The 57,671-nt window shown below is 38.7% G+C and carries 54 protein-coding genes, 4 tRNA genes, 4 pseudogenes and 2 riboswitches (1 of these 64 running past the window's edge); of the genes and pseudogenes, 18 read left to right on the top strand and 44 right to left on the bottom strand.

Annotation, left to right across the window (positions count from 1 at the left end; all coding sequences use genetic code 11):
- The 3 genes and pseudogenes from M3206_RS14805 to proC form a co-directional block, all read right to left on the bottom strand.
- Positions 1 to 50: the beginning of a fatty acid desaturase family protein gene (locus M3206_RS14805; protein ID WP_251313305.1), read on the bottom strand. 1,054 nt of this gene lie to the left of the window's left edge; the window shows 50 of its 1,104 coding nt (coding positions 1–50); its start codon is at positions 48 to 50; its stop codon lies off the left edge, out of view.
- 225 nt (positions 51 to 275) lie between these two features.
- Positions 276 to 1,346, bottom strand: a pseudogene (locus M3206_RS14800) (DEAD/DEAH box helicase); the annotation flags it as partial.
- Positions 1,346 to 2,155 carry a pyrroline-5-carboxylate reductase gene (gene proC / locus M3206_RS14795; protein WP_251313303.1) on the bottom strand — a complete coding sequence of 270 codons (810 nt, stop codon included), beginning with the start codon at positions 2,153 to 2,155 and terminating at the stop codon, positions 1,346 to 1,348. The pseudogene M3206_RS14800 and the gene proC, both read right to left, overlap by 1 nt.
- A 233-nt stretch (positions 2,156 to 2,388) precedes the next feature.
- Here proC and M3206_RS14790 point away from each other — a divergent pair, with 233 nt between their 5' ends.
- The 4 genes from M3206_RS14790 to M3206_RS14775 all read left to right on the top strand — a co-directional run bounded on the left by M3206_RS14790 (position 2,389) and on the right by M3206_RS14775 (position 4,985).
- The gene (locus tag M3206_RS14790; RefSeq protein WP_251313302.1) at positions 2,389 to 3,765 is read left to right on the top strand and encodes a dipeptidase; all 1,377 of its coding nucleotides are present in this window, start codon (positions 2,389 to 2,391) and stop codon (positions 3,763 to 3,765) included.
- Between the two features lie 341 nt (positions 3,766 to 4,106).
- The gene (locus tag M3206_RS14785) at positions 4,107 to 4,601 is read left to right on the top strand and encodes a hypothetical protein (RefSeq protein WP_251313301.1); all 495 of its coding nucleotides are present in this window, start codon (positions 4,107 to 4,109) and stop codon (positions 4,599 to 4,601) included.
- A gap of 13 nt (positions 4,602 to 4,614) precedes the next feature.
- Positions 4,615 to 4,791: a hypothetical protein gene (locus M3206_RS14780; protein WP_251313300.1), complete on the top strand. Its 177-nt coding sequence runs from the start codon at positions 4,615 to 4,617 to the stop codon at positions 4,789 to 4,791.
- Positions 4,788 to 4,985: a YwbE family protein gene (locus M3206_RS14775; protein WP_251313310.1), complete on the top strand. Its 198-nt coding sequence runs from the start codon at positions 4,788 to 4,790 to the stop codon at positions 4,983 to 4,985. Before M3206_RS14780 ends, M3206_RS14775 begins: the two co-directional genes overlap by 4 nt.
- A gap of 71 nt (positions 4,986 to 5,056) precedes the next feature.
- Here M3206_RS14775 and M3206_RS14770 read toward each other — a convergent pair whose 3' ends face one another.
- From M3206_RS14770 to M3206_RS14745, 6 genes are all read right to left on the bottom strand, one after another.
- The gene (locus M3206_RS14770) at positions 5,057 to 5,686 is read right to left on the bottom strand and encodes a response regulator transcription factor (protein ID WP_251313299.1); all 630 of its coding nucleotides are present in this window, start codon (positions 5,684 to 5,686) and stop codon (positions 5,057 to 5,059) included.
- On the bottom strand, positions 5,683 to 6,723 hold the full coding sequence (locus M3206_RS14765) for a sensor histidine kinase (protein ID WP_251313298.1): 1,041 nt from the start codon (positions 6,721 to 6,723) through the stop codon (positions 5,683 to 5,685). The genes M3206_RS14770 and M3206_RS14765 overlap by 4 nt, the downstream gene beginning before the upstream one ends.
- Positions 6,720 to 7,451, bottom strand: coding sequence for a cell wall-active antibiotics response protein LiaF (gene liaF / locus M3206_RS14760; protein WP_251313297.1), 732 nt, complete (start codon positions 7,449 to 7,451; stop codon positions 6,720 to 6,722). Before liaF ends, M3206_RS14765 begins: the two co-directional genes overlap by 4 nt.
- 91 nt (positions 7,452 to 7,542) lie before the next feature.
- Positions 7,543 to 8,187, bottom strand: a complete 645-nt coding sequence (locus tag M3206_RS14755) for a PspA/IM30 family protein (RefSeq protein WP_251313296.1) — start codon at positions 8,185 to 8,187, stop codon at positions 7,543 to 7,545.
- A 20-nt stretch (positions 8,188 to 8,207) separates the two neighbouring features.
- The gene (locus M3206_RS14750) at positions 8,208 to 8,555 is read right to left on the bottom strand and encodes a flagellar basal body rod protein (RefSeq protein WP_251313295.1); all 348 of its coding nucleotides are present in this window, start codon (positions 8,553 to 8,555) and stop codon (positions 8,208 to 8,210) included.
- Positions 8,556 to 8,772: 217 nt separating this feature from the next.
- Positions 8,773 to 9,243, bottom strand: coding sequence for an NUDIX hydrolase (locus M3206_RS14745; RefSeq protein ID WP_251313294.1), 471 nt, complete (start codon positions 9,241 to 9,243; stop codon positions 8,773 to 8,775).
- A 109-nt stretch (positions 9,244 to 9,352) separates the two neighbouring features.
- Here M3206_RS14745 and M3206_RS14740 point away from each other — a divergent pair, with 109 nt between their 5' ends.
- Complete coding sequence (locus tag M3206_RS14740; protein ID WP_251313293.1) at positions 9,353 to 9,829, top strand: glutathione peroxidase; 477 nt, start codon at positions 9,353 to 9,355, stop codon at positions 9,827 to 9,829.
- Between the two features lie 48 nt (positions 9,830 to 9,877).
- Here M3206_RS14740 and M3206_RS14735 read toward each other — a convergent pair whose 3' ends face one another.
- Both M3206_RS14735 and M3206_RS14730 read right to left on the bottom strand, forming a co-directional pair.
- Positions 9,878 to 11,248, bottom strand: a complete 1,371-nt coding sequence (locus M3206_RS14735) for a YjiH family protein (protein WP_251313292.1) — start codon at positions 11,246 to 11,248, stop codon at positions 9,878 to 9,880.
- A gap of 147 nt (positions 11,249 to 11,395) precedes the next feature.
- On the bottom strand, positions 11,396 to 12,091 hold the full coding sequence (locus M3206_RS14730; protein WP_251313291.1) for a pseudouridine synthase: 696 nt from the start codon (positions 12,089 to 12,091) through the stop codon (positions 11,396 to 11,398).
- Between the two features lie 214 nt (positions 12,092 to 12,305).
- Between M3206_RS14730 and M3206_RS14725 the strand changes: the two genes are divergently transcribed.
- Positions 12,306 to 13,457, top strand: a complete 1,152-nt coding sequence (locus tag M3206_RS14725) for a GNAT family N-acetyltransferase (protein WP_251313290.1) — start codon at positions 12,306 to 12,308, stop codon at positions 13,455 to 13,457.
- Between the two features lie 145 nt (positions 13,458 to 13,602).
- Positions 13,603 to 13,776, top strand: a complete 174-nt coding sequence (locus M3206_RS14720; RefSeq protein WP_251313289.1) for a YozQ family protein — start codon at positions 13,603 to 13,605, stop codon at positions 13,774 to 13,776.
- Between the two features lie 49 nt (positions 13,777 to 13,825).
- Here the strand turns inward: M3206_RS14720 and M3206_RS14715 are convergent, their stop codons facing one another.
- The 3 genes from M3206_RS14715 to M3206_RS14705 form a co-directional block, all read right to left on the bottom strand.
- Positions 13,826 to 14,479: a glycosyltransferase gene (locus M3206_RS14715; protein WP_251313288.1), complete on the bottom strand. Its 654-nt coding sequence runs from the start codon at positions 14,477 to 14,479 to the stop codon at positions 13,826 to 13,828.
- A gap of 218 nt (positions 14,480 to 14,697) precedes the next feature.
- Positions 14,698 to 15,282 (bottom strand): hypothetical protein, encoded by a 585-nt coding sequence (locus tag M3206_RS14710; protein ID WP_251313287.1) that lies wholly within the window; start codon positions 15,280 to 15,282, stop codon positions 14,698 to 14,700.
- A gap of 13 nt (positions 15,283 to 15,295) precedes the next feature.
- Positions 15,296 to 16,483 (bottom strand): ParM/StbA family protein, encoded by a 1,188-nt coding sequence (locus tag M3206_RS14705; RefSeq protein ID WP_251313286.1) that lies wholly within the window; start codon positions 16,481 to 16,483, stop codon positions 15,296 to 15,298.
- 365 nt (positions 16,484 to 16,848) lie between these two features.
- On the opposite strand from M3206_RS14705, the gene M3206_RS14700 reads away from it, so the two are divergent.
- A complete protein-coding gene (locus M3206_RS14700) occupies positions 16,849 to 18,399 on the top strand; it encodes a glycoside hydrolase family 55 protein (RefSeq protein ID WP_251313285.1) in 1,551 nt (516 codons plus the stop codon).
- Between the two features lie 44 nt (positions 18,400 to 18,443).
- Here the strand turns inward: M3206_RS14700 and M3206_RS14695 are convergent, their stop codons facing one another.
- Both M3206_RS14695 and rlmN read right to left on the bottom strand, forming a co-directional pair.
- The gene (locus M3206_RS14695; RefSeq protein WP_251313284.1) at positions 18,444 to 18,983 is read right to left on the bottom strand and encodes a GNAT family N-acetyltransferase; all 540 of its coding nucleotides are present in this window, start codon (positions 18,981 to 18,983) and stop codon (positions 18,444 to 18,446) included.
- Between the two features lie 388 nt (positions 18,984 to 19,371).
- A complete protein-coding gene (rlmN, locus tag M3206_RS14690) occupies positions 19,372 to 20,451 on the bottom strand; it encodes a 23S rRNA (adenine(2503)-C(2))-methyltransferase RlmN (protein WP_251313283.1) in 1,080 nt (359 codons plus the stop codon).
- Between the two features lie 312 nt (positions 20,452 to 20,763).
- Here rlmN and M3206_RS14685 point away from each other — a divergent pair, with 312 nt between their 5' ends.
- Positions 20,764 to 22,254: a peptide MFS transporter gene (locus M3206_RS14685; protein WP_251313282.1), complete on the top strand. Its 1,491-nt coding sequence runs from the start codon at positions 20,764 to 20,766 to the stop codon at positions 22,252 to 22,254.
- Positions 22,255 to 22,749: 495 nt separating this feature from the next.
- Positions 22,750 to 23,250 carry a GNAT family N-acetyltransferase gene (locus M3206_RS14680; protein WP_251313281.1) on the top strand — a complete coding sequence of 167 codons (501 nt, stop codon included), beginning with the start codon at positions 22,750 to 22,752 and terminating at the stop codon, positions 23,248 to 23,250.
- A 592-nt stretch (positions 23,251 to 23,842) separates the two neighbouring features.
- Here M3206_RS14680 and M3206_RS14675 read toward each other — a convergent pair.
- Both M3206_RS14675 and M3206_RS14670 read right to left on the bottom strand, forming a co-directional pair.
- On the bottom strand, positions 23,843 to 24,667 hold the full coding sequence (locus M3206_RS14675; protein ID WP_251313280.1) for a MetQ/NlpA family ABC transporter substrate-binding protein: 825 nt from the start codon (positions 24,665 to 24,667) through the stop codon (positions 23,843 to 23,845).
- A gap of 23 nt (positions 24,668 to 24,690) precedes the next feature.
- Positions 24,691 to 26,091 carry an LLM class flavin-dependent oxidoreductase gene (locus M3206_RS14670; protein ID WP_425590739.1) on the bottom strand — a complete coding sequence of 467 codons (1,401 nt, stop codon included), beginning with the start codon at positions 26,089 to 26,091 and terminating at the stop codon, positions 24,691 to 24,693.
- A gap of 171 nt (positions 26,092 to 26,262) precedes the next feature.
- Positions 26,263 to 26,365, bottom strand: a riboswitch (SAM riboswitch).
- Between the two features lie 160 nt (positions 26,366 to 26,525).
- A riboswitch (SAM riboswitch) is annotated at positions 26,526 to 26,640 on the top strand.
- An 84-nt stretch (positions 26,641 to 26,724) separates the two neighbouring features.
- Between M3206_RS14670 and M3206_RS14665 the strand changes: the two genes are divergently transcribed.
- On the top strand, positions 26,725 to 27,903 hold the full coding sequence (locus tag M3206_RS14665) for an acyl-CoA dehydrogenase family protein (protein WP_251313278.1): 1,179 nt from the start codon (positions 26,725 to 26,727) through the stop codon (positions 27,901 to 27,903).
- Positions 27,904 to 27,950: 47 nt separating this feature from the next.
- Here M3206_RS14665 and M3206_RS19230 read toward each other — a convergent pair.
- From M3206_RS19230 to M3206_RS14650, 4 genes and pseudogenes are all read right to left on the bottom strand, one after another.
- Positions 27,951 to 28,415, bottom strand: a pseudogene (locus M3206_RS19230) (PTS sugar transporter subunit IIA); the annotation flags it as partial.
- Positions 28,416 to 28,484: 69 nt separating this feature from the next.
- Positions 28,485 to 29,864 (bottom strand): annotated as a pseudogene (locus M3206_RS14660) (PTS fructose transporter subunit IIC); the annotation flags it as partial.
- 129 nt (positions 29,865 to 29,993) lie between these two features.
- Complete coding sequence (locus M3206_RS14655; RefSeq protein WP_251313276.1) at positions 29,994 to 30,770, bottom strand: 3-hydroxybutyrate dehydrogenase; 777 nt, start codon at positions 30,768 to 30,770, stop codon at positions 29,994 to 29,996.
- Positions 30,771 to 30,789: 19 nt separating this feature from the next.
- Positions 30,790 to 32,076, bottom strand: a complete 1,287-nt coding sequence (locus tag M3206_RS14650; protein ID WP_251313275.1) for a GntP family permease — start codon at positions 32,074 to 32,076, stop codon at positions 30,790 to 30,792.
- A 153-nt stretch (positions 32,077 to 32,229) separates the two neighbouring features.
- On the opposite strand from M3206_RS14650, the gene M3206_RS14645 reads away from it, so the two are divergent.
- Positions 32,230 to 33,111: a LysR family transcriptional regulator gene (locus M3206_RS14645; protein WP_251313274.1), complete on the top strand. Its 882-nt coding sequence runs from the start codon at positions 32,230 to 32,232 to the stop codon at positions 33,109 to 33,111.
- Between the two features lie 104 nt (positions 33,112 to 33,215).
- On the opposite strand, the gene M3206_RS14640 is transcribed toward M3206_RS14645, so the two are convergent.
- Together M3206_RS14640 and M3206_RS14635 are read right to left on the bottom strand one after the other, a co-directional pair.
- Positions 33,216 to 33,557: a zinc ribbon domain-containing protein YjdM gene (locus tag M3206_RS14640; protein WP_251313273.1), complete on the bottom strand. Its 342-nt coding sequence runs from the start codon at positions 33,555 to 33,557 to the stop codon at positions 33,216 to 33,218.
- Positions 33,558 to 33,655: 98 nt separating this feature from the next.
- Entirely contained in the window at positions 33,656 to 34,213 is a 558-nt protein-coding gene (locus M3206_RS14635) for a histidine phosphatase family protein (protein WP_251313272.1), read from the bottom strand.
- A 222-nt stretch (positions 34,214 to 34,435) separates the two neighbouring features.
- On the opposite strand from M3206_RS14635, the gene M3206_RS14630 reads away from it, so the two are divergent.
- The 5 genes from M3206_RS14630 (at position 34,436) to M3206_RS14610 (ending at position 39,611) form a co-directional block, all read left to right on the top strand.
- Positions 34,436 to 36,367, top strand: a complete 1,932-nt coding sequence (locus tag M3206_RS14630) for a DUF2075 domain-containing protein (RefSeq protein ID WP_251313271.1) — start codon at positions 34,436 to 34,438, stop codon at positions 36,365 to 36,367.
- Between the two features lie 45 nt (positions 36,368 to 36,412).
- Positions 36,413 to 36,724: a nucleotide pyrophosphohydrolase gene (locus tag M3206_RS14625; protein WP_251313270.1), complete on the top strand. Its 312-nt coding sequence runs from the start codon at positions 36,413 to 36,415 to the stop codon at positions 36,722 to 36,724.
- Positions 36,725 to 36,782: 58 nt separating this feature from the next.
- Complete coding sequence (locus M3206_RS14620; RefSeq protein ID WP_251313269.1) at positions 36,783 to 37,646, top strand: helix-turn-helix domain-containing protein; 864 nt, start codon at positions 36,783 to 36,785, stop codon at positions 37,644 to 37,646.
- 51 nt (positions 37,647 to 37,697) lie between these two features.
- Entirely contained in the window at positions 37,698 to 38,078 is a 381-nt protein-coding gene (locus M3206_RS14615) for a VOC family protein (RefSeq protein ID WP_251313268.1), read from the top strand.
- Positions 38,079 to 38,213: 135 nt separating this feature from the next.
- Positions 38,214 to 39,611 (top strand): PQQ-dependent sugar dehydrogenase, encoded by a 1,398-nt coding sequence (locus M3206_RS14610; RefSeq protein WP_251313267.1) that lies wholly within the window; start codon positions 38,214 to 38,216, stop codon positions 39,609 to 39,611.
- A 40-nt stretch (positions 39,612 to 39,651) separates the two neighbouring features.
- Here M3206_RS14610 and M3206_RS14605 read toward each other — a convergent pair whose 3' ends face one another.
- Positions 39,652 to 41,241 (bottom strand): acetolactate synthase large subunit, encoded by a 1,590-nt coding sequence (locus M3206_RS14605; protein ID WP_251313266.1) that lies wholly within the window; start codon positions 41,239 to 41,241, stop codon positions 39,652 to 39,654.
- Positions 41,242 to 41,413: 172 nt separating this feature from the next.
- Between M3206_RS14605 and M3206_RS14600 the strand changes: the two genes are divergently transcribed.
- Entirely contained in the window at positions 41,414 to 41,971 is a 558-nt protein-coding gene (locus tag M3206_RS14600; protein ID WP_251313265.1) for a hypothetical protein, read from the top strand.
- A gap of 21 nt (positions 41,972 to 41,992) precedes the next feature.
- Here the strand turns inward: M3206_RS14600 and M3206_RS14595 are convergent.
- The 19 genes and pseudogenes from M3206_RS14595 to M3206_RS14505 all read right to left on the bottom strand — a co-directional run.
- A pseudogene (locus M3206_RS14595) lies at positions 41,993 to 42,248 on the bottom strand (class I SAM-dependent methyltransferase); the annotation flags it as partial.
- Positions 42,238 to 43,326, bottom strand: a complete 1,089-nt coding sequence (locus M3206_RS14590; RefSeq protein ID WP_251313264.1) for a sensor histidine kinase — start codon at positions 43,324 to 43,326, stop codon at positions 42,238 to 42,240. The pseudogene M3206_RS14595 and the gene M3206_RS14590, both read right to left, overlap by 11 nt.
- Positions 43,323 to 44,003 carry a response regulator transcription factor gene (locus M3206_RS14585; protein WP_251313263.1) on the bottom strand — a complete coding sequence of 227 codons (681 nt, stop codon included), beginning with the start codon at positions 44,001 to 44,003 and terminating at the stop codon, positions 43,323 to 43,325. The genes M3206_RS14590 and M3206_RS14585 overlap by 4 nt, the downstream gene beginning before the upstream one ends.
- 90 nt (positions 44,004 to 44,093) lie before the next feature.
- Positions 44,094 to 44,909: an ABC transporter permease gene (locus M3206_RS14580; RefSeq protein ID WP_251313262.1), complete on the bottom strand. Its 816-nt coding sequence runs from the start codon at positions 44,907 to 44,909 to the stop codon at positions 44,094 to 44,096.
- Positions 44,909 to 45,922 carry an ATP-binding cassette domain-containing protein gene (locus M3206_RS14575; RefSeq protein WP_251313261.1) on the bottom strand — a complete coding sequence of 338 codons (1,014 nt, stop codon included), beginning with the start codon at positions 45,920 to 45,922 and terminating at the stop codon, positions 44,909 to 44,911. The genes M3206_RS14580 and M3206_RS14575 overlap by 1 nt, the downstream gene beginning before the upstream one ends.
- 417 nt (positions 45,923 to 46,339) lie before the next feature.
- On the bottom strand, positions 46,340 to 46,819 hold the full coding sequence (rlmH, locus tag M3206_RS14570; RefSeq protein WP_251313260.1) for a 23S rRNA (pseudouridine(1915)-N(3))-methyltransferase RlmH: 480 nt from the start codon (positions 46,817 to 46,819) through the stop codon (positions 46,340 to 46,342).
- 81 nt (positions 46,820 to 46,900) lie between these two features.
- The gene (locus tag M3206_RS14565; RefSeq protein ID WP_251313259.1) at positions 46,901 to 47,065 is read right to left on the bottom strand and encodes a CxxH/CxxC protein; all 165 of its coding nucleotides are present in this window, start codon (positions 47,063 to 47,065) and stop codon (positions 46,901 to 46,903) included.
- 152 nt (positions 47,066 to 47,217) lie between these two features.
- Positions 47,218 to 48,417, bottom strand: a complete 1,200-nt coding sequence (locus tag M3206_RS14560; protein WP_251313309.1) for a S1C family serine protease — start codon at positions 48,415 to 48,417, stop codon at positions 47,218 to 47,220.
- 153 nt (positions 48,418 to 48,570) lie between these two features.
- The gene (locus M3206_RS14555) at positions 48,571 to 49,368 is read right to left on the bottom strand and encodes an MBL fold metallo-hydrolase (protein WP_251313258.1); all 798 of its coding nucleotides are present in this window, start codon (positions 49,366 to 49,368) and stop codon (positions 48,571 to 48,573) included.
- A gap of 16 nt (positions 49,369 to 49,384) precedes the next feature.
- A complete protein-coding gene (locus M3206_RS14550) occupies positions 49,385 to 50,230 on the bottom strand; it encodes a two-component system regulatory protein YycI (RefSeq protein ID WP_251313257.1) in 846 nt (281 codons plus the stop codon).
- Positions 50,231 to 51,625 (bottom strand): YycH family regulatory protein, encoded by a 1,395-nt coding sequence (locus tag M3206_RS14545; protein ID WP_251313256.1) that lies wholly within the window; start codon positions 51,623 to 51,625, stop codon positions 50,231 to 50,233.
- Entirely contained in the window at positions 51,622 to 53,463 is a 1,842-nt protein-coding gene (walK, locus tag M3206_RS14540) for a cell wall metabolism sensor histidine kinase WalK (RefSeq protein WP_251313255.1), read from the bottom strand. Before walK ends, M3206_RS14545 begins: the two co-directional genes overlap by 4 nt.
- Before the next feature lie 5 nt (positions 53,464 to 53,468).
- On the bottom strand, positions 53,469 to 54,173 hold the full coding sequence (gene yycF, locus M3206_RS14535) for a response regulator YycF (protein ID WP_077360970.1): 705 nt from the start codon (positions 54,171 to 54,173) through the stop codon (positions 53,469 to 53,471).
- Between the two features lie 197 nt (positions 54,174 to 54,370).
- Complete coding sequence (locus tag M3206_RS14530) at positions 54,371 to 55,822, bottom strand: peptidoglycan DD-metalloendopeptidase family protein (RefSeq protein WP_251313254.1); 1,452 nt, start codon at positions 55,820 to 55,822, stop codon at positions 54,371 to 54,373.
- 244 nt (positions 55,823 to 56,066) lie between these two features.
- The gene (locus M3206_RS14525) at positions 56,067 to 56,642 is read right to left on the bottom strand and encodes a glycerol-3-phosphate acyltransferase (protein WP_251313253.1); all 576 of its coding nucleotides are present in this window, start codon (positions 56,640 to 56,642) and stop codon (positions 56,067 to 56,069) included.
- A gap of 172 nt (positions 56,643 to 56,814) precedes the next feature.
- Positions 56,815 to 56,890 (bottom strand) — tRNA-Phe (locus M3206_RS14520).
- Positions 56,891 to 57,038: 148 nt separating this feature from the next.
- Positions 57,039 to 57,114: transfer RNA gene (locus tag M3206_RS14515), tRNA-Asp, on the bottom strand.
- A gap of 29 nt (positions 57,115 to 57,143) precedes the next feature.
- Positions 57,144 to 57,218: transfer RNA gene (locus M3206_RS14510), tRNA-Glu, on the bottom strand.
- Positions 57,219 to 57,233: 15 nt separating this feature from the next.
- Positions 57,234 to 57,309, bottom strand: a tRNA-Lys gene (locus tag M3206_RS14505).
- Positions 57,310 to 57,671 lie beyond the last annotated feature (362 nt).

The following is a 57,671-nucleotide window of genomic DNA, read 5'->3' as shown; positions in this document are numbered from 1 at the left end:
TTGGGAGCAATTTTTGCTGCATACCAGCCAAACGATTGTAGATCTTTCATTTACTCAACTCCTATAAATCTGACTCTTTCGAATTCTCATACCACATCATCGTAACAAGGTTTGTTTTATGACGCAACCGTTTTTATTACCTGGTAATAATAGTTGGTATTATATACCCACAAAAAAACGGGTCTCCTTGAAGGATTCCCGTTTTTTTGAAAAATAATCTTGATTAAATTTTATAAATATTCCAGTTTCAGAGCCTTCAATTTTTGATTTGTTTCCCGTTCGATCATCTGAAGCAGCCGTTGATCTTTTGGCGCAACAAACGTAACAGCTAAGCCTTTTCCTCCAGCCCGTCCGGTCCTTCCGATCCGGTGTATATAACTCTCGGTATCAAGGGCGATATCATAATTAAAAACATGGGTCACACCTTCGACGTCAAGTCCTCGCGCAGCCACGTCTGTCGCGACAAGATACTGAATTTCGCCTTCACGAAAACGTTTCATGACATCTTCTCTTTTCGCTTGTGAAAGGTCGCCATGCAATTCATCGGCGTTATACCCCATATTTTGCAGCGCCTCATTTAACTTGCTTACTCTCCGCTTCGTTCGGCAGAATATAATAGCCAAGTAAGGACGCAATAAACGTATGGTTTGAATAAGGTCGTTCTGCTTTCCTCGGTCTGTCGTTTCAACGACACGCTGTCTGATTTCCTTCAGGGTGACCTGTTTCGTTTTAATATGAATATCCCTAGGGTTCTTTGTGTAAGTTTGAGCAAGCTTCTTTACTTCCTCAGGCATCGTTGCTGAAAACAGTAAGGTCTGGCGGGACTCCGGCACTTGTTCCATAATGTCTTCTATATCTGTTAAGAAGCCAATATGCAGCATCTGATCCGCTTCATCTAGCACAAAAGTTGTGACTTCAGACAAATCGATCGTTTCACGGCGGATATGATCAAGCAGCCTGCCAGGTGTACCCACTACAAGATGCACTTTCCCCTCTAACTTATGCATCTGTGCGATCACATCTTGTCCGCCATAAACAGCAAGGACATTGATCTCGTTTAAAGGCTCTGTTAACTTTCGAACTTCAGCCGTAATCTGAATGGCCAGCTCTCTTGTTGGAGCTACAATCAAACCTTGTATAAAAGGACTCTCGCTATCTATTTTTTGAAGGATCGGTAATACAAAGGCAAGAGTCTTACCCGTTCCGGTCTGGGCCTGACCCACTACATCTTTTCCTTCTAAAATGATAGGAATCGTTTCTTTTTGAATAGGTGTTGGTTCACCGATTCCGTTCTGTAAAAGAACTTCAGTAAGAGCATCTGATAGGCCTAATTCTTTAAAACTCATTACTTTTTCCCCAAATCTTTCACTTTTGCTGTACAGCTGTCCATCGCAGCTAGTAGTGCACCACGGAATCGTTCTTGCTCAAGTGTCGAAACCGCTGCTATCGTTGCTCCGCCTGGTGATGTTACTTGGTCTTTAAGCTCTCCAGGGTGTTTTCCTGTCTCAAGAACCATCTGTGCTGCTCCTAGGACAGCTTGAGCCGCTAAACGATACGACTGATCGCGTGATAGCCCTTGTCGGACGCCGCCATCTGCCATCGCTTCAATCATCATATAAACATACGCCGGAGAAGATCCGCTGATTGCCGGAATCGCATCCATTTGAGCTTCCGCAATGATCTCTACTTTTCCAAAACTGCTTAACAATTGTTGGACGGTTTCCAAATCTTCATCTGTGATTTCACGGTTCACCGAGACCGCAGTCATTCCCGCTCCCACTAAAGACGGCGTATTCGGCATCGTACGTACCACTTTTACCTTTTTACCGAACCCGTTCTCAACATCTGTTGTCGTAATACCAGCGGCAACCGTAATGATCACAGCATCAGGTTTGATGGTTTCTTTTATTTCTTCTATCACTTCAACATACGTATAAGGCGCCACGGCGAGGAACAAAACATCTGCAAATGCTGCAACATCACTATTTACAGCTGAAACTTCTATTCCGAACCGTTCAGCCGCAAGCGTTCGTGATTCCTTTGTCCGCATGCTCGCCATGATCTGATCCGTTCTGATAAGCTCGGAACGAATCATCCCCCCTGCCATCGCCTGTGCCATTTTACCAAAGCCGATAAATCCGATTTTTTTATTCAATGCTTCTGCACTTCTTTCTATTTTATTTTTTAAAAGGTTTATTTCCATCTTTACAGAATATCTTTACCGTTAGCTTTACCTTTAGTAAACCACAAATACATAAGGTGTGTGAAATGGATAGGCACCTATAACTCAAAACACTGTAACAAAAAGAGAGGAAGAATATTTCATTTCGAAGCAGAACTCTATTAAACTAATAAGTAAAGCGCAACCATACATAAGGAGGACTTAAGATGACAGACAAGATCACGAACTATTTAAAAGAAAACCGTGATACTCATTTAAAAGAGTTAACAGACTGGCTCGCCATACCAAGTGTGAGCGCACTGCCTGAACATAAGGAAGATGTTCGAAAAGGCGCAGAGTGGATCGCGGACGAACTATCTAAGATCGGCATGGAGAATGTAGAGATTCATGAGACAGACGGTCACCCTGTTGTTTATGCGGACTGGTTAAAAGCTGAAGGTAAACCGACCGTGCTCGTTTATGGACACTATGATGTTCAGCCCGTTGATCCACTAGAACTCTGGGAGACACCTCCCTATGAAGCGACGATTCGAGACAACAAACTATATGCACGAGGTGCCTCTGACGATAAAGGTCAAACGTTCATGCATCTGAAAGTACTTCAAGCTATTCTAGAAACAGAAGGGACTCTTCCTCTTAACTTCAAGTTTTGTATCGAAGGAGAAGAAGAAATCGGCAGTCCGAGCCTTCCGAAGTTTATCGAAAATCATAAGGACCTATTAGCATCGGATGTGATCGTAATCTCTGATACGGGAATGCTTGACCGCGGCAAGCCTGCGATCTGCTATGGTCTTCGCGGCATGTGCGCGATGCAGATTGATGTAACGGGACCAAACAGCGATCTCCACTCCGGTCTTTATGGAGGAGCGGTTCAAAATCCACTGCATGCGATCACAGAGCTTCTGCAATCCTTCCGTGACGAAAACGGACGTATTTTAGTTGATGGTTTTTATGAAAACGTTCAAGAGCTAACAGAAGAAGAAAGAGAAGCGTTCCGTGCACTCCCGTTAACAGAAGAAGCACTTAAAGAGCAGCTTGGGGTTACGGAACTAACAGGTGAGGAAGGTTATTCTCACATCGAGCGCACATGGGCACGACCGACGTTAGAGCTTAACGGAATCTGGGGAGGCTTCCAAGGCGAAGGCATCAAGACGGTAATCCCTGCAGAAGCTCATGCGAAAATCAGCTGCCGCCTCGTCCCGAACCAAGAGCCGGATGAGATCATCGAAAAAGTAAAAGCACATATTGAAAAACATAAGCCAGTTGGAATCGACGTTAAAGTAACCCTTTTTGATAAAGGAGCTCCTTATGTAACACCGTTTGACCATCCTGCCATTCAAGCGGCAGCACGTTCTTATGAAAAAGTGTATGGCGTTCCGACTGCCTTCACTCGCGGCGGCGGATCCATTCCAATCGTTGCAACATTCGACCAAATGTTAAACATTCCCGTTGTATTAATGGGCTTTGGACTTTCAACAGAAAACTTCCATGCGCCAAACGAACACTTCCATCTGGAAAACTTCGACAAAGGTATGGAAACCCTCGCTGATTATTGGTTTGAGCTGGAGAAATCCTTCAAGTGAGAAGCCTCTACACGATAAAATATACAAAAGAAGGAGCTGACACATGGATGTCGGCTCCTTTTTTGAGTAAAAATAGGATTATTGAGCGCTCGTGTAAAATTTTGAGCGAAACTACATCCAGTTTGAGCGTACGTAAAGGATTTTGAGCGTACAGATAATTTTTTGAGCGAAGATCTGAATTTCTGAGCGAACGTGTAACAATTATAAAAAGACGTACCGTAAAATGACCGTTACCGTCATAAAGGCAGATGCATGGAGATGATTCGACAGGTATTTTCGTTTTAATCTTTCTGTATGTTATAATCAACCAATCACAATAAAAGAAACGGAGCGTATTTAAAATGCTTTCATTTGAAGATAAAATGGCTTTAATTCAAGAGAATTTCCCTGAGCTGGAGTTGCACGAAGTGTCGCTTGGCCGTGTTAATTTCCATTATGAGGAAAGTGTGCAGGACAAGAAGATCGTCGTGTATCACCTTCACCCGAACGGCAACGGATTTGTATATGGGGGACACCTTCCGCAAAGCGTTAAGAACGATAAGGGATATGTAAACATTCGTGACTATGAAGCTGATGAGCTTATTGCACTTATTAAGGATTCCATGGCGTTCCTTTCTAAGAAACACGGATGGCAGCAACCAAAAAAAGATCGTACAGATGATACAGAACGTAAAGAAGAACATTGGTTCAGCCACAGTCATGAAAAAATCAGACTTGTGGGTGAAGATGGCATGTGGTTTATCTTTGATGAAGATGATGCTCTTGAAGCAGCATTTGAGACGTACGCAGAAGCTGAAGGCTACTTAAAAGAAGCAGATTTCAAAAAGAGAAAATAGAAGAGGTGGCCACATGGCAGAAGAAAAAAAGAAACTAAGCTTCCAAGAAATTGCGAAACAGCGTCTCGCTGAAAAAAAAGCACAGCAATCGGGTGGAGCATTCCATAAAGGACCTGTTAAAGTAGCAAACCAGCTGAAGAATCAGCAAACGAAAAAAGCGAACAACCAGGCTCGGAGAACGGGTGTATAATGCATCGTAAACGTTCCAACATTACCCCCGGCCTTCCCGTTCATGTTATTTTAAAAGCTGATCAGCGTACAGGTAAGAAAACAAAAGGAATCGTTAAAGATATTTTAACGAACTCGCCCAATCATCCGCACGGTATTAAAGTGAGACTAGAGGACGGTCAAGTTGGCCGTGTGATCGACATACTAAGTGAATAAAAATGATTAAAACGGTCTCTTTAACGGGACCGTTTTTCATTGGGTTTTTATTTATTTCCTACAATTCTCTTCTATACGAGCGAGTGATTAAACGCATAGATGACAGCTTGTGTACGGTCTTGTACGTCAAGCTTGCTTAAGATATTACTCACGTGGACTTTCACCGTCTTTAAAGCGATGAACAGTTCATCCGCGATCTCTTGATTGGTCTTCCCTTTTGTCATGAGCAAAAGAATCTCCATCTCACGCGGAGTCAGCTCTTCATGCGGCTCACGCGTTTGTTTTTGTCTCATCTTGTTCATCATCTTACCAGTTACTTCTGGTTCTAAAACAGACTTGCCATGATACGTGTCGCGAACAGCCTGTGCGATGTCACTCGCTTTTGATGTTTTCAGCATATAACTAGAAGCACCTGCTTCCAGTGCTGGATACACTTTTTCATCATCTAAAAAGCTTGTTACGACGATAATCTTCGCTTCCGGCCAAGATTGCGTGATTAATCGGGTAGCTTCAATACCGTCCATCTCTTCCATCACAAGGTCCATTAAGATGATATCGGGTTTTAGTTCTAACGCTTTTTCAACAGCAATCTTCCCATTTTCAGCCTCAGCTGTTACTTCAATATCCGGTTGTGCCGAAAGATAAGCTGAAACTCCAATCCGAACCATCTCGTGATCATCAACTAATAAAACTTTTATCATGCATTACCCTCCTCTGCTGATAAAATGGGAACCTTCACTTCAAGACGAGTCCCTTCGCCTGGTAAACTTACAATCTTAAGTGAACCGCCAATCTCGGCCGCTCGTTCATGCATGTTTCGCAACCCATACGAACCTGTTTTTTCCTGGTCCATGTTAAAGCCAATACCGTCATCCTCTATGCGGAGTATGATTAGATCATCCCGCTGAACCAGCAGAATTTGCGCTTTATTGGCCTGAGCATGCCTAAGAATGTTAGACACTGACTCTTGCAGAATACGAAACAGGTGATCTTCTACCCCTTTATCCAGAGGAACCGTTTCGATCTTCCACTTCAGTTCGATCGGAACTTTTTGCAAAAGTTCCTGCAGAAGTTCTTCCATACCTTTTTGAAGTGATTTTCCGTTCAATGCAGCAGGACGCAGATGTAGAAGAAGTGCCCTCATCTCGAGCTGGGTCTGGTGGATGGTCTCTTCAACGAGCTTTAATTGCTTGGATTCGCGTGTTTCTGAATCGGCTCTCGTTTCATTTACGGCAGACATGATCATACTTGCCGCAAAAAGCTGCTGGGAAACTGAATCATGCAGCTCTCTCGCTAAACGGTTTCTTTCTTGAGAGATGATTTCCTGAATGCGTTTCTCCTGATCGACCGCCTTCTCTGTCGCCATTTTTTGCGACTGGCGAATCTTTTCGCCTAATTGCTGCTGAATTCCCTCCATGCGTTTCGTGATGGCTTTTAACTCAAGATTCGAGACCTCTTTCATATTGACTTGCCTGCCGTCTTCAATAGACTTCAATGTGCGGTCTATGAGGTTTAATTGCTTTCGAGCCGTGATGCCAGAATTTAATCCGAAAAAAGCCCCCATGATGAATACGAGAAATGGGACGACAAACGCTAGAGGGAAGTCCAATAGATGCTCTTGTAGCAAAAAGGTCCAATCGTTTATAGGAAAAAGCGTGTATACGATAGAGCCTAATAAGATCGTGACAGCAAATGCAAATAAGATACCAGAAAACATATGACGTAAAACGGTACTCATACTCGCTTCACCTCCAGACTCCCCGCAAACAAGCTTGTCATGATTTTAATTTTTTTTGCAGACTCATTGTAGTTCTGGGTTCGATAAGATACTGCCTGATTAAACATCTTGGAATCGTGATGGTCAAAGATCACGGTACTGCCTGCTATAACAGAATGTTTTACGGCTACATCAATCTCATAAGGAACGTAGATTGTAATATTGCCAATAAGACCTCGAATAAACACAACCGACTCACCAGAAGGCAAAATCGTTTCACTCAAATCAATAATGGTATCACCAGCACCGCATTGAATGTTAATATCGTTCCATTCATAGACATGATCGGGTGTCTGCTGCGTTCCAAAAGGTATATTTTTCAATAAAGATTCTTTTTCGTAAAGTTCCTCTGATGAATGAGTTCCTCCCTCATTAACCTCTGGCTTAATCACAAACGGATTCTGTTTCGATTGATAAAATTGAACGATAAAATAAACGATGAGTCCAACTAAAATGAGTTTAAACGTGAACATCCCTAATATCGTAACGACAGCTACCACTACACCAGCCCAAAACATGAATTTGCCAGAACGTCTCGGCATTTTTTTTCTTCCAAAATACAAAAGTCCAGCACAGATTAGTATAGTGAATACAAGACCCTCTCCTCTGATCGTCGCTTCTAACAGCACCATGACACTTGCGATTAAAAACACCCAGCTGATAACATCATTCTTCTTTTTGACCGGCATCTGCACTCACTCACTTTCAATCTGTCTAAACGGCATAAAAAGGCGCAGAAAATATGCGCCTCTATCTATCATAATCGTACCATATCCTCCATTAAACGCTAGGAGTAGTTTCTTCTTTTTTCCAATCTTTTTCTAGCTTAGCAAGTTTAACTTCCATAGAACTCGCGTAATAATCAGCATTTACCTTTTGCTCTAGACGATCCATGTAATTTTCAAGTTCATCAAATTTAAAAACAGTCTTCTTAATCAAACTAGAAGGATCAATGACTTGATCCATCTTTCTGTGAGCTCTTGCTACGTTCTCTCGCCCCATTAATTCCATACGTTTGATCTGCATATCTTTTAGCTTATGCTTCATTTGTTCATACTTCTGTTCAAGCTCTGTGAGGTCTTTTTCCGCTTGGGCTGCTGATTCTTTCAGCTTAGCAGCACGTGTTTCATGCTGTTCTTTCTCAAGTATAGCAAACTGATAGAGCTCTTGTTCATTGGCTTGTTGGGCTAATTCAGCCTGACGACTGCGCTTAGCTGCTTTAGCTTCTGCTTCTTGAACCTCACGTACAAATTGATTTTTCAAAAGCTGTTGACGTTCAACAAGCTTATGCGCTTTATTCACTTCTTGCTCGCATTGTCTTAAATACTGATTTAAAAGTGAAAGAGGGTTCTTTTCTTCCTTTTGATCTAAAAGCTCGTGAACATCAGCTGTGATTGCGTTTTTGATTCTTTCAAGTACGTTCATTTTAATTCGCTCCTTTTGTTTTAGCTATTTTTTAATTTTGACCATTCTCTTTCGAAGTTTGTGAAGGGATCATTTTCTGTTTGCTCAACGATCGTTTCACTTTGGTTCCACTTTTTGTACACAAGGTAAAGTACATAAATGGCAACTGCTCCTAAAATCGCCGGGAGATTAGCAACAGCTATACAGAGTCCGATAACAGAAAGTGCTCCCCACCAAAATTTCTTTCCGCCCGTTTCTGCAACTACACATTTCTTATAAGCGTAGTACATAACAGCAAGACCAATCGCCAGTCCGACCATCGGACCTAAGTTAGCTATCAATACGATAGCAGCAATTCCTCCAACTACAAGCAAGCCTAGTTTTTTCATAATGGCTGCCTCCTTTCGTACCTTTAGCTTACCTCGGTGCAACGTTTCTCAAAACTGGCCATGGCTGTATTTTCCAATAAGACCTGAGGCGTAGAGGGGGACAGACCCGGGTCTGCCCCCTTCAGAAAAACAAACAAAAAAAGACCAGAAACTCTGGTCTTATTGATATCCAACGTACTCAATTACGCGTCTCTATTTTCCCTTTTGTTTATACATTCTACAGATCACCTACAAAAGCATACTCAGATTCAAGAGGACCCTTCATTACTTTATTTTTAATGAATTCCGGATATAATTTGTAGCTTCCTAGTTCCTCAATAGATACCCACTTAAAGACAAGTCTTTCTGCCTCTTCAACCGAAAACTCTTCTCCTTTATATAAAGAGAACGGATCCCGAGCTTTAATTAAAAAATATAATCCAACTTCATGAAAGTCTTTTCCGTTGTATGTAAAAAAGTTTTCAACTGTAGAAATGTGATCCCTAACTTCCACATCTATTGCTAATTCTTCTAACATCTCACGCTTAAGGCTCGACCTTGCATCTTCGCCCACTTTTACTCGGCCGCCTGGCAAAGACCAGTGAGTTTCATTTTTTGATCGGTGAATGAGAACATGCCCCTCTTGAATGAAAACCCCTGCTACACGATAGTTAAAAACTTGATGTTCCACATGAAACACTGCATCCATTTTTTCCATCCCCCTTTGTATCCCCTAATTTTACCATCGCGAGCGTTTCAAATGAAATCTATTTCAAATACCTGTAAACTAAGAAGAAACATTAAAAGGAGACTATAAAATGTCCATTTATGATATTCCTGTGGAAACGATTAAAGGCGACAATACCACTTTAGATCCTTATAAAGGGAAAGTCTTGCTGATCGTAAACACAGCCAGTAAATGTGGATTCACGCCACAATTTGAAGGCCTCCAATCAATCTATGATGCCTATAAAGATAAAGGATTCACTATTCTCGGTTTCCCTTGTAATCAATTTGGTGGACAAGAACCCGGAACAGGTGATGAGATCCAAGAATTTTGTCAGCTAAACTACGGCGTAAACTTCCCGATGTTTGCGAAAGTGAACGTAAACGGAGATCAGGCACATCCTCTTTTTAAACATTTAACGAAGGAAGCTCCTGGTTTACTAGGTTCCAAAGCGATCAAGTGGAACTTCACAAAATTCCTTGTCGATCGTGATGGCCGTGTTGTAAAACGTTATGCACCAACCGACAAACCAGAGGCCATCGAAAAAGATTTAAAAGAATTGCTATAACCAAAAAAGCTGTTCAAAGGAGATTCCTCTGAACAGCTTTTTTATCTTTTAGAATAATAAATGTGCCATACCTACTACAATCGGTAACGATATGAAGGTACGCAGGAAAAAGATAATAACAAGATCTTTAAAGTTAACAGGCACTTTTGATGCTAATAGCAGTCCACCTACTTCAGACATATAGATTAACTGTACTACTGACATGGCTGCAATCACAAAACGCGTTAGCTCACTTTCGATTCCCGCACCTATGATAGACGGTAGGAACATGTCCGCAAAACCAATAACAATTGTCTGAGCTGCCTCAGAAGCTTGTGGAACTTGCAGAAGCTCTAAGACGGGTACAAAAGGGGCTCCGAGATAAGAAAAGAATGGTGTGAATTCCGCAACCATTAATGCTGATGTCCCAATTGCCATTACAATCGGTACGACTCCCATCCACATATCCAGAACGTTTTGAATGCCCTCTTTAACTAAAGGAGCCGCTTTTTTGTTTTGATCTGCGCGCTCTAAAGCCTTATTAAGACCGAAACTGAAAGGTGTTTCCCCGCTAGGAATGACTTCATCTGCCACATTTTCCTTAGCACCCTCATAGTACGTATCCGCTTTTCTAGATAGTGGCGGGATACGTGGAATAATGATCGCACAGGCTAAGCCAGCTAGTACTACTGTTAAATAATACGGTACGATCATATGAGTCAGTTCTACTTGAGCAAGTACTACGATCGCAAAAGTAATAGACACAACCGAAAACGTTGTACCGATTACAGCTGCTTCACGCTTTGTATAATATCCTTCCTCATACTGTTTGTTCGTTAAAAGAACACCAATCGTTCCATCTCCAAGCCAAGACGCTAAACAATCAATAGAAGACCGTCCTGGAAGTTTAAAGATGGGACGCATGATTTTCACGAGTAAAGCTCCGCAAAATTCCAATAACCCAAAGTTAAATAACAACGGCAAGAATAATCCCGCAAACAAAAATACGGAAAATAAAACAGGAATTAGGTCATAAAGTAATAATTGTCCTGTATTTTCTGACCAAACAGCTTCTGGTCCTAACTTAAATAAGGTCATCACCGCAAAGATCAATCCCAGAACCCGAATCAACTGCCATACGATATTGACATTAAATAGAGTGTTTAAAAACGGGTTGCCAACAATCACCTTTGGTTTTGTAAAGTATGTGATCAACGATCCAATAACAGTTATTGCAATAATAGCAGTCATGATCTGGGGAATAAAATCTCCAATCCCATCCTGCAGAATCCCTGCAAGAATAGCAACTGGAATGGTAATCTCCCCTTTATATGAAATAGGAATCATAAAAAGAAAAATACCAATTAATGACGGAACAATAAACTTACTAAAGCTCTTCTGCTTCGTCTCGTTGTAAGATTGCTGTTTCTGTAATTCCATGTTGAAATGCCTCTCTTCCTTAAATGTAAAACGCTTTCATACACTTTCCATTACCAAGTATATTTGCTTTTTTTAGTTTTCTCAAATTTATAAATAATCTAAAGAATTGTTAAATTGTATGGGTATGACGTAGTATCTTACCCCTATTTATAGGAGATCTAAACTCCCTTTTAACGCCAAAAGCTCGTCTGGCTTGAGATCTCTCCACTCTCCAGCTTGTAATGTATGGAGATGTATATTCATAATGCGTATGCGTTCGAGTTTCTCTACTTCATAACCAAGCGCTTTGCACATTCTTCTAATTTGACGGTTGAGTCCTTGGGTGAGTGTTATCCGAAACACATATTTACTGACAAACTTTGTTTGAGCAGGTCTTGTTACTGTATGAAGAACAGGTACACCTTCTGACATTTTTTGAAGAAAAAGCTCGGTCACTGGTTGATCCACAGTCACCTCATACTCTTTTTCATGTCCAAAATCAGATTGAGAGATGCGATTTGCAAGTTCCCCATCGTTCGTGAGCAGAATCAACCCTTGTGAGGCTTTATCTAAGCGCCCTACTGGAAATACACGTTCAGGAACGTTTACACATTGAAGAATATTTCCTTCTATCTCAGGGTTTGCTGTGCAGGTAATACCTACTGGTTTATTAAAAGCCATATAAATAGAAGATTGTTTTCTAGGAATAGGCTTCCGATCGATTAGTACGATATCGCCTTCCTCAACTTCTGTATCTTTATTGCAGATAACGCCATTTATAGTAATCCGTCCGTTCTCTAAAAGCCGTTTACCTTCACGTCTGGAACAGAATCCCGTCAAACTTATATATTTATGAATTCTCATGAATGTCCTCACTTCATCGTTGGCTTTATGCACAACAGTTTATAATTATAACTCCATTTGAATATATTTTCGATACTTTTTATAAATATCCAATATTTTTCTCTAACGATTTCTTGGCATTTCATTGAATCTGTTATCAGAATTTTATTATGAATTTACTTTCCAAGCAGCTGCCTGAACTTTAAAATGGAAAAGGAATAGGAGGTTGTTCATCATGCATTTAAAAATAATAAAAGAAAAAGATTTTGATAAAGCGATCCAACTTTCTGAATATGCGTTTCAGTACAAAGTAAAAAAAGAAGATCTCCCTAAACGATATGAGATGCTAAAACGGCATGAAATATGGGGAGAGTTTGAAAACGAAGAGCTAATTTCAAAGGTACATATTCTTTCCCTGGAAATAACCATTGAAAAATGTCGATTTGCTATGGGTGGTATAGCAGGGGTCGCTACATGGCCTGAGCATAGACGTAAAGGTTCGGTAACTCGTCTCCTGAATAAAGCCCTATTGGCAATGAAGGAAAAAGGACAGACGATCAGCTTGCTGCATCCTTTTAATATTTCGTTTTATCGCAGGTTTGGATGGGAACTTACGGCTTCTGTCAATAAGTATACAATCGAAAAAAATGATCTGGACCGTTACAAAGACGTTCCTGGCCATGTAATCAGACTTTCTCAAGAAGATGGAAACTCCCTTTTAAATACGGTTTATGAAAGATGGTCCGCGAAGTATAATCATCTAATGATTCGACCAGATTACTGGTGGGATAACCATGTTTTTACTGAAGGGTATAACCGGATTCTTTATAAAGATGAAAGGGGAGTGCCTCAAGGATATTTGTGCTGTAAGGCTGCAGACAAACTACTGGATGTTCAAGAATTTGTGTATTATACGGAAAATGCAAGACGAGCCCTTTGGAACTTTATTTGTCAGCATGATTCGATGGTCGATAAAGTGAAGATCGTTGCACCATCTAGTGATCAGCTCCCTTTTTTACTGAATAACCCAAGGATTCATCAAGAGCAAATTCCCTACTTTATGGCCCGAATCGTGGATGTCGAAGGGTTTTTAAATCAATACCCTCTTCGCGTAATGGAGTCCCCTCTTTCGATTTCGGTCTCCGATGAAAAAGCAGAGTGGAATAACAAAACTTTCACTATTTCTAATCATGGAATCGTGTCTAACCCAATAAGCGAAAAAGGCAAGCTCAGTATGGACATCCAAACATTGACTGCCGTACTTTTAGGATCTCAAAAAGCTTCCTTTTTACATGAATGCGGGAAAATCAATGGTGAACAGAAAGATATTCATCAATTTGAACAAAGTATTACACAGCGCCCGCCAGCTTTTATGGATTTCTTTTAATAATAGTTATACCCTCTCCCATAGCTTAGGGATGGGGTATTTCATTTTTTGGAAGTTTCGTGCTTGTTCTATAGGGAATGGAAATATATCAGCCATTTTACGCTAACACTAATGAATGGTTGTTATTTAAAGGAGGCTAATATAAATGAGTGATAAAAATAAACAATCCGAAAAAGTAGCAGAAGAGAATTATGAACCTAATAAGAAGAATAAATCTGAAACTGAAAAAGACTTAGAAAAGGTACATGAGCAAGTCAATGATACGCTCACGCAAGGAACTATTGATGAAAAGAAGAAACAAGAGAAGAATAAGAAATAAACGTATATAAAAATGACCCGCTCAATTTGAATGCGGGTCATTTTTTCTTTTAACTTCTAAATTGATGTGGGAACTGCTTCATGATACCGTTCGTTATCTCGTCCGCTAGAACAAGGATATGATTGATACCTTTATCAAAAGCAATAATCTCCCCAGTCCAATCTTTGTTTAAAAATGCTGCAACTTCACTCGTTAAAATCTGCAAATGCATATGCAGAAGGTTTCTCAATTCTTGTTCTTCCCATTTAGGGTTAGCCTTGCTTAAAAATGCTGCTATTTCATCAACGTTTCGGTACCATTCTTTATTATATTTATCTGCATTAACCTTATCTCCTTTACTTAGTGCATCTACTAGCTGCCCTGCTAGAACAATATGTTCTGTCAATAACTTAGCAAGTTGGTTACCAGCTGCATCTCCATAATAAGGCTTAATAGAATTGCCGATATCCTTTTGGTTTTGCAATAATCGTTTTAGAACTGCATCTTTATTGGGATGTCCTGACAAAGCACTTTGAACATAGCTTCTTGTCCAATAAACGTGGTCCTTCCAAAGTCTTCTCTGAGTAGAATACAGGTTCAATGCATTTTGACTATAGCAAGGTCCCTGATCCCGTTGTGCTTTTGCATCGACTTGTAGCGGGGTTGAAAATACAGGGAATGTGATTGCTAAAACCATGAATATCGACATAATTTTTTTCTTCATATAATCTCTCCTTAACTTATTTTCGTTTCCTAGGTAGTTTGGGTAAATCTTTTTATTTCATTCTCAAATAAAAAAAGCAGCTTTAAAAATGAACCTGCATTTATTTAAAACTTATAATAGTATTCTGTGCCCATTGCGAGACCTTCCCTTCGTATACAGAGAACAAACGGTAATTTCCAGAAAAAAAAGCGCAGCTATAAAGTCAGCTGCGCTAGATATTACTTATTCATATGAGCGAGGAAGTCTCCTAGTAGATCTTCCATTTCCTTTTCAGGATCTTTCGGTTCCTCATTCGGTTCTTCCTCTTCACGTTTTGCGTTATTCCAATCAAATTGACTTAAATCATCATCGTCAAAATCATCAATGGGAGCGGGCTGAACGGCTGGCTCATCATACTTGTTTAACGTAACTTCATCTTCCTGCTCTTCTTGCAGATATAACGCTTCGTCAATATCTGTAGAGTTGCTGTTTAAAGCGGCAAGTAATGAAGCCGTTCTTACGGGATTCGATATAAGCTGATACATAATATTGCCTAATAATGCCTCAGAATGCTCATGCTTAAGCCAATCCCTTTGCATTTTATTTAAATTTTTTGGGAGCGGGATGGTGATGGTTTCTCTATCTTTCTGAATGGTTTGTCCAACACCCTGCATGACGAACTCTGAAATCCTGCTGGAAAAGTTGCGTCTCTCTGTCTCTTTAAGCTTTTGGAGCTCTTTTAAGACGTGATCAGGGGTATCAGAGGGTATCCGAAAAGCGATCGTCTTTCCTCTGGTTATTTCATTGGCAGATTTTTTATCCATTTCATCACCCTACTTAAGCTTTAACGGCTTTTTTCTCTTTGTCCTCACTCTTTTGTTCTTCTTTTGTTGTTCTCTTAATGTGATCCGAAATCAGCTTGTAATAAGCATTAGCCATCATCCAGATGCTTTCTTTTTCATCCTCAAAAAAATCGATGTTGTAGCCATCAAGATTATTATTAAGTGTCTTAATATAATCCTTTAAGACGGCAGAACCACCGCCAACAAAATAGCAGATTTCAGTCTGAGAATTCTTTTGCCACACATTACGAAGCAGACGGTATTGTTTTTTAGCTAAGTCTACCAAGATACGGTCCGTAATATCGTGGACGCTTGTACGGCTTCCGCGCACCATAATATGATTACGGTTTGTCTTTTTCGTAATAATTTCTACTACATCACGTCGGCTGTCTAGCTCAACACCGTGTTTGGAACGAATTTCTTCTCTGATCTGCTCTAAAGCTTCAGAAACACCAAGGTTAAACCCTTGTGCTTTGTCATCATCAACATTTCTATTCTTAATTACTGCGATATCTGTTGATAGTCCGCCAATATCTTGAATGAGGATAGGCTTGTCAATCAGATCTTTATTGATGATATTCAAGTCATTATCCATTACTAGGTTGATGAAAGCAGCAAAACCTTCTGGATAGACTTTTACTTCATCAAACTTAATGTTTACTTTCAATCCTTGATACTTTGGTGTCACTAAAAATTCTACTTGGTGAACCGAGCCTAGAAGCTTAGAGCGGTATCCAGCATCTTTTCCTTCTTTTACTTCACGAAGAGGCAATCCAGTACCTAAAATATAGCTTGTATCAAGTACATTATTGTTTTTAGTGAATGTTTTAGCGTTTTCTTCCTTAACGGCGTCTAGAGCAAGCGCTGCAAATAACATGATCAATGTTTGATCTTCTTCAGATTTGCTGCTGCCCGGATCTAATTCTGTAGAGTTATCACTTTTAGCCGCCAATTCACCAACACGATAAATCACATTGTTTTCTTTAAGAGCAGGGGAGTGGACTCTAATATGTATGCCTTCTAATGGATTTTTACTGTCTAATTCTTCAATCCCGATTACAGGACGGTCTTCAATATCTCGTGCGATTACGTTTGGTATGTTCAGCTCATGTTCTAATTTTCCAAATATCCCTTTTAAAGAATCATTACCTACATCAATTGCTGCAATTCTAGATTTACTCACGGTACTCATCCTTTCTTTTTTCAATTGTTATTTTGTTGCTATATTAATAGATTAGAATGGATCGGCAAATTTAACAATGCCTATTTTTTCTTTTAACAAAAACGTAAACATGCAAACAATATTGTAAACAATTACCTTGCATTCCCACAAACCCTTTCGCACCAATATGTTTGCGCATTTGCAAACATGTAAACTTAATTGCAAACAAATGCAAACATTTTCGCAAACATGTAAACTTATTTGTTTGCATATAAACTTTTTTGTTTGCGAGCCCTCCCCTACTCAATTTTGTTTGCTGATTATAAAATTATCGGACGGGAATCATTAAATATAGACCGATGAAATGAAACAGAGGTGAGACGAAATTGGTACATTTAGAGAAAAAACACGATCCGAAAAAGAATGCAGATATAATTAGAGAATTTCATGATAGGAGTTTTTCATTAAAAGAAGCACTATTAAATACTGAAACATTATTTGAAGAACGAAGTCACTATACAAATAAAAATGAACAAAATTCATCAAGATTGAATTGGATGAAAGTACTGACGAAAAGGGCTCTTGTTAAGAATATGGGCTATAAAAAAGTATCCACGACTCAAATTTGCTGTGATTCAAAGGAATCTATTTTTCCAACATGGAAAAGTAAGCTGGATGACCAATATATGAAACTCGTAGAAGAAGTAAAAGAGGAAGTAAACGTAAAAGATTATGGAGCGATTGGAGATGGAGTGGCTGATGATACAAAGGCTTTTAAGAAAGCTATAGGACGAGGGAAAGTCATTGTACGCGTTCCAGAAGGTATTTATCTCACAAAAGGGATAAAACTACCCTCTTGGACATGCTTAATAGGGGAAGGAAAGGAAAAGACTGTCTTAAAACTGCATGACCAGTCACCAAAGAGTAAATGGCTGATCACAAATAAAAACCATTTCTGGGGCAACAGTCATATTTTTGTCAAAGGAATGAGCTTAGATTGGAACATCGAAAGGTTAGGAGCTGTCGAAAAAACTAGCGCGGGTAACAATCGTTCCAGCTGTCTTACCTTCGCTAATGTCAAATACGGCTGGATGCATGAGATAGAGGCTATTAATCCTGGCCTGCACTGCTTTGATGTTTCATCTTCTGTTTATACCTATCTAGGGGATGGAACGCTTTCAAGGGGAGGAAGTAAATATATTTGGCTAGATAACCTTAATGGCTTTGGTTTTGGAGATGACGGCATAACAACTCATCACTCCTCACATATTTTTATTTCTAACTGCCATATGTGTGATCCTAGCGGAAGATCGCATAAGAAAGGCTTTTCGAACTCTAATGGTATTGAAATCGATGATGGCTCTCAGAACGTCTGGCTTTTAAATAACTCCACTACAAGGTGTTTTGGAGGTTTGGAAATAAAAGCTCACCATAATGCTTCCGCTGCTTCTAATGTCCATATTGTTGGTCATTTGTCTGTAAAAGATAATCGATCCTATAATTTCAGACACATCGGCCACCATAAAGATGTAGATGATGAATCAAAAACAGCTTTTCATATCTCTGCGACCAACATCGTAGCAGTTGCACCCGTATATACTGATTTATACGAAGGCTCATCACCACGAGGACTCGTTGTATCCGGGTATAACCATGTATTGATCAACCATTTCACCCTTATTGGCGATCCCCATTATGATTATAAGAAAAATCCTCTTATCGCCATACAATACCGTGCACGCAATGTCTTCTTGCAGCATGTATCTATAAAAGACTTTACGACAGCTGGGCCCGCTATTAAAGTCTATGGAGGCAGTCACCGTGCGGATGATATTGTTATTCAAAATATTAACTGTGATAAGTATTTTACAACCGCTGTTGAAGTAGGAACAGATGTTAAGAATGCCTTCGTTGAAAAAGTAAACGTCTATGCATAATAATAAAAAGACTCCTCTTCCGCTGAAAGGAGTCTTTTTCCTATTTATAAAACTTTTTCGAGCTGGATATCCAGCGGTTCCCTCGCTTTTATTTCATCGTTGATTTCAACAGCCTTTTTGCAACCCACCGCTTCATAAAATCCCTGTGATTCAACAGATGGATGTGCTGCAATATAAAGCTTTGCTGCTCCTAGCCTTTTTGCTTCTTCACAGCATTTATTAAACATCTTTTTCCCTATCCCATAACCTCTTCGATCTGAAGAGACGTGAATATAAGGAAGTTCTACATATTCTTTTTTCGAGCCAAATAAAGAGCTTTCGATATTGGCAAAGCCAGCTAGTTCCTCACTAATAAAAGCACCTATCACTTTCCCGCCCTTTAAAAGACAAGTACGTAGATCCGAGAGTACTTGAGCTTTCTTAACATCATCCCAATCATCAACAAAATGATCAGACTTCACTTTATATTGATCATCTTCCATAAATAAAACCTTATGGGTCACTTGGTAACGTTTAAAATCCTTTAAAAAAGTGTCCTTTAAATCCTCTAAACCTAAAGACTTGATTATAATCTTACTTTCCATAAATAATCCTCGCTTTATATGTTTCTCCTCATTTAACTTCTCTAGTACTTAGAGGATTCCTGCTATCTTTAAACTCTTGTTCATCTTGCATGATTAAGCTGTGGATTAATTTTTTCTATCTGTTTTTGATCTGTTTTGTGGATAAACTTTTGCGATCTGACTTATCCACATGTTGATAAACTTTATTCCCTCTAAAAAATAAAATCTATAGAACGCTATGAGTCAAAAAATAATCTCTATGACCCGAAATGAGCTCTCTATGAGTCAACCAAATTTCTAGGGGTCTAAATACGCTTTCTATGAGTCATTACTGCTTTTCTATGAGTCGTTACTACATAAATTCAATAAAAAAAGAAGATACCTCATTAAAGAGATATCCTCAACTTTATTAAAGATTAACTGACTTATCTTTTTCTTTTTTTATCTGCTTACTTCTTAACTGACCGCAGGCCGCATCAATATCCGTTCCGTGCTCTTGGCGGATTTTGCAGTTGATTCCGTTCTTTTTGAGCGTATCATAAAAAGCTAGTACGGATTCTTGCTCACTTCTTTGATATTGACTGTGCTCATCGACCGGATTATATGGAATGAGGTTGATATACACTTTTTTCTTTTTATCCTGAAAGAGTGCTGCGAGTTCATTTGCTTCTTCTATATGATCATTCACATCTTTAAGTAAGATGTATTCGATTGTTATACGGCGGTTCGTTTTCTCGATATAATAATTGATTGAATCCATCAATTTTTCAAGCGGGTACGCTCGGTTGATTTTCATGATTTTCGTACGTAATTCATTATTAGGTGCGTGCAAGGATATTGCTAGGTTCACAGGGATTTTTGTATCCGCAAATTCATAGATCTTGTTGACGATCCCACTCGTCGAAACCGTTATGTGTCTGGATCCGATCGCAAGTCCTTTTTGATCAATGACCACCTTTAAGAAGTCGATCATGTTCTCAAAATTATCAAAGGGCTCACCGATTCCCATCACGACGATATGACTTACTTTCTCCCCGTTTCCTGCTTGATCTAAATGATGCTGAACATTCATGATCTGCTCTACGATTTCGCCACTCGTTAGATCTCGCGTCTTGGTTAATAAGCCGCTTGCACAAAAACTGCATCCGATGTTGCAGCCTACTTGAGTAGTAACACAAACGGATAATCCGTATTTATGCTTCATCAAGACAGTTTCAATTAAGTTGCCATCCTTCAGTTTAAATAAGAACTTAACTGTACCGTCAGATGCTTCTTGTTTCACATGTTGCGCTAACGTATGGATCACGAAATTTTCTTTTAAAAGAGAAATACAATCCTGATGAACGTCTGTCATTTCAGAGAAATCCGTTACTCTCTTCCGGTAAAGGTATTCCCAAACTTGTGATGCTCGATATGGTTTATGTCCATGCTTTAAAAGCCATTCGGCAAGCTGTTCAAATGTTAATCCATAAATGGAATTAGTAATCATATAAAGACCTCTTTTCAAAACCTTAAACTTCTTCTTCTATACTACTGAAAACTTGTGAATCCCACAATGTTATCATGTGTTTTCCCATTCATTCCTATTAAAGTTTCTCCTTAAAGATAATACTAATTTTTTAGGTCTTTTTTAGTAATGGATTTAACTCATTCTTGCTCTTATATAAGGCTTTTCCCCTATGTAGGTGGTAATTTCCATTTACGAATAAGTAAGAATTTGCAATAATAGATTAGCCGAAAACTTTTGACAATAATAAATATTTCAAAGTATTATATTTAATGAACTAAAGGAGGTTGTCTTATGTCAGACATAAATAGACAGAAAATTGTGGATAGTGTGCCTCAAAAAGGCTTCTTCGGACATCCTAAAGGCCTATTCACACTTTTCTTCACTGAATTTTGGGAGCGCTTTTCTTACTATGGAATGAGAGCAATCCTCATTTATTATATGTACTACGAAGTTTCAAAAGGTGGATTGGGTCTTGAAGAATCCACTGCATTAGCAATCATGTCCATTTATGGTTCACTCGTATATATGTCTGGTGTCATCGGTGGTTGGTTAGCAGATAGAGTTTTTGGTACATCTAGAGCACTATTCTATGGTGGTATTCTCATTATGATTGGTCATATTGTCCTGTCCTTACCAGGGGATCTGACAATGTTATTTGTTTCAATGGTCTTTATCGTTATTGGTACGGGTTTACTTAAGCCTAACGTATCATCTGTTGTAGGTGATATGTACGCTCCAGAAGATAACCGACGTGATGCTGGATTCAGTATTTTCTATATGGGTATCAACTTAGGTGCTTTCATATCTCCGTTAATCGTAGGTGAAGTTGCTAAAACGAGCTTCCACTTAGGTTTCGGAATTGCAGCAGTTGGTATGTTATTAGGTCTAATCGTATTTGTTGTAACGAAAAAGAAAAACTTAGGTCTTGCAGGAGCTACTGTACCTAACCCACTTTCTCCAGCTGAGAAGAAAAAATATTCATTAATCGCTGGAATTGTTGTAGTCGCATTAGCAGTTATCTTAGGAATTACAATTCCTGCTGGAATCTTTACTCTTGATGTATTTATTACTTTAGTAGGTATTTTCGGTATTACGATTCCAACGATCTATTTTATCGTCATGTACCGCAGTCCAAAAACAACCGCTACAGAACGCTCAAGAATCTTAGCCTATATTCCATTGTTTATCGCTTCTGTAATGTTCTGGGCGATTCAAGAACAAGGATCAACGATTCTTGCTGCTTATGCGGACAAGCGTACAGATCTTGAATTTGCTGGTCTCACGATTTCACCAGCTTGGTTCCAATCGTTGAACCCATTATTTATTATCATTTTTGCGCCAGTATTCGCTTGGATGTGGGTGAAGCTTGGAGATCGTCAGCCTACAGTACCTAAGAAATTCGCTTTAAGTTTGTTATTTGCTGGTCTATCCTTCTTGGTTATTCTTCTGCCTGCTTATTTTGGCGGAGAGAACACATTAGTAAACCCATTTTGGCTCGTTCTTAGTTACTTTATCGTTGTACTTGGTGAGCTACTATTGTCACCAGTCGGACTTTCAGCAACAACAAAATTAGCTCCAGCTGCATTCTCTGCACAAACCATGAGTTTATGGTTCTTATCAAGTGCCGCTGCACAAGCAATCAACGCTCAAATTGTTAAGTTCTACTCTGCAGAAACGGAAATGATGTATTTCGGTACAATCGGTGGAGTTGCCATTCTATTAAGTTTAATACTTTTCGTAATCTCTCCAAAGATTCAAGGATTCATGAAAGGGATTCGTTAATCATTTTTTATGTAAGCCACTGGTTTAATGGTAAATCCATTAAGCCAGTGGTTTTTTTTGTTTAAAAAATTGTGCGCAGCGTTTTCTATGAAATATAAGTGTTTGTCCAAACCTTTTAGACAAGCTTGCGTAAAATAAAAGAGAAAAGAGAGGGTTCCTCTCTTTTCAGGTTCACTTATAGAAAGGGGGGTCTATAGTGTTACCGTTATTTTCATCTAAAAAAAGAAAGAAAACATGCAAGAAGCAATCAAAAAGACCTGTGTAAACAGCTTGCCTCAACAAAGCCGGGATAAAATTCCTGGCTTTTTAATTTAAATAGAAGTGGCCCCTTTTATCAAAAACTAGGATACTATCCAGACCATTGTTTGGACAACCACATATAGTACAAGCAAGGGGGAAAAATATACAAACAAATATTAATTTAATTCTTGCAATGGATGTATATGAGTTTTCACAAAACATCCCCTTCGTAGAGTAATATAAGGGGGAATATCTTTGTATATTCGTAAATGGAATCCTAGTCAGGACAATCCCGTATTGATTGATTTGGTGGTTAACAACTTCCAAGTAAAAAAGGAAGTCATCCAGCTTATTTTAGGAATGGCAAACGAGGTTATGGTTGTATGCGACAGCAATGATCAAATCGTAGGTTTCGTTAGTTACCGGTTCCGATTAGGTAATATGATTTATGTAGATTATGTGGTGCTGGATACGAAGCATCAAGGAAAAGGAATCGGAAGTCAATTTGCTCCTGTTTTTGAAAAACACCTATTACAACAGGGCATTCAAATGGTATTTGGTTCGGTAGATGTAGAAAACACCGAGGCTCTTAAAGTTTTTCAACGCTGGGGCTTTGAAGTACAAGGTCAGATCGGCTCAAACATCATCATCCAAAAAAGTCTATCGGGCTCAGTCTCAACTCAGCCAAATCTTGCTCGTCGATCCTCTAATATCAGAAGGCTAAGTTCACCGCCATCACTAGGTTTATCTATGTAATTGCATAAAATTAGCAGATCCAGGACAAATACTGGATCTGCTTTTTAGTTAGAATTTATGCTCGGAATACCTCCTAGGGTACTGAGACAAAGAATCCCACGGTAAATCTGATTAATCCCACGTTTGTTCAGTTTTTTCCTACGATAAATGAAATAATCCCACGTTAATAAAAAAATAACCACGAGTCGACAAGTGGCGACAAATTTCGAACTTCTATACCCTGCTATAACTCTCATATATATAAAACTTAAAGCTGACTCTTGTTACGAGCCAGCTTGTCCACTTTAAAAAAATATATATGAGACTTATTATTCTCAAATCTTTTGGGTTTTGCCTTTTTACTTTCTTAGGCGCTCTTAGGAACTTACTTTCATTGCTGAAAATTTCATCTATAGCTCTCTTGTACTGATCATTGTTATACTCTTGATCACTGCAGACACATCCGCTTAGATCGTATCGGAACAAACCACAGTGTGGGCAATTACTCACTATCTATCACCCCCGTTTTTCAACATAACATATTCTATGAAATGAAAGAAAAATGGTAACGGCTATTGCTAGAGATATTCAATATTATGCTGAAAATGAGCGCTTATTTAGAAGCAGTCTCCTTATTCATCCATTCGGGTTTATGAAATGGTTTAAAGTCGCTGTTGATCACCTTTAAAAACTCTTCAGATTCTACAGCATCTTTAAGATCTTTCGCCAACTTTGAGTTTTTATCTTCTTCTAAAACAACGATACGATTAATGATTTCATCCGGAAGCTTATCTTTTACAAGGGCATCTTCTAAGTTCAAACCAGATGAGATCGCAAAGTTTCCATTTACGGCTGCTAGATCAACAGAGTCTAATGTTCGTGGAGTTTGAGCCGCTTCGACAGGCTGGAATTTAAGCTTCTTCGGATTTTTTATAACGTCCTTTTCTGAGACGCGCAGCGGATTTGCCTTACTATCAATCTCGATTAATCCATTATCTCTTAAGACTGTTAAACCTCGAGCCAGATTTGTTGGATCATTAGCCAGTGCCACCGTGCTCCCAGGCTTAATCTCATTAAGCGATTTATATTTGTTGGAGTATATACCAATCGGTGCGGTTGGTACAGTCACAACACTTGCTAGCTTCATATCATTCTCTTTTGAAAAAGCGTCCATATATACTTTGTGCTGAAAAAGATTCGCATCAAGCGAACCGCTCTTAAGGGAAATATTCGGCTGAACGTAGTCATTGAACTCCTTAACTTGCACTTTATAGCCTTTTTTCTCTAAATAAGGTTTTACCCCTTTTTCAAGCATATCACTGTATGGAACGGTCGCTCCAAGAGTAATCTCTTTCTTCTCCTCTTCTCCTGAAGCTCCACATCCAGCTAGACCTATGATAACTGTAAGCCCTATGAGTAAACGTACTATTTTTTTCATTCGTTTCTTACTCCTCTATCATTTTATTTTGATTCTGCTAGAACTCTTCTATATTTCGCTGCTGGATGGTCACTCGGCAGCAAACGACCATTTTGAGGGAACAATTTCTCTCTCAAGGTACCTTTGTTGTACTCTTTTTTATATAATCCTCTTTCTTGAAGGACAGGTACGACGAGTTCCACAAAAGCTTCTAGATCACCTGGGGTTACAAGATGATTTAAATTAAATCCATCAACACCAGATTCCTCAAACTGAGCTTGGATTCCGTCAGCCACTTGCTCAGGATTTCCCACGATATAGTTCCCAGGTGTTTCAAACCGGTTAAGTACTTCCCCAACAGTAAGTTTTTTAGGTGCATCCTTTGTAAGTAAGGCTGCTTTGTAATGACCGCCTTCGGTTGATTTTGAATATTCAAAAGGAAGGTCTGGATCAAGTTCTTCGTATTCAGCAATGTCATATCCGCTTGCTCCATACTGTGCCTTTGCAGCATCTGAGCTCCAAACCTTTGCGTATTCCTCAAACTTTCGCTCTGCTTCTTCCGTTGTCTCGCCCACAACAACGTTCAGGAAAGAAAAGATTTTAATAGTCTCTGGATTTCTGCCATGTTTTCTAGCCCGCTCTCTAATATCATCTGCATAGAAACGAATCCTTTGTGGCGTTGGTCCACCTACAAAAATACACTCTGCGTGTTTAGCAGCAAAATCACGTCCTTTTTCTGAAGTGCCTGCCTGGTAGATGACAGGCGTTCTTTGCAAGGAAGGTTCGCTTAAGTGAGGTCCTTCTACTTTAAAATACTTTCCTTCGTGATTGATCTCATGAACCTTTTCAGGATCAACAAGTGTATTCGTCTCGATATCTTCAATGACTGCTCCGTCTTCCCAACTGTTCTCCCAGAGCTTATAAGAGACTTCTAAATACTCATCCGCGATGTTATAACGCTCATCGTGTTTAATCATATCCTCCAGACCGAAATTTCTGGCTGCATTCGGTAGGTAGGACGTTACGACATTCCAGGCAATTCTTCCTTTTGTTAAATGATCGAGTGTCGAAAAACGACGTGCATTTCCAAAAGGCTGTTCATACGTGGTGCTGACCGTAACAGCGAACGATAAATTTTCAGTGACACTCGCCATAGCGGAGATAAGGAGCGCCGGATCATTCAACGGTACCTGCAGACCATCCCTTATAGAAGGCGCTTTACTTTTTTGGTACACATCATAGACCCCTAACACATCTGCAAAAAATACGGCATCGAACTTTCCTTTCTCAAGCAATTTGGCATATTTGATCCAATAATCTAGGTCTTTATAGTGCGTATGTCGTTTACTTTCCGGGTGCTTCCAAAGTCCGTGAGAATTATGCATAGCACTCGTCATTTCAAATGCGTTAAATAAAATTTCTTTACTCAAAATGATTTCCTCCATTACACGTTTATTTTTGTGTTGATTTATGCTCCAGGAAATTCGCTATCCGCTGGGCAGTTGGTGAGCCACTTTCGGACGTTGCACGTTTCCCTATGAATCCAAATAAAAAAACCTCTTCATGATTAAGAAGAGGTTGTGAAATACGTAAATATGAAAAACGCATTCGATCTCTCCTTATCTTTCAAGCTTGTAAGCTTGCTGGAATTGGCACAGTACTAAAATAGTTGTTGCCGAGGCTTCAAAGGGCCAGTCCCTCCACCTCTCTCGATAAGAAATCGATAATATTGAATTTATCAACAGAATATACAGGAATAAAAACCACCTGTCAACGTCTATTTTAGAAATAATAAAAAAATTATAAGTTTTCAGTTTTTCGTTGACAAGTTATGCTCAATTATTTTATAGTGATGACTATTAAAATTTATTTTTCTATATTCTTATCACGAGTCAGGGGAGGAACTGGTCCTAAGATCCTGCAGCAACCGCTTATCATTAAAAGATAGGAAAGGTGCTAATTCCAGCAGACTACGAATGTCTGAGAGATGAGAAAGAGTTCTTATAACCATGTCCTCTTTCGTCATTTTGAAAGGAGGATTTTTTTATGTCCTCGAAAAAGTATGGGAGGGAACATTTTTGGTAAAAGCAGTTGCAGTTGCAGAAACAAAACAACACACGGACCAAACAAACATAGAGAAAATCCTGAAACAAGCAGAAGAACTAAAAGAGATTTTCAGTACAAGAGCTGATGCGATAGATTCAGAAGGTGTTTTTCCTTACAAGAATTTTGCTGATCTTAAGAATGCAAATTTTCTTTCACTCACTATTCCAAAAGAGTATGGGGGTAAAGGTCTAAATCTTCTAGAATATTTGCAAGTCCAAGAGATTATTGCTCAAGGTGATGCCCCTACCGCTTTATCTTTAGGCTGGCATTTAGGAGTCCTACTTGAAGCCGCTGAGAACAGGCATTGGCAAGGTTCGACTTTTGAAAAAGTCAGCACGAACATTGTTCGGAATAAGGCTCTTTTAAATTTGGCTCAGACAGAACGAGCTACAGGAAGTCCTTCAAGAGGCGGAACCCCTGGCACAACCGCAAAAAAAGTAAAAGACGGCTGGCGCCTAAATGGTGTTAAAGCATTTACTTCTATGGCTGAAGCTCTTGATTATTCGATTATTACTGCTGACCTAGATTACACGGGTACTAAAGGTTTCATCTTAGTTGATCATAATCTGGAAGGTATCTCTATAAAAGAAACGTGGGACAGCATATCTATGAGAGGTACCAAGAGTGATGACCTTGTTTTAAATGATGTATTCGTAAAAGAAGAAGACCTCTTATTCGTAGAAGATGGCAAGTCGTTCACAGCTAGAGGATGGTACCTACAAGTACCCGCTGTTTATATAGGAATCGCCGCAGCTGCAAAGGATTATGCTATAAAATTCGCTTCAGATTATAGTCCAAGTACTCTTCCTGGACCTATAAAAGATGTACCAGAAGTGAGAAGAAAAATTGGAAAGATTGAGTTAGAACTTTTTAACGCACGCCAAGTGTTATACTCAGTTGCAAGGAAATGGGTTGAACAGCCAGAGCAACGCATAAATATGGGTAAAGAGCTTGCTGCTGTTAAGCATATTGCTACAAACAGTGCCAATAAAGTCGTTGATTTAGCCATGAAAATTGTCGGTGCAAGAAGTCTATCTGCATCAAATCCGCTTCAAAGACATTTTCGTGATGTGCGTGCTGGGCTTCATAACCCACCTACAGATGACGCGATCGTTTATAATTTAGCAGATTCCGTATTAGGTAAATCATGAGTACAGGTAATAAAAAGAAGGTGAACTCTAATCACCTTCTTTTTTCTTTATTTTATTTCTTCTAAAAGCTCATAAGCTTCCTCTTTTGTTTGAACCGTTAATAGTTTTTCACGATAGTTCTCATCCATAAGCTTACGGGAAAGCATTTGAAGGATTTTTAAATGTTCGTTTCCTTCGCTATGCTTGGGTACAGCGATCATGAATATTAATTTAGCCGGTGTGCCGTCAAGGCTATTCCAGTATACTCCATTACGTTTGAGACCAAATACAACTCTTGGGGTTTTAACTGAATCGGATTTTCCATGAGGAATCGCGATGTTCATTCCAATTCCAGTTGTACTTTCCTTTTCACGGTTTAAAATAGCTTGTTTGAATGCTTCCGGTGAGGAAAGGACTCCTGAATCACCAAGTTTGTTGATCATCTCTTCAATTACTTCTTCCTTTGTAGAACCATCTACATTTAAATCAATGAGGTCAAGATTTGTAATATCCGTCAGTTTATTGATCGATACATCATCTTGAATTGTTTCATGTGGAACATTATTAGAATCTTCTTCAGCTGTTACATGATTTTCAGACTCTATATCTCTCTTCAATAGGTTAACTAATAGAGCTGTTACAATAACTCCAACGATAACCGCTATAAAGAACATGAGTACATTATCTACTGCTCCAAGCGCAGCAACAATCGGCCCGCCATGTGCTACCCGATCCCCTACATTCCCGAGCATCGCGATAACGGATCCTGTCATTGAACCTACCATGATACTGGGTATTACACGTAACGGATCTTGTGCAGCAAATGGAATCGCACCCTCCGTAATCCCGAAGAGTCCCATCGTGAATGCTGCTTTCCCTGCTTCGCGTTCACCAGCTTGGTATTTTCTTTTGTTCAATAGTGTAGCAAGCCCCATTCCAATAGGAGGTACACAGATGGCCACTGCAATAGGTCCCATAATTTCATAGTTGCCCTCACCAATCATAGCCGAACCGAATAAGAACGCTACTTTATTTACAGGACCGCCCATATCAAAGGAGATCATCGCACCTAAAATCAGTGCTAAAAGCAGAGAGCTCGTCCCTTGCATACCTGCTAGCCACGCGGTTAACCCTTCAAATATCCCCGCCACTGGTGCTCCAATTAAGAAAACAAACGCTAAGCCTACAACCAAAGATGCTACTACAGGAATAATGATGATAGGCATAATCGGTTGAATGACTTTTGGAACATTTATTTTTTTGATGGCTAACGCTACATAACCAGCTAAGAAACCTGCGATGATCCCGCCAAGAAATCCAGCACCTGCTTCACTACCATAGAAACTTCCATTAGCTGCTATATAACCGCCTATAACACCAGGAACGAGCCCTGGACGGTCTGCGATACTGTATGCAATATAACCCGCTAAGATAGGAACCATGAAGGTGAATGCAGCTCCGCCTATCTGCTCAATCGTTTTCCAAAAAGAACCATCCGGAATGACAATGCCTTCTGGTGTTTTATCCCCGCCTAACGTCAAGGCGATCGCGATCAACAAACCACCTACAACAATGAAAGGAACCATAAAGGAAACACCATTCATTAAATGGCGATAAAAGGGATTCTCTCTCTTCTCTTTACTCGTAGTGTTTATTTTACTGCCAGCTTTATATACTGGAACATCATCGGTTTGTATCTTCCGGATTAATTCCTCTGGTTTCCGAATACCATCCTGCACACCTGTAGTAAGTACCTTTTTACCGACAAATCGCTCTTTGTCTACCGTCTTATCTGCAGCAATAATAATGCCTTCTGCTTCCTGAATGTCTTGCTCCGTAAATTCGTTCTCCACGCCGATAGAACCTTGAGTTTCAATTTTGATGTCTATTCCCATTTTATCAGCTGCTTTTTGTAAGTTTTCAGCAGCCATATACGTATGGGCGATTCCATTCGGACATGAAGTAATCGCTAAAATTTTCATTAATATTTCCTCCTGAATCCATGACTTTATACAGTAATCGATTACATTGCATTAAAAGTGTAGGTTAATTCTATACAACTTAATCAAAAGAAAATCCCCAGCTAAAATTGCTGAGGATTTTCTCATAACTTATTGAGCTGTATATCCGCCATCGATAACGATTGCTTGTCCTGTTACGCTTTTCGCTTTGTCACTTGATAAGAACATGGCATACTCCGCGATTTCACTTACTTCCATCAGACGATTTTGCGGAACTAATGGATAAATAACTTCTTCAAGCACTTTATCTAAAGAAACATTTCTTGTTTTCGCCAAGTCTTCTAATTGTCCGCGAACAAGTGGAGTATCTACATAACCAGGACATAATGCGTTAACAGTAACACCCTCTGCTGCTGATTCTAGTGCAGCAACCTTAGTAAGACCGATTACGCCATGTTTTGCACTATTGTAAGCCGCTTTTCCTGCAAACCCGATTAAACCATTGATCGACGATATATTAATGATACGCCCAAAGCCTTGTTCTTTCATGATCGGCATAACGTGCTTCGTAGCAATAAATGGTGCAGTAAGCATGATCTTAATCATCAGCTCAAATTTATCTGTAGGAAACTCTTCGATAGGTGATACATGCTGAAGGCCGGCATTGTTGATTAGAACATCTACACGTCCGTATTCTTTATGAGCGATTTCAATCATGTTCTTGATGTCTTCTTCACTCGTAACATCCGCTTTAAGTCCGATCGCTTCATACCCTAGTCCTTTAAGTTCTTCAGCAGACTTTTTTACCCCTTCTTCATTTAAATCTGTTAAAACGACTTTGCTTCCATTTTCAGCAAAGGTCTTTCCGATTTCAAAACCTATTCCGCTTGCAGATCCTGTAATTACAACAACTTTGTTTTCTACCACAATTCTCACTCCTAATATTTTAAATAATACCCATGCTCGCCATAATGATACCGACGATAACAGCAAGGGTTGGGATAATTAAAGCAACAACAAACACATCTTTATACGTTTCTTTATGCGTTAACTGTGTAACGGCAAGAAGAGTCAATAATGCCCCGTTATGAGGAAGAATAGAGGCTCCAGATGCTATAGATGCCATTCTATGAAACGCTTCAGGGCTCATGCCAGTTGATTGAGACAACTCATAATAAGTTCCTCCAAGCGCTTCTAAAGCAATACCCATACCACCTGATGCAGAACCCGTAATCATTGCCATCAGCTGAACGACTAATGATTCTGATACGAGAGGGTTGCTTGAAATGCCTAATAGCATGTCTGTAATGCGATCAAAATCAGGCACACTTGTTACCACCGCACCAAACCCAACTGCAGCACTCGTGTTGATAATCGCCATAACAGACCCTTTTGCTCCCTCATTCACAGATGGAATGAATGTTTTGTATTGCTTTACGGTAATAAGTAATATTGCTAAAATCCCAGCTAATAATGAGGGGATCGGTGCGATCTTCAAGAAATTAAGTAAGATCACAACGACTATTAAAGGCATTAACGAAAGAATCCAGTTTGGAAGGTTTTCTTCGTTTTCGTCGTCATCCTCTTTTGATTTATCAGGTTCCGTATACTGTATCCCTGCTGCTGTCATTCGTTTCTCTCTAAATTTCAGCCATAGGTAACCGCCTATAGCCATGATCAGCGTTGCAACGATACCGATGATTGTACCCGCCATAGGTGTTGTTTTAAACGTATTCATCGGAATTAAGTTCTGAATCTGAGGCGTTCCTGGTACGGCTGTCATTGTAAAGGTGAATGCACCGAGGACAATGGTTGGTGCAATGAGCGTTCTGGAGATATCCGCTTTCTTAAATAGTGCAAGGGCGATCGGATAAATCGCGAAAACGACTACGAATAAACTTACACCGCCATACGTCAGTACAGCAGATGCAACCAATACGCCTAAAATGGCACGTTTTTCACCTATAAACTTTGTAAACTGAATGGCTACTGATTTTGCAGCTCCGGTGTCTTCCATTAGTTTTCCTAGTACTGCTCCTAATAAGAAGATCGGAAACCATTGCTTCGCAAAATCCACAAAGCCCGTCATATACGTGTCTGTATATGCATCCATCAGGTCTAACCCGCTCATTAAAGCGACAATACCTGCGACGATTGGAGCAACCCATATGATTGACCATCCGAGGTAGGCAAAGAACATAAGCAGGGCAAGCCCTATTATGATACTTATCAAGGTTTTTCCTCCTAAAGTACGCTTTCATCATTTGGCACTTCTTTTTAATTGATTCATTGGCACGAAGGACATTGTACTCCCTGTGTATGTAATTAGTAAAATGAATGATAACTATAGATAGTATGCACAAAAGTTATAGATCGGAGTTACAGAATGGATATACGACAATTAACTTATTTCTTCGAAGTTGCAAAATACAAAAGCTTTACTAAGGCTTCTGCGGTATTACATATCTCTCAGCCAAGCTTAAGTAAAATGGTGAAAAATTTAGAAGACGAGCTGGACGTGGATCTGATCGATCGCTCCTCCAGGCAAATCGAACTTACAGAAGCCGGTGAAATCGTCTTTGAACAAAGTAAGGTGATCTTAGAAAATATCGATAACCTTTCGTCTAATCTCTATGACCTGATGAACTTAAATAAAGGGAAGATTACTATCGGAATTCCACCACTAATTGGTTTCTTATTTTTTCCAAAAATCATTAAAAAATTCAAAACACTCTATCCCGATATTCAGATCCGTATGGTCGAACATGGTGCCAATAAAGTGCAGCAAGAAGTGAGTGACGGCTTATTGGATCTAGCTGTGGTGGTCCTGCCCATAAATAAAGAGAAGTTTGAAATTGTCTCTTTTTTGATAGAAAGGCTTATGCTTTTCGTTCATGTCTCCCATCCTTTTGCTAAAAGAAAAAGGATCGAAATGAAAGAGCTGCATAATGAATCTTTTATTTTGTTTAAAGAAGGGTTTACTCTTCATGACAGAGTTAAACAAGAATGTTTAAACGCAGGGTTCAGTCCTCAAATTGCTTATGAAAGCTCTCAGTGGGATTTTATAAGCGGTATGATTGGAGAAAATTTAGGAGTATCAATCTTTCCTGAATCTATAGCGGGGAAAATCGACAAAGATAAAGTGAAGGCGATTCCTATTACAAATCCATCACTTCCCTATGAACTAGGCATTATAAAAAAGAAAGACAAATATGCAACATACGCGACAAAAGAGTTTATAAAGTTGTTGCGTGAATTCAGTGAATAAAAGATTAAACAAGTATAATACCTGTCTAAATAGCGGTCGCTGAGGTACACATGAAAAATAAACAATGACTCAAAGCTTCTAACTTTGAGTCATTGTTTTCTTTTTTATACCTTTTTAACAAATTCAGACTTCAATTTCATAGCTCCGAATCCATCTATCTTACAATCAATATCATGATCGCCATCAACCAAACGAATACCCTTCACTTTCGTACCAATCTTTATTACAGATGAAGTTCCTTTCACTTTAAGGTCTTTAATCACAGTGACGGTATCTCCATCTTGTAGTTCATTACCATTGGAGTCTCTGATTACTTTTTTGTCATCATGGTTTTCAGACTCATTCTCAGGTGACCACTCATGAGCACATTCTGGACAAACCAAAAAACTTCCATCCTCGTATGTATACTCTGAATGACACTTTGGACAATTCGGCAAAATAGACATGTGTTTTCCTCCATTTAAAATCATCAATTATATTATCATTTTACTTCATATTCCTTTTAATGAACAGGTAACCTCCGACTTGTGATAGATTTTTAGGATCAACTTTTTATAAAACGATCTAGTGTACTCCAATCTTCAATAGATAATCGGCCAACTACAATATAGCCATTTCCTCGTCCATATGGTTGTATAATAACCGTTCCCATATTCGATATACGTCCTAAACCCATTCCATTTGGAAAACTGTGCGCAACAATCACCTTATTTGTTCCCTCTTCTGGTTTTGTTTCCAAGATAAATTTTAGATGGTTAAGAATTCTTTGTCTTTCTATACTAGATAAATTTCCGCTTAACATTTGTATGTTTAACCAAAAAGGATCGACTTGCACATTGTCTCTTCCAAATGCTAATTGAGCGGTTTCTATTGTTCTGCAATATGGACTCGCGGATACAGGATAATGAATAGGAATTTGCAAGTATCTAAGAATTTCCCCATAGTATTTAGCCTGTCTCCGTCCCTTTTCAGAAAGGTTTCTTTGGGTTAAACAATTTTGAAAGTCTAAATAAGGCGAATCTCTCCCCACATTCGCTTCACCGTGCCTTACATAGAATATAAAACCGCCTCGTTTCAGAGAATCCAGTAATGTTCTATTCAAAGCTTTTCTCCCCCCAAGTAAACATACTAATATGAAAATGTATGATAGTTAACTTGGGTATTTGACCATAAGTAAAAAAACACACAGGAATATTTAACACATTTCTGCTGTATAGGAACGAGCAAAAAAAGGTTTTATTTTCATTATTTTGAATTCTTTCTGACGCTTTTTACAATAAATGCTAGACTATAATTATAGATTCCTCAAAGAGGTGACACTGACTTGATTATATACGAAGCTACAAAAACCGAGTTTATTTCTGATGTTACTAACGAGCTTCTCGTAGAGCGTCTTTATAATTCTTATCAAAACAAAATAGGTAGAACTACTAAAAGCGAAATCAATTCATGGGAGAATTCGTTACAACGTATGTCAAATGTTATGCAAGATGTAGAAATTCCTGAAGATACATCTGTGGCAATCGAATTTAAAATTCCAAACACATCTAAACGTGTAGATTTCTTAGTTGCAGGTCATGATGGTGTGCAGGATCATGTTGTAATTGTAGAATTGAAACAGTGGTCAGAGGTTGAAAAAGTAACAACAAAAGACGCACTAGTGTCAACCTATATTGGGGGAAGAAGCCGGAATGTCACTCATCCTTCTTATCAGGCATGGTCATATGCTGCTTTGATTCATGATTTTAATCAGAACGTACAAGATCAAGATATTATGTTGAAACCATGTGCATATCTACATAACTATCGAAAAATTGAAAATGATCCCCTATTAGATCCTCACTATTCAGACCATCTTTCTAAAGCACCAATTTTTGCAAAAGGTGAGATACAAAAATTAAGAGACTTTATTAAAAAGTACGTGCGTTACGGGGATCGTCACCAGTTAATTTATCAGATAGATCAAGGTAAAATCCGACCCTCTAAGTCTTTGCAAGATTCTCTTACAAGTTTGCTGAAAGGAAATCAAGAATTCGTACTTATTGATGAACAAAAGGTTTTATATGAAGATGCCTATCATACGGCATTCGATAGTATTAAAAATAACCAAAAAAGAGTAATGGTTATTGAAGGTGGACCGGGAACAGGTAAATCGGTAATGGCTGTGAATCTTCTTGTAAATCTTATTAATAAAGGACTTACTGCACTTTATGTATCGAAAAACTCAGCTCCTCGTAATGTTTATGCTGCTAAACTAAAAGGAACGATTAAAAAAACACAAATTGATAACCTCTTCAAAGGATCAGGCAGCTTTTATGAATCTGAAAAAAATGAATTCGACGTTCTTTTAATTGATGAAGCACATCGATTAAATGAGAAATCCGGACTTTTCAGTAATTTAGGTGAAAATCAAATAAAAGAAGTAATCCACTCATCCAAATTCACTATTTTTTTTATTGATGAAAATCAAAGGGTTACTCTAAAAGATATTGGAAGTATAAGTTTAATTAAAAAGTATGCTAAAGAGTTAAATGCTGAAGTTATTCAAGGTAAACTTAATTCACAATTTCGTTGTGACGGCTCTGATGCTTATATTGCATGGTTAGATGATGTGCTTCAAATTAAAGAAACTGCAAATGCAAATGACCGCGGCGTAGATTATGTCTTTAGAGTATATGATGATCCCAGTACAATGCTAAAAGAAATTGAAGAACTGAATAAAATAAATAACAAGTCACGCATTCTTGCAGGTTACTGTTGGGAATGGCCAAAAAATAGCCGTACAAATACCCTTCATAAAGACATCGAAATACCCGAGCATAATTTTGGTATTAGCTGGAACCTGTCGGATAGTATATGGGCTATCGAAAATGATTCTGTCTCTGAAGCAGGCTGTATTCATACTTCCCAGGGGTTAGAATTTGATTACGTTGGAGTTATAATTGGACCTGACCTCAGGTTAAAGGATAATCAAGTGATTACAGACTTTACTAAACGTGCAAAAACTGATCAGTCTCTAAAAGGTATTAAAACTATGGCAAAAATAAATCCAAAAAATGCTCATGTTCTTGCAGATCAAATTATTAGGAATACATACAGAACACTTATGACCAGAGGCCAGAAAGGGTGCTTTATCTTTTGTACAGATCCTGGACTAAATACATATTTCAAAGATAGGCTAAACAAATCTGTAGTTTACAACGATTTGTCACCAAAACCATTTATAGTAGCTGCAGAGAATAAAAGTAAGTATTAATAAAGACTCTTAAAATCAGATTATTATGTGTAAAGGATGAGCAACTTGAGTGAAATCAAACAACTAATGAATTCAATTGATGAATTTAGAGAAGCAAGAGGTTGGGGGCAGTACCACAATCCAAAAGACCTTGCCATTTCCCTCTCGATTGAAGCTGCTGAATTACTTGAGGATTTTCAGTGGAAAAGCAGTGAGGAAGCTGTAGAGCAAAATATTGAAAATATTAAAGAAGAAATTGCTGATGTATTTATCTATGGTCTTATGCTTTGTAAGGAATTAAACTTGGATGTCGAAACAATTATCAAAGAGAAAATCATTAAGAACGGATTGAAGTATCCTATTACTAATAAAAAGTAGATTGGACCTGTGGAAAGATTGAGATTTAACATTCTATTATTATGATGGAGATCGAATTATGACAAAAAAAGAGTCTACCAATTTCGTGTTGCATGCAAAAAGCGAACAGTTTTACTGGGAAGGGATTGGTCAACGATCTCTTAAAACATTTTTTAATGGTAAGGCCCAGTATAAAACTAGCAAAGGTTTTTTTGCCGTTGAAGAGAGTAGATACCTCCTTCTCAATGAGGGTGAATACACCATATCCATTGATGAACCTAAAGTTGTAGAATCTTTTTGTCTATTTTTCAAAGATAGTTTTGCAGAAGAAGTCTTTCATTCCTTAAAGGAAAAAAATGATCGTCTTTTAAGCGATCCGTTTAAAGATACAAGTCCTATTGGTTTTTTTGAAAAAACCTATCATAAAAATAAAATTCTATCCTCTCAACTCGAAAGTTTCATGCAGATAGTACCTAGTCTTGAAATTGGTTCTGTTGGTTATGAGGAACAATTTCATAAGATAATGTGTTCAATTTTGAATGAACATTTTGATACCTATAAAGAAATTGAGTCCATACATGCCATTCGAAGTTCTACACGTGAAGAATTATATCGACGAGTAAGCATTGCACATGATTATATTAGGTCAAATTTTGATCAACCTATAAAACTAGATGAAGTTGCTAGAGTTGCATGTTTATCACCTAACCATTTATTAAGGAACTACAATCAAATTTACGGTAGAACACCTCATCAGCACATTTCAGAATTTAGAGTACAAAAAGCAAAGCAATTATTATCAAAAACAAATAATAATGTAACGGATATAACCTTTATACTTGGATTTCAAAACCCTGTATCCTTTAGTAAAATGTTCAAACAACATGTTGGTATATCTCCTAAAGAATATCGAAAAAAAGTGATAATGGATAAGAAATATTAGAGGAAATATTTTAGGCTTAACTAGAATAGGTATTTGAAAGGAGAAATGATGATGGAAACAACTGCAACCGTTCAAAGAGTAGGACAGATTAGTGTACCTGTTAAAGACTTAAGCAGAGCATTAGATTTCTATAAGGAAAAGTTAGGTCTCTCCCTATTATTCAACACGGAAAGTATGGCTTTCTTTGATTGTAATGGGTTGCGACTCATGTTATCTCTACCAGAAAAAGATGAATTCGCTCATTCAAGTTCCGTTATTTATTTTCAAGTAGCAAATATTCAAGAGACTTATGAACGCTTAGTTGGCCAAGGTGTCACCTTTATTGATGAGCCGCATGTCGTAGTGAAAATGGGACAAACCGAAACATGGATGGTATTTTTCAAAGATACAGAAGATAATACTCATGCATTTTTGAGTGAAATACAAATTTAATAAATTCAAAGGAGACCGTCTCAAACAGAATGGTCTCTTTTTATTTATCCTTTTCACGAGAAGCGGTTTGGTAATAACAGATCTGATTTTCTCATAAATTTTATATAGAGAGTACGAAAAGGAGCGTGGAGCTAGTTGAAAAAAGTAAAGGTTCGTTTACGTCCCATTGTAAGTGGAATCAATTTACCTACCGTCTTGAAAACAACTAGACTTCCAGGTGACTCCATTGAAAGGTTATTTATTGCAACCCAAGTAGGAGAGGTCCTTTACATAGGAAATGGAGAGATTAGGACTTTTTTAGATATTCGATCAAACGTCATTAAACTAAACGGATATGATGAAAGAGGATTGCTGGGACTAGCGTTTCATCCAGGATTTTATTATAACGGTCTGTTTTATCTTCATTATTCAGTTAAAGGAACACAAGGACCTGGTGCACTGCAAGGGCCGTTTGATCCGAACCCTTGTGATTCAAAAACGTTAAACCTCAGGTGGATAAATCGAGAAACTCAATATGATCATATTGATACCGTTGAAGAGTGGATTTTACAGCCAAATGGTCCTCAAAAACGACGCACATTGCTTAACTTAAGAAGACCTTTTTCGAATCATAATGGGGTCAACAGCTTAAACTTTTCCCCTGAGTCAGGAAAACTTGTTTTAACAACTGGTGATGGTGGATCTGGCTATGATCCATTTAATTTAAGTCAGGATAATATGGAGATCGCAGGGAAAATCATTGAAATTGATGTATCGATGAATACATTCATCAATGATCCACCTGTTGTTACACGGTTTAATGAACTTCCTGTTGCGATACAAGAAACACTTACGGTAATAGCCAAAGGTGTTCGAAATATATCTGGCATTTCATTTCAAAGATTTAATCAGCAATTTATTAAATATATAGGAAATGTCGGACAGAATTTTGAAGAGACGATTTTTTCGTTTGTTCGCTATCAACCCATACCTGTTACTCACCTTATTCAGGCTACTTTAATGAATGCTAATCCTATCCATGAAGCATTTATTAATTTTGGCTGGCGGGGCTGGGAAGGTGCCTTTCCTACTTTAATTATGAGAGGCTGTACGAACGATTCCAGCTTAAATGAGAACATAGTCGCTTATACTAGTGAAGCTATACAAACATCAGTGGACCGTCTCCCACCATTAACTACTTATTTTCATAAAGATTCTAGACCAGGTAAGTTTAGTGGAACTGCTCTTACAGGCGTCAAGCCATATATGGGGTATGAGATCCCTGATTTAACGGGAAGCGTTGTGTTTATAGATCTTATTCGAAATGAACCTCAACCTCCAGCCAGAGGCGTGTTAGCTTATACCAGGTTAAGAATAGACGGGAAACTGAATGATTACAGTATCATTGATATCGATTATCCATTCGGCTCTCAATCTGCTTATTTTATGAGTTTGGGGTCAAACTTGGATCAAACCCGTTTATATTTAGGGGTTTATGGTTCTATGAGGGTAAGTGATCCTAATCAAGGTACAGTTTTTGAGATTGTTCCATAGTTCCAAACAAAAAAGGAGACCAATCGTCTCCTTGTATCTTTTATTCGGCCATTTGAACATCAATCAAGGTTATTTCTTTTGTCTGCTTTAAAGCTTCCTCTAGTACCTGTTCCAACTCATTTAATTGTTTTGGTCTTACACCTTTTACGCCAAAACTGTTAGCCAATTGCACAAAATCAGGGTTGGTAAAAGAAGTTCCAAAGCTACTATTGAACTTTTGCTGCATCATTTCTTTTTCTAATTTTAATGTTGCGTTATTTAAAATGATAACGATAAATGATAGACCTAAACGTTTAGCCGTTTCAAGTTCTGTTATATTCATCAGTGCCCCACCATCTCCAGTGATACAAATAACCGGGGCATCTGGGCGGGCTAACTTAGCACCAATAGAACCTGGCAATGCAATTCCCATGGAAGCTAATCCATTGGATATGATGAGTCGACCCGCTTGTTTGGGTTGGAACGTACGGGCGATCGATACCTTGTGAGCCCCCACATCAGAAAGGATAATCGTTTGTTCGGTTGTGACTGTTTCAATGACCTTCAAGACATTTTTTATGGTTAAAGGCTCATTTTGTTGGACTGCATTATCGATTTGGTAGACCAACTTAATTTTTTCTTTAGTATTCCCAGCTGGAAACCATGGTTTCGTTGGAAGATCTACTTTATTGAGTTCCTGTAACGTCTGGTCCAAATCACCAACCAATTCTCCTTTTAGAGGATAGTGTTCATCCATCTCTGCTGGCAGTGAATCGATATGTAAGATAGGACGCTGCTTTTTATTCCAATCCTTTGGAGGTTTTTCAACAAAATCATACCCAATAACGAATAACAAATCCGCTTCCTCTATAATGGATAAGACTTCATCCTTTTCACTAAAGCCAAACGTATAATAATTTTGTGGGTGATTTTTAGGTAGTATGCCTTTAGCCATAAAACTATGAATAACAGGTGATTTTAACTTTTCTATAAAGGTTACGAGTTCCTTTACCGCTCCTTGCCGAATTACCCCATTACCTACGATTATGAGTGGTTTCTGATATTGTCCTAATAAGGAACCTGTACTTTCCAAAGTTTGTGTATCAGGTGTACCTGTAGGGATAGAGGTAACAGGTATTGGCTGTTTAGATACCATTTGTGATGCTAAATTTTCCGGTAATTCTATCAAAACAGCACCCTTCTTTTCCATTTGTGCTAATCGAAAGGACTTTCGAATGATCTTTGGAATCGTTTCGGAATCTTTTATTTGCACACTCCACTTTGTAGCAGGTTCAAAGATTTTAACAATATCGATATATTGATGTGACTCTTGATGCTGCTTTTCAAAACCCGCTTGTCCAGTAATCGCTACAACGGGAGAATGATCTAGTTGAGCACTTGAAATTCCAGTCAACAGATTTGTAGCACCAGGACCTAATGTTGCGGTACAAACACCCACCTTCTTCGATAACCTACCATATATATCTGCCATAAAAGCAGCCGCTTGTTCATGGCGAACATTTATATATGTTATTTGTTTTGATTTTGACAACGAATGGATCAGGTCAAGAGTTTCCTTCCCCATGATCCCAAAAACATACTCAACTCCCTCATTTTCTAAACATCGAACAAGTAAATCTGTTGCTTTCATACGATTCCTCTTTTCAGAACAACTTTTTACTATCCTTACCATTCGCATTCGAAAATAACCTTTCAATCATATTAGGTAAGGAAGTCTGTACTCAAACAAAAACGACAAAGAAAATGGTCGCTTTGAAGCATCTTTTCCTTTGTCGATTGGTTATTAAAAAGAGGTGAAATTCATGTCTGTTTCCTTAGTCATCAAATCTCTTCATCGTACATTCAACGACATGCCAAAAATTAAACAACTTATGATTGCCTCTATACTTAGCAGCCTTGCAACCCTGTTCCAGACAGCAGGTGGTGCTTTTCCGGTAGTTGGTTACTTTGTGAGTCCCTTTGCAACAGCTCCAATTATGATTTGTACGATTTTTTCAAAATCTCTTGGAATGGTAGCTTATATGGTAACGATTTTTCTCTTAATGATTCTAATGCCAAGCGAACTCATTGTTTTTCCTTTTACTACGGGGTTATTAGGATTAGGAATCGGCCTCGCTTCCCACTTTTATGAAAAAAAGATAAATATCATACTAAGTGGAGCTCTGTTTTTATTCATTGGCATAATCTTTTTATTATATGGCGTACAATTTCCTGTATTAGGACCACCCATTTCACAGAGTTTCCATTTTCCAACGGTTGTTTTTATCCTTCTATTTTCTTTTATCTATAGTTGGATTTGGGTTGGTATTAGTTTTGCATTTTTAAAAAGATTGTTAGATTTATTGAATCGTAAAAGATAAGGCTTTAAAAGAATAGTCTCGTTATTTTTTCCCACTAACTATCATCGCATTTCCTAATATCTTTTTATTTAATAAGAGGTTTGGCAATTTAATTTTTTCTTCAAGTTTATAGCTATTCAATCTAGATACACCTTCTTCTGTACGAATGTTAATAGCTCTTCTTCATTACCAAATATTTTTTATCACGAAACAAATTTAAAAAGACAAATACACTTCCATATTTTTACACCATTAGTGCCTCTTGGATGATCTCATTTTTGTTTTTTCTATCTTTCACCCTGAATATTTCCACTTAAAGTAACAGTAATCGCTGTTCCTTTTCCGACTTCACTCTGCACTCGAATTTCACCTTTGTGCAGATCAATGATTTTTTTAACAATGGAAAGACCCAGCCCATTTCCTCCAGACTTCCGATTTCTAGATTGATCCGCCTTATAAAAACGTTCAAAGATATGCATGATTGTATCTTTTTCCATGCCGATTCCTGTATCCCGTATCATTACTTGTACGCTGCCATCCTCTAGGGTATAGGCAGTGATTGAAATGGTGCCTCTTTGTTGTGTGAATTTAATACTATTATGAATAATATTAATCCATACTTGATCCATGAGCTCCTCATCTGCTGTAATCATCACATGATCCAGAGAGATATCCATGTTAATATCCTTTTCAGCCCACAAAGGTTCATTGGCCAGAATGATGCGGCGAAGCTGATGATCAAGCCGGTAATTTTTTCGTTCAAGGGATAGATGCTCGGACTCTAGTGAAGTTAATTTTAATAGGTTTTCGCTTAGTTTGGATAATCGAAGACTTTCCATCTCGATGATCTCTAAATAATGTCTACGTTCTTCAGGGCTCAATTCCTCATTCTGCAGGGCATGGGCAAAGCCACTAATAGAAGTAAGGGGAGACTGAATTTCATGGGAAACATTCGAAATAAACTCCTGTCGCATTTCCTCCATCTCCCCCAGCTTCGTTGCCATCAGCTTCATGTTTTCGACAATTTGATAGTATGGATGATGCTTATCTCTTTCGCGGAACCGGCTTGTATAAAATGAAAGATCCACATTAAAATTTCCTTCTGCGATCATTTTCATCGCTTGAATAATCGGAGATAAATGTTCATTTTGCTTTGATCTGATCCATGGGTTCCTTGTTAGCAGAAACATAAAGCAAACGAACAAACATAATCCAAAAAATGAGTTGATGTGTTGTCTTGTTATTTCATTGGGAAAATAATGTATTTCTGTATAGAGCAATGTGGTTAACAAGTAAGCAAGAGACCAAGCTGATAATAAAATAATAGAGACTGCTATCACGCTGCCTATTCGTTTAACAAATTTTATTAACTTCAACTTCTTACCTCCAGCCGATAGCCCAGACCGCGAATCGTTATAATTTTGAACGGGCATTCTTCTTGTGAAAATCGTTGACGCAGTCGTTTGATATGAACATCAACTGTCCGTTCATCTCCCTCATAATCAAAGCCCCAAATATCCTCGATTAATTGTTCCCTTGAAAAGGTTTTTTGTTGATGAGTGGCAAGTTTAAACAATAGTTCAAATTCTTTCAATGGCAAGGTGATCCGCTCTGTCCCTGCTAATACAGTATGAGACGAACGATCAATGACTACTTTTCCAATCGTAATTTGATTGGCCACTGTAATTTGATACCGTTTAAGAAGGACTTTTACCCGTGCCGTTAGTTCAGCTGCATCAAAGGGTTTGACCAAATAGTCATCTGCACCAAGGTCAAAGCCTTTTACTTTTTGTGCAGTTTCTCCTTTTGCGGTTAACATGAGTATCGGAAGAGTGTCCGAATAATACCTCCGAACCTCCCTGCAAAATGACCATCCGTCCATATTCGGCATCATAATATCTAAAATAATCAAATTAATTTTTTCTGTTTCCAGTAATGATAGTGCCTCTTTTCCATCTGATGCTTCTGCTAAGGAGAAACCTTCTTTAGAAAGAATGACACAAATCAATTCTCTAATATGCGAATCGTCATCGACCACTAATATTTTTGCCATAGGATCATTCCTTTTTCAAAAATTGAATCGCCTCAGCAACCGGTATTCCATCACTTTCCATTTATTCTACAACATTTTTGGGATAATTCACTATGCTTTGCGCATGTAAGCCCGAACTGTAAGCGGTGCAAAGATAGCTACGATAACAGTTGCGCCAGTGAGTGAAATAATGAGATCCCACCCCAATGTTCCAGTATTCGCCAAGTCCCTGACTGCGGTCACAAGATGGGAGATGGGATTGAACTTCACGAACATTTGCAGCCAGTTTGGCATGGTTTCAGCAGGCACAAAGGCATTTGAAAGAAAGGTTAGTGGAAAGAGAATAAGCATTGAGATCCCTTGAACACTTGAAGCTGTTCTAGCAATAACTCCAAAAAAGGCAAATATCCAGCTGATTGCCCATGAACAGGTAATGACAAGCAGTCCAGCAAGGACTACAGAACCAATTCCACCCTCAGGATGATAGCCTAATACATATCCCATCGAGAATGTAAGGACCGTGGCGATGGTATAGCGGATGGTATCAGCAAGCAGAGCCCCGGCTAATGGAGCAATCCGGGCAATTGGCAATGACTTAAAGCGGTCGAACACCCCTTTATCCATATCTTCCCGTAATTGTGTACCCGTGACAATTGAAGTAGTGATTACAGTTTGCACTAGAATTCCCGGGATGATAATCGGTAAATAATTTTGCACATTTCCAGAAATAGCCCCGCCAAAAATATAAGTAAACATTAAGGTGAAGATAATCGGCTGAAAGGTAACGTCAAATAGTTGTTCTGGTGTTCGGCGTATTTTTAATAATCCACGGTAAGCCATTGTTAACGAATTCTGTATAGTCTGTTTGAAGCTAGTTTTATTTCGCAGCTGAATGTCAGAAACCGACATAGTAGATTGTTTTCCCATTAAATAATCCCCCTTTTTTTATGATTCGAATGAGTCAGGTTCTCCCCTCTGCCTTCACCCGTAATTGTTAAAAATACTTCGTCTAAAGATGGTTTTCGTACACTTAGTTCAGCCAATTTGATATCTGCCTCCCGAAGTGCGACTAGCAGATCTGTCACCCTATCCGCAGTCGTCATCGGGGCAGTAATCATCCGGCCTTCTGGAGACACCGCCGACGTTACGTTTAAGACTTGTTCCACAATCAATCGAGCATTCGGAATATCTTGCGTGTGTTGGATACTTAAATGTAAGGATGAAGTACCCATCGATTCTTTAAGTTCATTTACGGCTCCTTCAGCAACGACTCTTCCTTGATCGATGACAGCAATTCGATCCGCAAGTTCATCAGCTTCTTGCAGATACTGAGTTGTTAACAAGACGGTCGACCCTGATTTTACTAATTGACGAATGGTGTTCCACATTTGATTTCGTGTACGCGGATCTAGCCCGGTCGTCGGTTCATCCAAGAAAATGAGTGGTGGCTGTGCAATTAAACTAGCAGCTAAATCCAGTCGTCTGCGCATCCCCCCTGAGAAATTTTTCAATGGACGCTTTGCAGCATCCATTAACCCAAATTCCTCGAGTAAATCATTCGCTTTCCGTTTTGCCTCCAGACGACTAAGTCCTAGTAATCGGGAGAAAATCATGAGATTCTCAGTCGCAGTTAATGACTCATCGACTGAAGCATACTGACCCGTCACTCCTATTAACTGTCGGACAATTTGTGATTCCTTCTCAACATCATAACCAAAAATTTTTGCTGATCCCGCATCAGTTCGAAGTAATGTTGCCAGCATTCTAATCGTTGTCGTCTTTCCAGCGCCATTTGGTCCCAACACACCATAAATAGAACCCGTGGGCACCATCAAATCTACTCCATCAACCGCGCGATGATCGCCAAAGGTCCTTATAAGTCCTTGTGCTTCGACTGCATACTTTACATTTTCTGATTTCATTCTATAATCACTTTTCATATGATCCTCCTTGTAATCAACTAATTTCTTTCCATGTTTGTATTTACTTTTGTATCGATTACAAGTTGGATTATAGAGGTTATTTATGAACTGAATATGAACGAAAAAAATGTTTTTACACGATTGAGACACCTTACTTAAAAAAACCCTCCTTACTTAGCATTTTTTAAATTTAATTACAATTTTGCTCCCCGATTCACTCTTTTCTTGCTTTGGCATTACTGTTGCCTATATAAATAAACATAGAATAAAACATAAAAAGCCATATCCTTCACGGACATGGCAAATTGTCATTTTTTAATAGTATTTATAGAGAGGTATTAACTATGAAACTCTCACTTTTCACTTCAAACGTTATCGTATAAAAACTTACAATAACCCTATAAAGATTCAAATGAATATTCAATATAACCGCACCTATTTATGATAAGGTTCATTCCGATTAATCCGAAATGCCCTATAAATCTGCTCAACTAAAACGAGTTTCATCAACTGATGCGGATATGTAATCTTTCCAAACGATATTTTTTCATTAGCGCGTTTCATGACAGCTTCACTTAAACCTAAAGAACCTCCGATAACAAATGCGACTTTGCTCTTTCCGTAAGTCGCCAGCTTATCTAAGTTTTCAGCAAGATCTTCGGATGAGACTGCTTTTCCTTCAATCGCCATCGCAATAACATGAACATCTTGGCCGATCTTTGCTAAAATGCGTTCACCTTCTGCATTTTTTACTTGTTTCATTTCCTGATCACTTAACGTTTCTGGCGCTTTTTCGTCAGGAACCTCTATAATTTCTATCTTTGCGTAAGGTCCAAGCCTTTTTAAATATTCGGCTATTCCTTGTTTTAGGTATTTTTCTTTTAGTTTCCCAACGGAAACAATCGAAATATTCACTTGTTGAAAACTCCTTTTCCAAATAAGTTATCCCCAGAACTTATCCACATATGCACAATTAAGCCCATATATTGTAGGCGTTCATATGTTCGACACTTTATATGCACCTGGTTCATTACAGTATTCACATGTTGTTGATAACTCACCTTCTCCTGTTAGTAACTCTACAACAGGAGGCGTTTCAAACTCATCTACAATGATGTCAATCGCAAGCTCAGCATGCTCTTTACAACAAATAATCTTCATTTTACAAATCTCCTTACTTATCCACAATTCTCTATCTTACCCTATCGAATTCTGTTCCTTCTGTAAACGTTATACATGTAAAAAGTTGTCCACATCTTGTGTTTCTTATACCAAAGAAAACAGGGGGCTCATCGCCCCCTGCTATCTTTATTTTATGTTTGTTTGCCCAATTCAACTTTTGTTGTTTTCTTTTTACCGTCTCGATAGTAAACGACTTCGACTTCATCACCGATCTTCGTCTTCGTATACAAGAACTTACGAAGAGCGATTGGATCATTCATTTTTTCTCCGTCGATCTCTACGATAACATCCATTTCCTTAATTCCTGCACGAGCAGCTGGAGAGGTTGGTGTTATCTCCATCACAACAATTCCGCCTTTTACGCTTTTTGGAATCTTTAATGTCTGTTCACGATGATACGTATTTACTTGTGAAAGCGGAATGATGTTTACGCCTAGGAAAGGTCTTCGTACTTCACCAAACTTTTCGAGGTCCTCAATAATAGGCTTTGCTACATCAGATGGAATCGCAAAACCGATTCCTTCTACTTCTTGTTGAGCAATTTTTGAAGAGTTGATTCCGATAACCTGCCCCGCAATGTTGATCAACGCCCCACCACTATTTCCAGGGTTGATCGCTGCATCTGTCTGAATCACTTCTACCTGCCAATCTGGGTTTCCATCTTGGTCAATATCTACAGGAATAGAACGGTCAGCACTTGAAACAATTCCTTGTGTAACAGAACCGGGGAAATTTCCAAGCGGGTTCCCGATCGCAATGGCAGGTTCTCCGCGTTTTAAGTCACCCGAAACACCAAACTCTGCAACATCAGTCACTTTGCTGCCATCAATTTCAACCACAGCAAGATCCATTAAAGGATCTGTCCCACGAAGTTTACCCTTAAGCTTTGTTCCGTTGCTTAAAGTGATCTCAAGCTGACTTGCATCTGCTACAACGTGATCGTTCGTTACCACGTAAGCTTTGTTGCCTTCTTTTTTATAAATAACACCTGATCCTGTTCCTGCTGGCTGTTGACTCCAAAAATCAGTTTGTTGAATATTGATCACTTCCACTACTGCTCCCGAAGCTTTATCGACCGCTTCAGTAACATTGGTAGTTAAATCAACATCAATCCTTCGTTTTTCTATATTTTCATCTGTACCTAAGCCATCTTTTTCTCCATTTGAAGAATATAGATTATCAGGAAGCAAACCTGCACCTCCTAATGCTGGTACTGTAAATAAGACAAGTAAACCGCCAAGAATTGCTCCTAGCAAAGCTGGTAGAAACTTACCTCCGCGGTTTCCCTTTTGTCGAGATGAGTATTCATGATCTCCATCATAATAACCCATGTATGTCACCGTTCCTTTCAACAATGAAGTGTTCAAATTCATAACCCATTATAAGTAATAAATCCTTAAAATGTGGACAATTTGGGTTATTTTTCATAATTTCCCACACTTCTTGTTATTTCCTGAAACAGTTTACTTTAAACAAGTACGTTTTTACACGACTGCCAGCTTTGTTGGCTGACTCGCATCCGTGTCGTGTAAAATTACTTGCTCTCCTGTCAAGATGTCATGGGTCTTCAATGTTTGTTCAACGGCAAGACGAGCAATGTCTTTCATATTATTGTCTTTACTAAGATGAGCTAAATAAATATGTTTTGTTTCGTCACCGATCACATCCGCAAGAGCATGTCCACAATCCTCATTAGAGATATGTCCATGATCCCCTAGTATACGACGCTTAATGTTCCACGGGTATCTTCCCATCATCAGCATATTGATATCATGGTTGGATTCAATCACGAGTGAATGACTGTCTCGAATGATGCCTTTCATACGATCGCTCACATAGCCTGTGTCAGTCATCAAAGCAAGTTTCCTGCCGTTATGATGAAACACATAGAACATCGGCTCAGCAGCGTCATGGGACACACCAAATGACTCTACCTCAAGATCGTTAAATGTCTTAACCGTTTCCATCTCGAACTCAAATTTCTGTTCCGTACTTACTTCTCCGATCAATCCGTTCATCGCGTTCCACGTGTTTTTATTCGCATAGATGGGCAGCTTAAACTTTCGGGCAAGTACACCCAGCCCTTTTATATGGTCGCTGTGTTCGTGGGTGACTAATATTCCATCAATATCTCCCACTTCTCCACAAGCGGCTTTTTCAAAAAGAAGCTTTATCTGCTTCGCACTGAGCCCAGCATCAACAAGCAGTCTTGTTTTCTCTGTTTCTACATAAATCGCATTCCCCGAGCTCCCGCTGGCGAGGACACTGAATTTTAAACTCATAACCGCATGTTCCTTTCTACTCCTCTTTTTCAGATAAAACTTGAATGGAACTGTCAGTTGCATTAACTAAATATTGTCCTTTTTCAGTTTCAATCAGCCATGTTGGTGCGTAAACCTGAAGATCCCCTACTCCTACAAGACTGTAATAGCCAAGCTGAATATCAAGAATGTTATGACCTTTCTTTAATATCCTCGTATCCAACATACGTTCTAATGCTTTTTTAGGAGAGATGATCTCTTGAAATCCGCCTTGGCGCATAATATTCAGGTAGGTTTGGGTAAATTTTATCAGGTTTCCTTTTTCATCGAGTTCGAATTTGATCATTCCGTTCGGTGCTTCGAAATCCCGTTTTAAATCCGCTAATTCATCAAAATTAGAAGGGTTATAGTAGATTGGTTTTTCAAAATAGTTTTGATTAAACCAAATGATATTCTCTTCTTTATCCCATTCAAAGTACGTATAATCCTTACCGCGTGAAACGTTTTCCTTTAGAAATTTTTCAAGTTCTGTAATTAAGTCTTTTGTATCTTTTTTAGGCAGATTAAGAGGTTTGCTCAATGTATAGTGGAGAGTAATATCTGTGCTTAACTCCTCTTCAAACTTGATATCCTTTGAATCCAGTTCTTTTTCGTCTTCCGTAAACTTATAACGCTGTGCGCTGATTAAAGTTTGTTGATCATCATATTTAGGAATTTTATCCTGATAAGCTATGTTACTAATTTTGAGCTTTTCCTCGATTGGTTGTTCTGAGAGGTTTTCAATATTGTTTAAATCATTTTTCTTATAGAGCTGATATCCTAAGAACAGGTTCAAGACAAGAAAGGTCAGGATAAAGATGCTTTTTGTTTTCTTCCAATCCACTTAGAATCCTTCCTCTCTTCCTTGTTTAAATCTTAATTGTTCATAACCCATATTTGAATTTTCATAGTTTATAAACCATCGTGGAACAAGCGTATAAAGGGTCTCACGCTTCTCCATCGTATATCCGATACGTATATCCTTAATATTATTCGTGTTAGACTCTGACTCTACCTTTTCTATAACTGCTTTTCCTGACGGAAGAGTGATGGATGACTGGGAAGAAGGTATTTCACTTAAATCCAGTTGAACCATCGATCGATTATATTCCTGAAGTTCACCGTAGTTCCACTTAAGGCTCATCTGCATGTTTGAATCGAGGACAGGTAAGCTCTCCACAAATAGCCAAAACTCCGTCGATCCCGTCGTTCTTCCTGTTACATTTGATAAAATGTATGGATTTCCCCATCCAGCATGTGTGTTGATATACCTGATTGATTGTGAAAGGGGAGAAGTTGGCGTTGGATTTATATTAGACATGCCTGTAAAGCTTTTATATGAAAAACGGTTTTGCAGAGTATTGACCACCATCGCTGCAGTTCCATCAGCATACGTTATTTTATTGTCACTAGTAGCACTCTTTACCGCTAATGGATCCTTAAAAAGCGCTTTTTTATACATTTCATAGGTATCCTGGTTGGGTGAATTAGAGAGATAATTATACCGGTTAAGGCTAATTTTTTCAGCCGGAAAATAAAGTCTCTTCGTTATCTCACTTTCTCCATTGTCTTTTCGCCGCTCGAGATCGTATTTCATATAAGAAACGAAATCACCGTTATTAATGCTGCTACCCATCCCTTTTATAAACGGAATGAGGGCGTTATTCAATGCTTTAATTTTTTGCATCTTTTTTGATTGATAAGATACGAGATACCCTTCTATTCCATCTGTATCTTTATCCTGATATAAAAAAATTCGATCAACGTTATCCGGTCCAGAAGCTGAATTAAATTTGAACAACCCTTTATAGATGTCCTGAGTCATATTTACAGGATAAATGACCTCAATGTATGAGTTATTCAGGCCAATTTTTTCATCTGGTTCGAACGTTTCTATTTTAGTGGTATCGACCGTGAATTTTGTATCTTTTAAACCTTTATGAAATTCCTCTATGATCGGACTCGCTTCCGCTCCATATATCTGACTTTCCTTATGATAAATAACCTGAGTCGGTCTAACAACATCGGTCAAATCTTTCTCGTCAACAACTTCTTGTTTTTTAACCGTTCTGGCATCTTCAATAGTGGAGTAGCTCGGCTTGAACGTCCAGAGACTCCAAGTTAAGACAAGACTTAATAAAATTAACAAGGTTAACGTGATCGATTTAATGAGTTCATAGTTTTCATGAAAAAGATTAATGATTTTTTTTGATTGAGCAACCCATTTTAACCAGTTCATCGTTGCTGCCCCTCCTTAATTTTTCTTAAAGGAAGAGTAAAATGTATCGTCGTTCCTTGTCCCCATTCACTTTCTGCCCAAATATCTCCACCGTGTGCCAGAACAATCTCTTTAGCAATCGCAAGGCCAAGCCCCGTACCTCCAAGGTCTCTGGAACGTGCCCGGTCGACTCGGAAAAAGCGGTCGAAAATTTTGGATACGTTGTTTTTTGGTATTCCTACCCCTTGGTCAGAAATACTTACTCTTACTTTTCTTCCTGTGATTGTAACAGCGATGGTTATCGTACCCCCCTCAGGAGAGTATTTCATGGCATTAGAAATAATATTATCAACAACCTGAGTCATCTTATCTGTATCTAATTGAACAGGTATTACTTGGTCAGGAAAAGAGCGGGATAACACAATATTTTCTTTCTCAAGCATCTCAAAACGTTCCACAATGCCATCCAGGAATTCTACCAGATCAATTTCACGGAAATTAAAGCGGTAGTCTTTACTGTCCATTTTAGATAACTGAAGCAGGTCTGTAACGAGTCGGATCATCCGCTCTGTTTCGTTTTGTGTCACTTCTAAAAAGCGAGGTGCGATATTTTCATCCTGCCAGGCACCATCTGCTAGAGCTTCAAGATAGCTTCTCATCGTAGTCAGCGGTGTTCGTAATTCATGGGATACATTAAAAACGAACTCTCTTCGTTCATTATCAATCTGTTCTTGTTCCGTAACATCATGCAATACACAGATCAGACCGTTAATCGGTCCATCATCTTTTTGAATCGTTGAGAAGTTTGCCCTTACGACGTAATGAAGGTCATCTGTACTGAAATCGAGAAGCATAGACTCGTATTCGTTATAAAGTTCTTCCCATGTATAGTTTGTATTTAATCGTAATAATTCCATCAAAGATGTGCCGAGTGCATTCTGCCTTGAAATATTCAGCATCTCTTCTGCCCGGTCATTCATAAGAATGATCGCGCCATCCCGATCGGTCGCGATTACGCCATCTGTCATATAAGTAAGGACGGAACGAAGCTTTCTTCTTTCACTCTCTGTAATCGCTGTCGCTTCTTGAAGCTTTTTCGTCAAGTTATTGAAAGTCATCGCTAACTGTCCGATTTCATCATCTCCGTAAAGCTGAACTTTACGAGAAAAGTCACCTCTTGCCATGACGAGCGCTTGTTTTCTCATATCTGCCATCGGACGCGTAATCGTGCGCGCCAAAAAGACACCGAGAAGCCCCGTAATGATAAGTGCGATTACAGTCCCGGTAACTAAAATATTATTAATTCGCTGGATTTGCTTAAAAATACTCTCAATGGACGCTTCTAAGTAAATGGCACCAATCGTTGCCCCGGTGTCATCATTTATGATCGGTTTGGCTAAGACCATCACACGCTCTCCTCCAGACAGCATGATCTCGTCAGCCTGGGTACCTTCAAGTGCTAGTTTAATTTTGGGGTTGAAACTGATCTGTCCGACTAACCTTTGATTACTGCTTGCGAGGATGACACCATCTTTATTTAAAACTTGGACTTGTTTCTCTTCGAACTCCTCGTCGATTAACGCTTGAATATCTTGTTCAAGCGTTTTAATATCTTCTTCGTTTCCTTCGTTTTCCTCTTTAAGGTCTTCATAGCTCTTTTCGTCTTTCATTTTCTGCTCAATATTAAACTCCAGCAAATTCACTCTGTCATAGAGTGATTTGGTGAAGTTCTGACGCAGGTCATTCTCTAAATTGTTAATAAAGTAAACACTGATGACCTGCATGGCTATTAAGATGAGCAAAACATAAATCAATACAAATTTTACATGTATTGATTTAAAAAAATTGACTTTATCCATGATGATTACTCCTGATCAGGATTTCTTAGGTAATACCCCACTCCGCGTCTCGTAATGATCCATAAAGGATGACTCGGATTATCTTCCACTTTTTCACGCAATCGTCGAACCGTTACGTCGACTGTACGTACATCACCGAAGTAATCATATCCCCAAACGGTCTGCAGCAAATGTTCACGCGTCATGACTTGTCCGATATGTTTAGCTAAATAGTGGAGCAGTTCAAACTCCCGATGTGTCAGTTCGATTGTTTCTCCTCGCTTTGTCACAATATAAGCATCCGGATGAATCGTAAGAGAACCAATCGTAATTTCGTTGTTTTCATCTACTTCGCGTTCAGACTCCTGCTGATGACGGCGCAGATTGGCTTTAACACGTGCGATCAGCTCTCGTGTACTAAATGGCTTCGTCACGTAATCGTCTGCACCAAGTTCAAGCCCAAGAACTTTATCTATCTCCGAATCTTTAGCAGTCAGCATAATGATCGGCATATCGTATTTTTTGCGTATCTCACGGCATACTTCCATACCATCCTTCAAAGGTAGCATGATATCTAGCAAAATCATGTCAGGCTTCTCTTTTTCAACCTTTTCCAGCGCATTTATGCCATCGTATGCACACATAACGGTAAAGCCTTCTTTTTCAAGATTAAATTGCAAAATATCTGCAATCGGTTTTTCATCATCCACAACGAGAATTTTCTTATCCATGGGAACGCTCCTTTTTTCGGAAACTCTATTTTAATGAAAGCTTGATTGAATTTTGAATGTTAGTATCCTATAAAATGCTGTATCTCTACTATTTTATCATAAGTGAAACTTTCTCCATAATACCGGTAAAACCTTTTATTTCAAATAAGAAAAACCTCCCAGGGAAAATTTTTTCCTGGGAGGCAAAATGCCTTCATTTATAGATATTCATCAGGGTTTTGCAGCACTCCGTTTTTGTATACCTCAAAGTGGAGATGAATACCTGTTGATTGTCCGGTTGTTCCCATAACACCAATCTTAGATCCTTTTTTCACTACATCTCCAGGTGAAACGGAAATTGAGTTTAAATGCGCGTAGATCGTTCTCATACCATTATTATGGTTGATGATGATCTTATTTCCGTAATCCCCATCCCATCCTGCAAAAGCAACGGTTCCGTTATCTGCTGCAAGAATAGAACGTTCTGAAGGACGAGCGATGTCCATTCCTTTATGCTCGCGGCCCCAGCGTGATCCCTTATGACTTGAGATGTAACCTCCTACAGCCGGCCAAGAAAGCTGTCCTGTCCCCTTAGAAGGAATAACTTTTGTTCCGATCTTTTGAATCTCTGTTACAGGCTCTTTCACCCGTTCTTGATTTAATATATCCTTTTCGATGGTTTTCCCGTTCGTTTTTCTAACGGTATACGTAATATTCTCTAACCCTTTTTGACCCTTTTGAACAGTTTTGGTGACACCTTTTTCAAGTGTACTATCCTCTTGCTTTTCTACTGGAAAAGGAATCTCATTTTGCTTCCTGACCGCTTCAAAAACGAGAACCTTCGTAAAAGGTTTCTTTTCCGTAACGGTAACTTTCTCTCCAACTCGGATAACAGGCGCTAACATAAACCGAGGATTCAATGTGAAAAATTGATCCATTGTAAGATGGTACTTTTGCGTAATGGATTCTACTGTTTCCCCTTCTTGGATAAGATGTTCCTTTTTCTGAAGCGTTCCTCCCTTAATACGAGAAATGGCTTCATCAACTGTAACTAGTTCACTTAAAGAGGTTTGAGCTTTACTAACTAAAATCGGTGAAGAAAAGTCTATATCTACTACTTTACTTTCACCCGGCTCTAGTTCAGAAATTTGAGCTTCTTTATCTTTATCCTTGTACTTTTCAAGAGCATCCAGTTCGTCTTTAGAAACATGTTCAAGTTTTAACTTTAATAGAACATCTTCCGCTTCTTTTTCACTGAATACATAAGCTACATTTTGTCCATCGATCATAAGACGGTAAGCCTCTAATGAAACCGATAGTTCCTTTGATAATGTTTCTCTTACAGCGTCATGATCGTACTGTGGTCTGAACATTTTCTCTGGCTTCAGTTCAATGGATTCATTTAATGTAAATGCAAAATCCCCTTTTTTCTCTTTTGCCTGTTTAAGCTGTTGTTCTACAGCGTGCTCCACGACACTTTTCTCATGAACGGTACCGATTTTCTTTCCATCTACATAGACATGAAAGACCGTCTTGATTAATTGGTTATCGTCATGATGTGCATATGTGACCGATGAATTCATCGTAAATGTTGTGAGTAGTAAGATAACCGCCATAAGAAATGGCATTGTCATTTTGATAAATCTTTCAGTGGTTTTTCGATTTTTCAACTTCTCGTTCCCCCTAAAGATTCTCTGCTAAATCTCAGCTAAGTCTATTGTCCTATGACAAAATTCTCCGTGTAATTCCTTTTGTATCCTATCATAATGGAATTCCATTTGTCAGATTTTCTCGAATTTTGTAATGCAACTGTAAAAAACGGGGGTTTCAGGAAGATGGGAAACGGGTATGGCGTTTTGGCCTTCATTAAAAAAAGCAACAGGATTTTCTCCCATTGCTCTCAACGATTTTATTTTATTCTTTTACCATGAGCTTTTCTTTAATATCATCCTTTTGTACGTATACCACTAATAGACTGATTGGAATGAGGATCAGTGTCTCCAGCCATTGTTTTTCTAATAGCCAATAAAAAAAGGGAGCCAGTGCAAATGCGAAAAGACCCGCTACGGTAAGACTTCTTTTTATAGAATAGAACAGCAGGAACGCGGCTCCCACCAGGATGGCAGACAACCAATTAAAGATTAGCAATCCTCCTATAAACGAAGCTACTCCTTTCCCACCTTTAAAGCGAAGGAAAACGGGATATAGATGTCCTAAAATGACAGCTAAAAAACCGAGGAGCTGGATATAGGGTGGAAAACCGAATTCTATACCTGCCCACACTACTGCAGCTGATTTAAGAATATCACCAGCTAATGTAAGTACGAAGCCAGGCGTTCCAAGAACACGTCCGGCATTTCTCGCACCAATATTGCCGCTTCCCATTACTCTTAGATCATGTCCTCTTAATAGTTTCGCTACCAGGAACCCTGTCATCAAACCACCAACAAGATAACTTGCGATAACATACATTACCCATTGGAATTCCATTGAATAATCATCCGCCTCCCTCATTCCAGTTTGTAATCACAAACACGATCGATCTAACCCTGTTTATAACAGAACCCTCCTGTTTCAAATGTATGCTTTTTAAACAAGCTTTAGTATATAAAAAAAGCATGCCTCTAAAGGCATGCCGCATGATTTAGGATATAAAGTAAAATGGTGGCTCGAGACGGAATCGAACCGCCGACACGAGGATTTTCAGTCCTCTGCTCTACCGACTGAGCTATCGAGCCAAAAATTTTTAAAACCGAATTTTTAATCTTATTCAGTTTGTGTCTCTTCCTCTGCACGTCTATCTTAGAAGTCCGTCGAGACAACTCGCAGCTAAATCGTGCTGCAATGCTCGTAGCTATCGAGCCAAAAATTTTTTTATTTAAAAAGTGGCGGACCCGACCGGGGTCGAACCGGCGATCTCCTGCGTGACAGGCAGGCATGTTAACCACTACACCACGAGTCCACTTAAAGTTAAATATTTATATAAAAAAATGGTGACCCGTACGGGATTCGAACCCGTGTTACCGCCGTGAAAGGGCGGTGTCTTAACCGCTTGACCAACGGGCCACTTTTTGAAAAAAATGGTGAGCCATGAAGGACTCGAACCTTCGACCCTCTGATTAAAAGTCAGATGCTCTACCGACTGAGCTAATGGCTCTTACTTAAAAACAAACGATGTCGTTTTTTCACGACAAGTGTTACTTTACCATGATATTGAGGGTTTGACAATAAGTTTTTTACTTATTTTTATAAAAAGTTTTTGTTTGATCGTTTCATCTAAAAGAACCTAATTACGTCAGTCTTCTTTTTTGAATCAAAAAGATCTTCAACGAAGTTTTTTACGGTACGTGTTCTTTTAATCTGTTACACGTTCGCGCAAGATGACCCTCGTTTTGGACTTCTGTCAATAAAGTGGAGATAAATTTTGTGAGAAATATTCAATTGAGTCCCATTCTTAAGGGATTTTCATATGAACATCAATGAGCCTCTTCACAGAGGCTTTTTATTATGGGCGCTTTA

The organism is Fictibacillus phosphorivorans (assembly GCF_023715845.1).
Lineage (GTDB): Bacteria > Bacillota > Bacilli > Bacillales > Fictibacillaceae > Fictibacillus > Fictibacillus phosphorivorans_D.
The sequence above is the reverse complement of the archived record's forward strand: the minus strand, read 5'-3'. Positions and strand labels throughout refer to the sequence as shown.

Excerpts from the sequence above, each read along its gene's own strand:
- M3206_RS14790 (WP_251313302.1), top strand. The coding sequence starts at position 2,389 with ATGACAGACAAGATCACGAACTATTTAAAAGAAAACCGTGATACTCAT.
- M3206_RS14785 (WP_251313301.1), top strand. The coding sequence starts at position 4,107 with ATGCTTTCATTTGAAGATAAAATGGCTTTAATTCAAGAGAATTTCCCT.
- M3206_RS14780 (WP_251313300.1), top strand. The coding sequence starts at position 4,615 with ATGGCAGAAGAAAAAAAGAAACTAAGCTTCCAAGAAATTGCGAAACAG.
- M3206_RS14770 (WP_251313299.1), bottom strand. The coding sequence starts at position 5,686 with ATGATAAAAGTTTTATTAGTTGATGATCACGAGATGGTTCGGATTGGA.
- M3206_RS14765 (WP_251313298.1), bottom strand. The coding sequence starts at position 6,723 with ATGAGTACCGTTTTACGTCATATGTTTTCTGGTATCTTATTTGCATTT.
- liaF (WP_251313297.1), bottom strand. The coding sequence starts at position 7,451 with ATGCCGGTCAAAAAGAAGAATGATGTTATCAGCTGGGTGTTTTTAATC.
- M3206_RS14755 (WP_251313296.1), bottom strand. The coding sequence starts at position 8,187 with ATGAACGTACTTGAAAGAATCAAAAACGCAATCACAGCTGATGTTCAC.
- M3206_RS14750 (WP_251313295.1), bottom strand. The coding sequence starts at position 8,555 with ATGAAAAAACTAGGCTTGCTTGTAGTTGGAGGAATTGCTGCTATCGTA.
- M3206_RS14745 (WP_251313294.1), bottom strand. The coding sequence starts at position 9,243 with ATGGATGCAGTGTTTCATGTGGAACATCAAGTTTTTAACTATCGTGTA.
- M3206_RS14740 (WP_251313293.1), top strand. The coding sequence starts at position 9,353 with ATGTCCATTTATGATATTCCTGTGGAAACGATTAAAGGCGACAATACC.
- M3206_RS14735 (WP_251313292.1), bottom strand. The coding sequence starts at position 11,248 with ATGGAATTACAGAAACAGCAATCTTACAACGAGACGAAGCAGAAGAGC.
- M3206_RS14730 (WP_251313291.1), bottom strand. The coding sequence starts at position 12,091 with ATGAGAATTCATAAATATATAAGTTTGACGGGATTCTGTTCCAGACGT.
- M3206_RS14725 (WP_251313290.1), top strand. The coding sequence starts at position 12,306 with ATGCATTTAAAAATAATAAAAGAAAAAGATTTTGATAAAGCGATCCAA.
- M3206_RS14720 (WP_251313289.1), top strand. The coding sequence starts at position 13,603 with ATGAGTGATAAAAATAAACAATCCGAAAAAGTAGCAGAAGAGAATTAT.
- M3206_RS14715 (WP_251313288.1), bottom strand. The coding sequence starts at position 14,479 with ATGAAGAAAAAAATTATGTCGATATTCATGGTTTTAGCAATCACATTC.
- M3206_RS14710 (WP_251313287.1), bottom strand. The coding sequence starts at position 15,282 with ATGGATAAAAAATCTGCCAATGAAATAACCAGAGGAAAGACGATCGCT.
- M3206_RS14695 (WP_251313284.1), bottom strand. The coding sequence starts at position 18,983 with ATGGAAAGTAAGATTATAATCAAGTCTTTAGGTTTAGAGGATTTAAAG.
- rlmN (WP_251313283.1), bottom strand. The coding sequence starts at position 20,451 with ATGATTACTAATTCCATTTATGGATTAACATTTGAACAGCTTGCCGAA.
- M3206_RS14685 (WP_251313282.1), top strand. The coding sequence starts at position 20,764 with ATGTCAGACATAAATAGACAGAAAATTGTGGATAGTGTGCCTCAAAAA.
- M3206_RS14675 (WP_251313280.1), bottom strand. The coding sequence starts at position 24,667 with ATGAAAAAAATAGTACGTTTACTCATAGGGCTTACAGTTATCATAGGT.
- M3206_RS14670 (WP_425590739.1), bottom strand. The coding sequence starts at position 26,091 with ATGGAGGAAATCATTTTGAGTAAAGAAATTTTATTTAACGCATTTGAA.
- M3206_RS14645 (WP_251313274.1), top strand. The coding sequence starts at position 32,230 with ATGGATATACGACAATTAACTTATTTCTTCGAAGTTGCAAAATACAAA.
- M3206_RS14640 (WP_251313273.1), bottom strand. The coding sequence starts at position 33,557 with ATGTCTATTTTGCCGAATTGTCCAAAGTGTCATTCAGAGTATACATAC.
- M3206_RS14620 (WP_251313269.1), top strand. The coding sequence starts at position 36,783 with ATGACAAAAAAAGAGTCTACCAATTTCGTGTTGCATGCAAAAAGCGAA.
- M3206_RS14615 (WP_251313268.1), top strand. The coding sequence starts at position 37,698 with ATGGAAACAACTGCAACCGTTCAAAGAGTAGGACAGATTAGTGTACCT.
- M3206_RS14605 (WP_251313266.1), bottom strand. The coding sequence starts at position 41,241 with ATGAAAGCAACAGATTTACTTGTTCGATGTTTAGAAAATGAGGGAGTT.
- M3206_RS14600 (WP_251313265.1), top strand. The coding sequence starts at position 41,414 with ATGTCTGTTTCCTTAGTCATCAAATCTCTTCATCGTACATTCAACGAC.
- M3206_RS14585 (WP_251313263.1), bottom strand. The coding sequence starts at position 44,003 with ATGGCAAAAATATTAGTGGTCGATGACGATTCGCATATTAGAGAATTG.
- M3206_RS14580 (WP_251313262.1), bottom strand. The coding sequence starts at position 44,909 with ATGGGAAAACAATCTACTATGTCGGTTTCTGACATTCAGCTGCGAAAT.
- M3206_RS14575 (WP_251313261.1), bottom strand. The coding sequence starts at position 45,922 with ATGAAAAGTGATTATAGAATGAAATCAGAAAATGTAAAGTATGCAGTC.
- M3206_RS14565 (WP_251313259.1), bottom strand. The coding sequence starts at position 47,065 with ATGAAGATTATTTGTTGTAAAGAGCATGCTGAGCTTGCGATTGACATC.
- M3206_RS14560 (WP_251313309.1), bottom strand. The coding sequence starts at position 48,417 with ATGGGTTATTATGATGGAGATCATGAATACTCATCTCGACAAAAGGGA.
- M3206_RS14555 (WP_251313258.1), bottom strand. The coding sequence starts at position 49,368 with ATGAGTTTAAAATTCAGTGTCCTCGCCAGCGGGAGCTCGGGGAATGCG.
- M3206_RS14545 (WP_251313256.1), bottom strand. The coding sequence starts at position 51,625 with ATGAACTGGTTAAAATGGGTTGCTCAATCAAAAAAAATCATTAATCTT.
- walK (WP_251313255.1), bottom strand. The coding sequence starts at position 53,463 with ATGGATAAAGTCAATTTTTTTAAATCAATACATGTAAAATTTGTATTG.
- yycF (WP_077360970.1), bottom strand. The coding sequence starts at position 54,173 with ATGGATAAGAAAATTCTCGTTGTGGATGATGAAAAACCGATTGCAGAT.
- M3206_RS14525 (WP_251313253.1), bottom strand. The coding sequence starts at position 56,642 with ATGGAATTCCAATGGGTAATGTATGTTATCGCAAGTTATCTTGTTGGT.